This window comes from Pontibacter ramchanderi, assembly GCF_002846395.1.
In the GTDB taxonomy this organism is placed as follows: Bacteria; Bacteroidota; Bacteroidia; order Cytophagales; family Hymenobacteraceae; genus Pontibacter; species Pontibacter ramchanderi.
Genome location: NZ_PJMU01000002.1, coordinates 345,046 through 402,716 on the forward strand (window position 1 = coordinate 345,046; position 57,671 = coordinate 402,716).

The 57,671-nt window shown below is 51.8% G+C and carries 49 protein-coding genes and 1 tRNA gene (2 of these 50 only partly in view); 28 read left to right on the top strand and 22 right to left on the bottom strand.

Annotated elements, in window-relative coordinates:
• Window positions 1–733: the end of an IPT/TIG domain-containing protein gene (locus BD749_RS08315; protein WP_101443939.1), read on the top strand. Its footprint begins 977 nt before the window's first position; only the last 733 of its 1,710 coding nucleotides appear in the window; its start codon lies off the left edge, out of view; its stop codon occupies window positions 731–733.
• 58 nt (window positions 734–791) lie between these two features.
• Window positions 792–1,745, top strand: coding sequence for a TraB/GumN family protein (locus BD749_RS08320; protein WP_101443940.1), 954 nt, complete (start codon window positions 792–794; stop codon window positions 1,743–1,745).
• 132 nt (window positions 1,746–1,877) lie between these two features.
• Here the strand turns inward: BD749_RS08320 and BD749_RS08325 are convergent, their stop codons facing one another.
• The gene (locus BD749_RS08325) at window positions 1,878–2,876 is read right to left on the bottom strand and encodes a glycosyltransferase family 9 protein (RefSeq protein WP_101443941.1); all 999 of its coding nucleotides are present in this window, start codon (window positions 2,874–2,876) and stop codon (window positions 1,878–1,880) included.
• A gap of 3 nt (window positions 2,877–2,879) precedes the next feature.
• Window positions 2,880–4,625, bottom strand: a complete 1,746-nt coding sequence (gene polX / locus BD749_RS08330) for a DNA polymerase/3'-5' exonuclease PolX (protein WP_101443942.1) — start codon at window positions 4,623–4,625, stop codon at window positions 2,880–2,882.
• Window positions 4,626–4,743: 118 nt separating this feature from the next.
• Between polX and BD749_RS08335 the strand changes: the two genes are divergently transcribed.
• The 5 genes from BD749_RS08335 (at window position 4,744) to BD749_RS08355 (ending at window position 9,011) form a co-directional block, all read left to right on the top strand.
• Window positions 4,744–5,142 carry a hypothetical protein gene (locus tag BD749_RS08335; RefSeq protein WP_101443943.1) on the top strand — a complete coding sequence of 133 codons (399 nt, stop codon included), beginning with the start codon at window positions 4,744–4,746 and terminating at the stop codon, window positions 5,140–5,142.
• A 163-nt stretch (window positions 5,143–5,305) separates the two neighbouring features.
• Window positions 5,306–5,710, top strand: coding sequence for an EVE domain-containing protein (locus BD749_RS08340; RefSeq protein ID WP_101443944.1), 405 nt, complete (start codon window positions 5,306–5,308; stop codon window positions 5,708–5,710).
• 106 nt (window positions 5,711–5,816) lie between these two features.
• Window positions 5,817–7,292: a hypothetical protein gene (locus BD749_RS08345; protein ID WP_101443945.1), complete on the top strand. Its 1,476-nt coding sequence runs from the start codon at window positions 5,817–5,819 to the stop codon at window positions 7,290–7,292.
• A 239-nt stretch (window positions 7,293–7,531) separates the two neighbouring features.
• The gene (pyrR, locus tag BD749_RS08350; RefSeq protein ID WP_101443946.1) at window positions 7,532–8,080 is read left to right on the top strand and encodes a bifunctional pyr operon transcriptional regulator/uracil phosphoribosyltransferase PyrR; all 549 of its coding nucleotides are present in this window, start codon (window positions 7,532–7,534) and stop codon (window positions 8,078–8,080) included.
• Window positions 8,081–8,087: 7 nt separating this feature from the next.
• Window positions 8,088–9,011: an aspartate carbamoyltransferase catalytic subunit gene (locus tag BD749_RS08355; RefSeq protein WP_101443947.1), complete on the top strand. Its 924-nt coding sequence runs from the start codon at window positions 8,088–8,090 to the stop codon at window positions 9,009–9,011.
• 477 nt (window positions 9,012–9,488) lie between these two features.
• On the opposite strand, the gene BD749_RS08360 is transcribed toward BD749_RS08355, so the two are convergent.
• From BD749_RS08360 to BD749_RS08370, 3 genes are all read right to left on the bottom strand, one after another.
• A complete protein-coding gene (locus BD749_RS08360; protein ID WP_180336352.1) occupies window positions 9,489–10,943 on the bottom strand; it encodes an OmpA family protein in 1,455 nt (484 codons plus the stop codon).
• Window positions 10,944–11,329: 386 nt separating this feature from the next.
• Window positions 11,330–12,622, bottom strand: coding sequence for an aminopeptidase P N-terminal domain-containing protein (locus tag BD749_RS08365; RefSeq protein WP_101443949.1), 1,293 nt, complete (start codon window positions 12,620–12,622; stop codon window positions 11,330–11,332).
• Between the two features lie 186 nt (window positions 12,623–12,808).
• A complete protein-coding gene (locus BD749_RS08370; protein WP_101443950.1) occupies window positions 12,809–13,807 on the bottom strand; it encodes a glycosyltransferase family 9 protein in 999 nt (332 codons plus the stop codon).
• A 162-nt stretch (window positions 13,808–13,969) separates the two neighbouring features.
• Here BD749_RS08370 and BD749_RS08375 point away from each other — a divergent pair, with 162 nt between their 5' ends.
• The 4 genes from BD749_RS08375 (at window position 13,970) to BD749_RS08390 (ending at window position 19,665) form a co-directional block, all read left to right on the top strand.
• Window positions 13,970–14,722, top strand: a complete 753-nt coding sequence (locus BD749_RS08375; protein ID WP_101443951.1) for a hypothetical protein — start codon at window positions 13,970–13,972, stop codon at window positions 14,720–14,722.
• Between the two features lie 66 nt (window positions 14,723–14,788).
• Window positions 14,789–16,021, top strand: coding sequence for a M16 family metallopeptidase (locus tag BD749_RS08380; RefSeq protein ID WP_101443952.1), 1,233 nt, complete (start codon window positions 14,789–14,791; stop codon window positions 16,019–16,021).
• Between the two features lie 107 nt (window positions 16,022–16,128).
• Window positions 16,129–16,773 carry an O-methyltransferase gene (locus BD749_RS08385; protein ID WP_101443953.1) on the top strand — a complete coding sequence of 215 codons (645 nt, stop codon included), beginning with the start codon at window positions 16,129–16,131 and terminating at the stop codon, window positions 16,771–16,773.
• A 336-nt stretch (window positions 16,774–17,109) separates the two neighbouring features.
• On the top strand, window positions 17,110–19,665 hold the full coding sequence (locus BD749_RS08390) for a LysM peptidoglycan-binding domain-containing protein (RefSeq protein ID WP_101443954.1): 2,556 nt from the start codon (window positions 17,110–17,112) through the stop codon (window positions 19,663–19,665).
• Window positions 19,666–19,913: 248 nt separating this feature from the next.
• On the opposite strand, the gene BD749_RS08395 is transcribed toward BD749_RS08390, so the two are convergent.
• On the bottom strand, window positions 19,914–21,242 hold the full coding sequence (locus BD749_RS08395; RefSeq protein WP_101443955.1) for an MFS transporter: 1,329 nt from the start codon (window positions 21,240–21,242) through the stop codon (window positions 19,914–19,916).
• 289 nt (window positions 21,243–21,531) lie between these two features.
• Between BD749_RS08395 and dnaE the strand changes: the two genes are divergently transcribed.
• Entirely contained in the window at window positions 21,532–25,155 is a 3,624-nt protein-coding gene (dnaE, locus tag BD749_RS08400) for a DNA polymerase III subunit alpha (protein WP_101443956.1), read from the top strand.
• A gap of 96 nt (window positions 25,156–25,251) precedes the next feature.
• Here the strand turns inward: dnaE and BD749_RS08405 are convergent, their stop codons facing one another.
• Window positions 25,252–25,866, bottom strand: a complete 615-nt coding sequence (locus tag BD749_RS08405; RefSeq protein WP_101443957.1) for a DUF3575 domain-containing protein — start codon at window positions 25,864–25,866, stop codon at window positions 25,252–25,254.
• Between the two features lie 345 nt (window positions 25,867–26,211).
• Between BD749_RS08405 and trxA the strand changes: the two genes are divergently transcribed.
• Window positions 26,212–26,538, top strand: coding sequence for a thioredoxin (gene trxA / locus BD749_RS08410; RefSeq protein ID WP_076669473.1), 327 nt, complete (start codon window positions 26,212–26,214; stop codon window positions 26,536–26,538).
• A gap of 57 nt (window positions 26,539–26,595) precedes the next feature.
• On the opposite strand, the gene BD749_RS08415 is transcribed toward trxA, so the two are convergent.
• Together BD749_RS08415 and BD749_RS08420 are read right to left on the bottom strand one after the other, a co-directional pair.
• On the bottom strand, window positions 26,596–27,081 hold the full coding sequence (locus BD749_RS08415; protein WP_245868929.1) for a DUF421 domain-containing protein: 486 nt from the start codon (window positions 27,079–27,081) through the stop codon (window positions 26,596–26,598).
• 53 nt (window positions 27,082–27,134) lie between these two features.
• Window positions 27,135–29,063: a hypothetical protein gene (locus tag BD749_RS08420; RefSeq protein WP_101443958.1), complete on the bottom strand. Its 1,929-nt coding sequence runs from the start codon at window positions 29,061–29,063 to the stop codon at window positions 27,135–27,137.
• A 147-nt stretch (window positions 29,064–29,210) separates the two neighbouring features.
• Between BD749_RS08420 and BD749_RS08425 the strand changes: the two genes are divergently transcribed.
• The 3 genes from BD749_RS08425 (at window position 29,211) to BD749_RS08435 (ending at window position 31,127) form a co-directional block, all read left to right on the top strand.
• A complete protein-coding gene (locus BD749_RS08425; protein ID WP_245868932.1) occupies window positions 29,211–29,603 on the top strand; it encodes a DUF5329 family protein in 393 nt (130 codons plus the stop codon).
• Between the two features lie 104 nt (window positions 29,604–29,707).
• Window positions 29,708–30,073, top strand: coding sequence for a SpoIIAA family protein (locus tag BD749_RS08430; RefSeq protein ID WP_101444705.1), 366 nt, complete (start codon window positions 29,708–29,710; stop codon window positions 30,071–30,073).
• A 337-nt stretch (window positions 30,074–30,410) separates the two neighbouring features.
• On the top strand, window positions 30,411–31,127 hold the full coding sequence (locus BD749_RS08435) for an OmpA/MotB family protein (RefSeq protein ID WP_101443959.1): 717 nt from the start codon (window positions 30,411–30,413) through the stop codon (window positions 31,125–31,127).
• 75 nt (window positions 31,128–31,202) lie between these two features.
• Here BD749_RS08435 and BD749_RS08440 read toward each other — a convergent pair whose 3' ends face one another.
• Together BD749_RS08440 and BD749_RS08445 are read right to left on the bottom strand one after the other, a co-directional pair.
• A complete protein-coding gene (locus BD749_RS08440; RefSeq protein ID WP_101443960.1) occupies window positions 31,203–31,727 on the bottom strand; it encodes a DUF6141 family protein in 525 nt (174 codons plus the stop codon).
• Window positions 31,728–31,810: 83 nt separating this feature from the next.
• Complete coding sequence (locus BD749_RS08445; RefSeq protein WP_262503000.1) at window positions 31,811–32,965, bottom strand: cystathionine gamma-synthase; 1,155 nt, start codon at window positions 32,963–32,965, stop codon at window positions 31,811–31,813.
• 173 nt (window positions 32,966–33,138) lie between these two features.
• On the opposite strand from BD749_RS08445, the gene BD749_RS08450 reads away from it, so the two are divergent.
• Entirely contained in the window at window positions 33,139–33,858 is a 720-nt protein-coding gene (locus BD749_RS08450; RefSeq protein WP_101443962.1) for a TVP38/TMEM64 family protein, read from the top strand.
• A gap of 70 nt (window positions 33,859–33,928) precedes the next feature.
• Window positions 33,929–34,002: transfer RNA gene (locus BD749_RS08455), tRNA-Arg, on the top strand.
• 106 nt (window positions 34,003–34,108) lie between these two features.
• Here the strand turns inward: BD749_RS08455 and BD749_RS19585 are convergent.
• Window positions 34,109–34,324, bottom strand: coding sequence for a hypothetical protein (locus BD749_RS19585; RefSeq protein WP_245868935.1), 216 nt, complete (start codon window positions 34,322–34,324; stop codon window positions 34,109–34,111).
• A 409-nt stretch (window positions 34,325–34,733) separates the two neighbouring features.
• Here BD749_RS19585 and BD749_RS08465 point away from each other — a divergent pair, with 409 nt between their 5' ends.
• On the top strand, window positions 34,734–35,150 hold the full coding sequence (locus BD749_RS08465) for a BrxA/BrxB family bacilliredoxin (RefSeq protein ID WP_101443964.1): 417 nt from the start codon (window positions 34,734–34,736) through the stop codon (window positions 35,148–35,150).
• A 74-nt stretch (window positions 35,151–35,224) separates the two neighbouring features.
• Here the strand turns inward: BD749_RS08465 and purD are convergent, their stop codons facing one another.
• Together purD and recQ are read right to left on the bottom strand one after the other, a co-directional pair.
• Window positions 35,225–36,517, bottom strand: coding sequence for a phosphoribosylamine--glycine ligase (gene purD, locus BD749_RS08470; RefSeq protein ID WP_101443965.1), 1,293 nt, complete (start codon window positions 36,515–36,517; stop codon window positions 35,225–35,227).
• Window positions 36,518–36,748: 231 nt separating this feature from the next.
• On the bottom strand, window positions 36,749–38,929 hold the full coding sequence (gene recQ, locus BD749_RS08475; protein ID WP_101443966.1) for a DNA helicase RecQ: 2,181 nt from the start codon (window positions 38,927–38,929) through the stop codon (window positions 36,749–36,751).
• Between the two features lie 67 nt (window positions 38,930–38,996).
• Here recQ and BD749_RS08480 point away from each other — a divergent pair, with 67 nt between their 5' ends.
• Together BD749_RS08480 and BD749_RS08485 are read left to right on the top strand one after the other, a co-directional pair.
• A complete protein-coding gene (locus BD749_RS08480) occupies window positions 38,997–39,968 on the top strand; it encodes a KpsF/GutQ family sugar-phosphate isomerase (RefSeq protein ID WP_101443967.1) in 972 nt (323 codons plus the stop codon).
• Window positions 39,969–39,970: 2 nt separating this feature from the next.
• Window positions 39,971–41,047 (top strand): mannose-1-phosphate guanylyltransferase, encoded by a 1,077-nt coding sequence (locus BD749_RS08485; protein ID WP_101443968.1) that lies wholly within the window; start codon window positions 39,971–39,973, stop codon window positions 41,045–41,047.
• 96 nt (window positions 41,048–41,143) lie between these two features.
• Here the strand turns inward: BD749_RS08485 and rlmB are convergent, their stop codons facing one another.
• The 4 genes from rlmB to BD749_RS08505 form a co-directional block, all read right to left on the bottom strand.
• Window positions 41,144–41,989: a 23S rRNA (guanosine(2251)-2'-O)-methyltransferase RlmB gene (gene rlmB / locus BD749_RS08490; protein WP_101443969.1), complete on the bottom strand. Its 846-nt coding sequence runs from the start codon at window positions 41,987–41,989 to the stop codon at window positions 41,144–41,146.
• Window positions 41,962–43,218 carry a GWxTD domain-containing protein gene (locus BD749_RS08495; protein WP_245868936.1) on the bottom strand — a complete coding sequence of 419 codons (1,257 nt, stop codon included), beginning with the start codon at window positions 43,216–43,218 and terminating at the stop codon, window positions 41,962–41,964. Before BD749_RS08495 ends, rlmB begins: the two co-directional genes overlap by 28 nt.
• A gap of 88 nt (window positions 43,219–43,306) precedes the next feature.
• Window positions 43,307–46,261, bottom strand: a complete 2,955-nt coding sequence (locus BD749_RS08500; protein WP_101443970.1) for a glycosyltransferase family 117 protein — start codon at window positions 46,259–46,261, stop codon at window positions 43,307–43,309.
• A gap of 129 nt (window positions 46,262–46,390) precedes the next feature.
• Entirely contained in the window at window positions 46,391–46,966 is a 576-nt protein-coding gene (locus BD749_RS08505) for a T9SS type A sorting domain-containing protein (RefSeq protein WP_101443971.1), read from the bottom strand.
• Between the two features lie 790 nt (window positions 46,967–47,756).
• Between BD749_RS08505 and BD749_RS08510 the strand changes: the two genes are divergently transcribed.
• Window positions 47,757–48,350, top strand: coding sequence for a YceI family protein (locus BD749_RS08510; protein ID WP_101443972.1), 594 nt, complete (start codon window positions 47,757–47,759; stop codon window positions 48,348–48,350).
• Here the strand turns inward: BD749_RS08510 and BD749_RS08515 are convergent.
• Window positions 48,343–49,092, bottom strand: coding sequence for a biotin--[acetyl-CoA-carboxylase] ligase (locus BD749_RS08515; RefSeq protein WP_101443973.1), 750 nt, complete (start codon window positions 49,090–49,092; stop codon window positions 48,343–48,345). The genes BD749_RS08510 and BD749_RS08515 overlap by 8 nt on opposite strands.
• A 49-nt stretch (window positions 49,093–49,141) precedes the next feature.
• Here BD749_RS08515 and rsfS point away from each other — a divergent pair, with 49 nt between their 5' ends.
• The 5 genes from rsfS (at window position 49,142) to BD749_RS08540 (ending at window position 53,965) form a co-directional block, all read left to right on the top strand.
• Window positions 49,142–49,516: a ribosome silencing factor gene (gene rsfS, locus BD749_RS08520; protein ID WP_101443974.1), complete on the top strand. Its 375-nt coding sequence runs from the start codon at window positions 49,142–49,144 to the stop codon at window positions 49,514–49,516.
• A 71-nt stretch (window positions 49,517–49,587) separates the two neighbouring features.
• A complete protein-coding gene (ftsH, locus tag BD749_RS08525; RefSeq protein WP_101443975.1) occupies window positions 49,588–51,720 on the top strand; it encodes an ATP-dependent zinc metalloprotease FtsH in 2,133 nt (710 codons plus the stop codon).
• Between the two features lie 11 nt (window positions 51,721–51,731).
• The gene (locus BD749_RS08530; protein ID WP_101443976.1) at window positions 51,732–52,382 is read left to right on the top strand and encodes a LutC/YkgG family protein; all 651 of its coding nucleotides are present in this window, start codon (window positions 51,732–51,734) and stop codon (window positions 52,380–52,382) included.
• The gene (locus BD749_RS08535) at window positions 52,366–53,136 is read left to right on the top strand and encodes a UDP-2,3-diacylglucosamine diphosphatase (RefSeq protein WP_101443977.1); all 771 of its coding nucleotides are present in this window, start codon (window positions 52,366–52,368) and stop codon (window positions 53,134–53,136) included. The genes BD749_RS08530 and BD749_RS08535 overlap by 17 nt, the downstream gene beginning before the upstream one ends.
• Window positions 53,099–53,965 carry a hypothetical protein gene (locus tag BD749_RS08540; RefSeq protein ID WP_245868939.1) on the top strand — a complete coding sequence of 289 codons (867 nt, stop codon included), beginning with the start codon at window positions 53,099–53,101 and terminating at the stop codon, window positions 53,963–53,965. The genes BD749_RS08535 and BD749_RS08540 overlap by 38 nt, the downstream gene beginning before the upstream one ends.
• Here BD749_RS08540 and BD749_RS08545 read toward each other — a convergent pair.
• Window positions 53,962–54,291 (bottom strand): DMT family transporter, encoded by a 330-nt coding sequence (locus BD749_RS08545; protein WP_101443979.1) that lies wholly within the window; start codon window positions 54,289–54,291, stop codon window positions 53,962–53,964. The genes BD749_RS08540 and BD749_RS08545 overlap by 4 nt on opposite strands.
• Before the next feature lie 82 nt (window positions 54,292–54,373).
• Window positions 54,374–55,219, bottom strand: coding sequence for a GNAT family N-acetyltransferase (locus tag BD749_RS08550; protein WP_245868941.1), 846 nt, complete (start codon window positions 55,217–55,219; stop codon window positions 54,374–54,376).
• Window positions 55,220–55,409: 190 nt separating this feature from the next.
• Here BD749_RS08550 and BD749_RS08555 point away from each other — a divergent pair, with 190 nt between their 5' ends.
• Entirely contained in the window at window positions 55,410–56,573 is a 1,164-nt protein-coding gene (locus BD749_RS08555) for a zinc-dependent alcohol dehydrogenase (RefSeq protein ID WP_101443981.1), read from the top strand.
• A 43-nt stretch (window positions 56,574–56,616) separates the two neighbouring features.
• Here BD749_RS08555 and BD749_RS08560 read toward each other — a convergent pair whose 3' ends face one another.
• Window positions 56,617–57,671 carry the 3' portion of a lipopolysaccharide biosynthesis protein gene (locus BD749_RS08560; protein ID WP_101443982.1) on the bottom strand. The gene runs 355 nt beyond the window's last position, so 1,055 of the gene's 1,410 nt are visible here — the last part of the coding sequence; its start codon lies beyond the right edge, outside the window — the gene reads right to left on this strand; its stop codon occupies window positions 56,617–56,619.

The window sequence follows — 57,671 nt, forward strand, 5'->3', positions numbered from 1 at the left end:
CGAGGGCAAAGCCTTCTTTTTCTCCTTTGACCGGGTTATCAGCCATACCATTGCATCCAGTCTATGGAAAAATGAAGGTATGTTTCCGGGCATTCACAAGTACAACAGTATCTTTGAACGGGTAGGAGACAAAGGCTATCTGATAGGCGGCAGAAATGGCAACATGTTTTATGGCGATGTTTGGGAATATGACTACCGTCAGAACACCTGGACCAAGCTAAAAAGTCTTCCTTTCGCTGTACATAGTGCGACAAGCTTTGTGCTGAACGGTAAGATTCATTTCTTTGGCGGACAGAATAGCAGCAGCACCGTAAAGGTATGGCAGTATGACCCGGCCACGGAAACGGTTGTGGCGCTGAATAACTTCCCTGTCAGCACGTCGGGTGGGTACAGCTTTGAGAGCAACGGCACAGTGTATGTGATGCTGGGCATAGTACTGTGGGCCTACAATGCGCAACAAGACAGCTGGTCGCAGAAGGCCTCGCTGCCTGGCCTCAGCAGTTTTACCAACACACAGGCTTATACCTACCAGAACGAAGGCTATGCCATCGCGCTGAGGGATGAATACGCCCTCTACCGGTATGACGCCATCAAAAACGGATGGACGAAAGTAGCCTGGTATCCCGGATGCACCAGTACTGCCACTTTTTACGGCTTTGCTTCTGAAGACAGACTTTACATTGGCACAGTGGGCAGTTGCTCTTACACTTTATACTCTTATGAGGAGCCCTAAGCCTTACTGCCTCAACTGACAACTGACATTATTATTTATTTACAATTTACCAATCAGAATGAACTACAAAAACAAAATTGCCAGCCTTTGCATCCTGCTGGTCGCTCTGCTTTTATCCCCTACCCTGAGCCAGGCACAAAAAGTAAAATCCAAACCAGCCAAAGCGAAGACCACTGCCCAGGCGCCGTCTACGGCTACTACCAAATCTCTCCTCTGGGAAGTTAGCGGCAACGGCCTGAAGCAACCCTCATACCTGTACGGCACCTACCACCTGCTCAACGCCAGCTTCCTGAACACAGTGCCTGAAGTGATGGAGCGCTTTATGGAAAGCCGCGGCCTGGTAGTGGAAACCGTGATCGACTCGGCTAAGATGATGCAGCTGGGTACTCTGATGGTGATGCCGAACAACAAGCTCTCGAACCTGCTGACCAAGGAGGACTATGCCCTGGTAAACCAGGAAGTGAAAGAGCAGTTTGGATTTGAGCTGAGCATGGCCGACCAGATGAAGCCAATGACGCTGCTGCTGATGCTGTCGCTGAAAGAATACCAGCGCGTGGAAGCACTTAAAAACTACACCGGCGAACCGATGGATGGCTACTTTGCCAACTACAACAAGAAGAGCCAAAAGAAAGTGAGCACGCTCGAGACTATGGAGCAGCAGTTCGGCTTCCTTTACAACCACCACCCGCTGGACAAGCAAGCGGAGCAACTCGTGGCTTACATCAAAAATAAGGACGCTGCCATGCAACTATCGAACAAACTGGTGGAGCTGTATCTTCAGAAAGACCTGCCCGGAATATGGGCGCTGACGCAGGAATACAACGAACTGACAGGCGGCGGTGACATGGCCTACATGACTGACGACCGTAACAAGGATTGGATGACAAAACTACCAGCCATCATGAAAGAGCAGTCTACTTTCATTGCGGTTGGGGCAGCACACCTGCCGGGCGAGAACGGGTTACTGCAGTTGCTACAGCGAGCCGGCTATACCGTAAAACCCCTGCAGTAAACTTATTCTTTAGGTATAGCTATACCTGAACCGAACGGCAGATATACCTGCTAAAAAGAGTATCGCCCGCACAAGTCTATACCTGCGCAGGCGATACTCTTTTTATACCTGATTTATTTATCCTTGGCTGCGCTATACCTTATAAGGCTGCTGCTCAATGGCACTGAAATCAATGTCGCGCATGCACTTAAAGTGGCCTTGAGGGCACTTGCTATACCCTATTTTGGAGCAGGGACGGCAAGGCAGCCCGTTTACTTCGAGCACCTTATACCTCGTCCGGAAAGGGTACATGCCGAACTCCGGTATGGTATTGCCCCACACGCTGATGATGTCCTTTTGAAAAGCCGCTGCAATGTGCATCAGTCCTGTATCGTGACTGACCACCTGCTTCGCCTGCCGCACCAGCGAAGCCGAACCGGCCAGGCTATACCTGCCGCAGGCGTTCAGGATAATTGTTGATTGTTGATTGTTGATTGATGCTGGTTCGAAATGAGCGGCGATTTCCTCTCCTACAGCAGCGTCTTCCTTACCACCGAGCAGAATGATGGGTTGCTGCAACTGAGCGCACAGTTCAATGATGCGTTCTGTAGGCAAGCGCTTGGTATAATGCTGCGCTCCGATAGCAAAAGCAGTATATCTGTTCTGGAAACCAACTGGTAACGTATTGATGTCTACTTCGGCATCGGCAGGTATAAAGTAATCCAGCCCTTTACCGTCGTCCTGTATACCGAGTGGTGCGGCTGCGGCCAAGTAACGGTCTACGATGTGCATATCGGGCAGGCGGTTCACTTTCAGGTTCACCATCAGCCACTTTTCGAAATTTAGCTTGTCGAAGCTTTTGGAGGACTTGCCCAAACGGGTTTTGATAATGCGGGTGCGTAGGTTGTTGTGCAGGTCTACCACAAAATCAAAGTTCTCGGCTTTGAGCTGTTGCACGAGTTCGCTCAGACTATCGCCCAGCGTATGCACCTTGTCGATGTAAGGGTTCGGCTCCAGTATACCTCTAAAAGCTTGCTTGGTGCAGTAATGTACCTCCGCATCCGGCACCTGCTGCTTAATGCAGCGCACCACCGGTGTTGTCAGCACAATATCGCCGATAGAGGAAAAACGGAGAATGAGTATTTTAGGCATCCGCTACTTAATCTTCTCCTTCCGCGCCTTAAAATAAGCTTCCACTTCCTCCACCGACTTTGCATTGAAGGCCATTTCTTTGGTCAGTCCGCCCTTGCGGCCGACCAGTACGCCATAGCGCATATCGTCGTAGCCGCTGGTGTGGTGGGCATCCGGGTTTATGCTCAGCATCACGCCTTTCTCCAGCGCATAGTGCACCCAGCGCCAGTCCATGTCGAGGCGCCAGGGGTTAGAATTGATTTCGATGATGACGTTGTTGGCAGCACAGGCATCGATCACCATTTTATGGTTGATCGGGTAACCTTCGCGGCGCAGCAGCAGTCGTCCGGTCGGGTGGCCCAGCATCGTTGTGTAAGGATTCTCGATGGCGGTGATCAGGCGGGCCGTGGCCTTCTGCTCGTCCATGTTGAGGTTGCTGTGGATGCTGGCCACAATGAAGTCAAACGACTTCAGGATATCCTCTTCGTAGTCCAAGGAGCCATCACCCAGAATATCGGACTCTATGCCTTTGAATATCTTGAACGGAGCCAGTTTTTTGTTCAGCTCGTCGATTTCTTTTTGCTGACGCAGCACATCGCCTTCGCGCAGACCACCGGCATAGGCTGCCGTTTTGCTGTGGTCGGAAATGCCGAGGTACTGGTAGCCCATGTCGCGGCAGTAAGTAGCCATCTGCTCCAGGGTAAGGGCGCCGTCAGAGTAGGTACTATGGTTATGCAGAATACCTTTCAGGTCGCCCAGTTCGAGCAGTTTCGGCAGCTTGTTCTCCATGGCCAGCTGCAGCTCATTAGTCCCTTCCCGCAGTTCGGGTGCAATATAGGCCATACCTGCCGAGGCGTAGATATCTTCTTCAGAACTATGACTGCTTTCGCGGGCCACGGTCAGCATGTTTTTGTTGGCAGCAAACACCTGGGACAAGTGCTCTGGCGAAGAAGAGCGTATGAAGCGTTCGTTCTGGAAATTGATCGGGCTGGCAAAGCGGATCTCAGTGGCCAATCCGCTCACGCTGTGCTTGCCGCGCCATACCATCGGGCCGGAAATTAGCTCGTCCTGCTGCAATTCGTTCAGTCTGTTCAGGGCTGCTTCTGCTTCGGTTGGCTTATCTGTACCAATCACCAGCTCCAGCTTCTCCACGATCTCCAGGCATCGTCGCACATCACCGGCCAGGGCTACCTCGGCCCCCGGCAAGGCTTGCTGTACTTGTTCTTGCAAAGTCAAAGCAGCGGGTTCAGCCTCAGCAAAAAGCAATTTGCCGCGGTTCTGCTGCGTGAACAGCAGCGCCTGTTTAATATTCTCCTGGGTCTTGGCACCAAAACCTTTCAGCTTGCTCACTTTATCCTGCTCGCAGGCGTCCAGTAGTTCCTCTACCGTTTCAGCGCCCAGCTCTTTCCAGAGAGTACGCACCTTTTTCGGGCCGATGCCCTTGATGCGCAGCATCTCCACCACACCCGGTGGCGTTACCGAAAGTAGCTGGTCCAGCTCCGTAAAAGACCCCGTTTCATTGATCTCGATCACGCGGGCGGCGATGCTCTTGCCCACGCCGGTGATACCTTCCAGCTCGGCCTGGCTTTTGAATGCCAGCGGTTCTTCCACCAGTTCCAGTGCCGCGGCACCGTTCACGTATGAGCGTACCTTAAACGGATTCTCGTTGTGCAGCTCCATGAGCTCAGCGGCCAGCTTGAACAGCTTTATGATTTTCTTATTTTCCAAGGCAATGTTGTGTATAAGTACAAAGATAGAAAAAGCCGCCATACCTTTGCCATACCTGTTCGGAGGCCTTTTATATTCCAGGGCTTCTATATAAATCAGGAAATACCTATCTTAGCTATCCATTTAGTGCTCTGAGTAAAGAGCCAACAAACTCAAAAATATGAAATACGCTTCGCTGTTATGCGTTTTGTGCCTCGTGCTGCTGGCCAACACCTGCCGCAAAAAGGCTGAGGCCGAACTCCTGGGCCAGACCTGGCTGCACTCATACGAAGAGGACCAGGACGACGTGCTCGTTTACCGCCCCAATACCTACGACTTTCCGCCCTCCAGAGGACGCACCGGCTTTACGCTGGAGCCGGAGGGTGTGGCCAAGCAGTACGCCATAGCTCCCGCCGACGGCCTGGAGGAGCACACTGGCATCTGGGAATACAAAGACAAGAACACGATTCTGGTTCACATCCAGGGAAACGGCCACCCGGAGCAACGCTATACCATGGAGGTGGTGTCGCTAAAAGACAGTGTGCTGAAAGTGAGAATAACGCCTGATGCGCAGGAGTAGTAACTGACAAGTACTTTAAAGGTAGCGCTTTTGCCAGCTTCACAGGTGGCTTTCTGATCGGTCTGCTCGTTGGCGAGCTGGGCATTTACCTGAGGCGCATCGGCCGGCTGTAGCCACAAGCCATTTAAATAGATCTTAAATTTCGATTACCTATACCTTACACATGCAATACTGGTTAGTAAAATCAGAACCGGAGGCCTATTCCTGGGCCAGATTTGTAAAAGAAGGTCGTGTCTGCTGGGACGGCGTTCGCAATTACCAGGCCCGTAACAACCTGCAACTTATGCAACCTGGTAACCTGGTGCTGTTCTACCACAGCGTGTCTGAGAAAGCCATCGTGGGCATCGCCAAAGTGGATAAAGCCGCTTACCCCGACCCCAGCGCCGACGACCCGAAGTGGATGGCCGTGGACCTGGTGCCTGAGCGTGCATTCAAGTCACCTGTAACACTGGACCAGATCAAAAAAGACCCACGCCTCGAGAACATTGCCCTGCTGCGCCAGTCGCGCCTGTCGGTGATGCCGCTCAAAGCCGAGGAGTTTGACGTGCTGCTCGCCCTGGGCAACTAATCCGGGGCGACACACTGCACGCGGGCACAACGTTACTTTACAAAAAAGAGTACAAAGCAATTGACTGCCTTATACCTACTGCCAGCCGGCAGTGCAAGATTGTAACATGCCATACCTGCGCCTTTTGCTGTTCTGCTTTGCGGTGCTGGCACCTGCCCTGCTTTGGGCACAGGAGCCCCGGCAACCTGTGCGCCTCGAGCTGCCTTACGATTACGAAACCAGCCATGTAGAGGTGATGGCCCTGCCCGACAGCAGCCTGCTGGTCTACAGCCGCAAGTCCGACACATGGGCCAAGAGCCCTGATTTTGTTCTCGAGAAGTACGACGCAAAACTGGAGCCGGTCTGGAAGAGCAAACTGGACCTGAAGTCTGAGTACGAGCTGGTACGCCACTACACGGAGGCTCCCTATACCTACCTCATCTTTCAGGCAGCAAAACCTACGCTCTATACCTTCGTGCGACTTCACATGGGCAACGGCAGCATCAGCCAAAGCGAGATTGAGCTCGATAAGGTGGAGTATATCTACGAGTTCAACGTGCTGCGTGGCAACCACTTCCTGATCACGGGCAACAGTTACGACACCAAGCCCAACCTGCTATACCTGAATCCTGCAAAGCCGCAGCCTACGATCCTGCCGGCCCTTTATGGCGAGGAGTCCTCTTTTTCTGACCTGCATACCGACCACGTGCATGGGCGCGTCGATGTGGTGCTGGTCGAGACGAATCGTAGAATCTCCCGCCTGCAGGTGAAAAGCTTTGACCAGAATGGCCAGTTGCAGCACAACTACTTTATTCTGCAGCCACAGGCCCGCAGCCTGCTCAACGCCGAGATCACGCCCGGCGACACGCTCTCCCGCATGCTCATCGGCACTTACGGCGCACGCGATCTGCGCTATGTACAGGGCTTTTTTACGTCGCCGGTGGCTTTTAAAATAGTGGAGGGTGAGTTCTACTCGCTGCTCGATTTGCAGAACTTCTTTAAATACATGAAGCCGCGTCGCGAAGAGCGCACACGCAAGCGGGAGCTTGCCCGCATTGCCGAAGGCCGAGAACCTTTGCAGCGCTACCGCATGCTCCTGCACGACCTCATCGAGACTCGCAACGGCTATGTGCTGGCAGCAGAGATATACTTCCCTCAGTACCGCGGCGGTGGCGCACTCGATAACCGCGTCCGAGGGCTGGACCGGGAGCCCCAGGCCTACAAACGTACACACGCAATCGCCCTGGGCTTCGATACCGATGGCGTACTACTCTGGGACAATGCCTTCCCGCTGCCCGATGTGGTCACCTCCACCCTGGTGCATGCCGTGGAGGTCGCCGCCCTGCCAGACGGGCGTGTGGTGATGGCTTACCCCGACAGGGAAAAAATCTTCTACCGCCAAATGGTGCACAATCAGTTTAACGCGGAGGAAACCTCCATTGAGCTTCTGCCCTACGAAAAAGAAGAAAAGATTCTCAGCACAGAGTTACCCGGGTTGATCCGCTGGTACGGTGCCCACTTTGCCGCCTTCGGCTATCAACGCATACGGGTACCTCATGGTCCCAACCGCACGGTGTTCTACATCAACAAGATTACTTTTTAATTGCTGATTGTTGATTGTTAGGGCTCACTAGCTGAGTTGCGGCAATACCTATTCTTCAGCGTTATGCGTCCTTCGCTATACCTTCTTGAAGTTGTCTTCTATCTGCTTCAGAAAAATACATTCACCAATTCAACCATTTAGCTACTCAACAATAACAACCAACAATTTAGCAATTCAACCACCCAACAATTTAACAATTCAACCGAACATCCTATATTTGCAACCAAGACCCCCAGGCCATGCAGAAAAGACTCATCGTTAACCACCAGTTGCTCGAGATCATGGTGATGCGCCTTTGCCACCAGCTCATCGAGAACCATGGCGACTTTTCTGATTCTGTCATCATTGGTTTGCAGCCCCGTGGCCGCCAGGTGGCACAGCGCATCCAAAGCACACTGAAAGCTATTTTGGGCACCACCGTTCCAACCGGCTACCTCGACACCACCTTCCACCGCGACGATTTCAGGAGAAGGGAAACGCCGCTGGCCGCCAACGCCACACACATCGATTTTTTGATCGAAGGCAAAAAAGTGATCTTAGCAGATGACGTGCTCTATACCGGTCGCTCGGTGAGGGCCGCCATGGATGCCATGATCTCTTTTGGGCGACCGGCTAATGTAGAACTGCTGGTGCTCATAGACCGCCTCTACAGCCGCCATCTGCCTATAGAGCCTACCTATGTGGGACGGCGTGTCAACTCGCTGCAATCGCAGCGCGTGCTGGTGGAGTGGCAAGGATCCGATACTCAAGAAGACAACATCTGGTTAGTGACCAAAATCGAAGAATAAAGCACCCATGCAAGAGCTCAGCGTCCGGCATCTACTCGGCATCAAAGACATTACAGCAGAAGACATTCAACTCATTTTCGAGACCGCTGATAACTTTAAAGATGTTCTGAACCGGCCCATCAAGAAAGTGCCCTCGCTGCGTGACATCACCATTGCCAACGTTTTCTTCGAGAATTCCACCCGTACCCGACTTTCCTTTGAACTGGCCGAGAAAAGGCTTTCTGCCGATGTGATCAATTTCTCTTCCAGCGGCAGCTCCGTGAAGAAAGGCGAAACGCTGCTCGACACGGTGAACAACATCCTGGCCATGAAAGTGGACATGATCGTGATGCGCCACTCCAGCCCGGGAGCCCCCCACTTCCTGAGCCGTCACATCGATGCCAACATCGTAAACGCCGGCGACGGTACGCACGAGCACCCTACCCAAGCCCTTCTAGATTCTTTTTCCATCCGCGAGAAACTTGGTGATGTAGCGGGCAAGAAAGTCGTGATCATTGGGGATATTCTGCACTCCCGTGTGGCGCTATCCAACATTTTCGCACTGCAAAAGCTCGGCGCTGAGGTCATGGTATGCGGCCCTGTTACGCTGCTGCCGAAGTACATCAAAGAGTTGGGTGTGAAAGTGGAGTTGGATGTGCGCAAAGCCCTGGAATGGTGCGATGTAGCCAACGTGCTGCGCATACAGCTCGAGCGCCAGCAAATGAAGTATTTCCCATCCCTTCGCGAGTATACCCTCTACTATGGCATCGACAAGAAGATGCTCGACAGCCTTGACAAGCAGATCGTGCTCATGCACCCCGGCCCGATCAACCGTGGTGTGGAACTAAGCTCCGACGCCGCCGACTCCCATCACTCTATTATCCTCAATCAGGTAGAGAATGGTGTTGCGATTCGTATGGCGGTGCTATACCTGCTCGCTTCGAAGCAGTAAATATTTATCGTTTTGGTAAAGGTTGCAGGTATAGCGGATACGCTAATGCATCGTCAGCTGCTTGCTTATGATAGTCTATGTCTATAGCGCGAGCGCGCGCTCGTGACTAGGTATAGACAAGCCTCTGGCCCGGGCATAGGTATAGATTTAGCGGGCTTTGTAGCAGCCTCTGATGCAGGTATAGCAACAATGCTGCTGCGTAGCTGGCTTTTTGCCCTGGCCGGGCGGGCCTTACTTTTTTACTTGATGAAAAGAAAGAGGGCCCATACCCCCGGGAGGTTAAGCTTATGCTACTCGCTACCAGAATCCTTACAGGATGACAAAAGAGATAGAGTGAATCAGCCTTGTATTTATGACAATCGTGTATGAAAATACTGTCAATATTTAGTTCTTGAAATCATGATTCCGACAAACAAAAAGGCCCCGCAGATTGCTCTGCGGGGCCTTTTAGCATTTAACCTTATCGGTTAGGGAATGTTACTCCAGATTCAGTTGCATATCCGGCGTGTTCATCTCGAATCCGACACGTCGGTTCTGAGCACGGGCTGCAGCAGTTCTGGCTTTAGAAAGTCTTGTATTCACCTGTACAAGTGGCTGCGTCTCGCCGTAACCTCTTGTCACCAAACGGTCAGGGTTTTGAACACCACGCTGGATCAGGTAATCCTTCACAGCTTGTGCTCTTTGCTCAGACAGTGCCTGGTTGTACTCTTCTGAACCAATGTGGTCAGCGTGACCTTTGATCAACAGTACGTGGTCAGGGTATTTCTCAAGAGCTACCACGATGCTGTCAAGCAGCTGACGGTAACCGTCCTGTACGCGAGCCTGGTCAAACTCAAAGCGAACTTTCTCTTCGATCAGTTTCTTCGTACGGGCATCCAGCTCAGGGCAACCTTTTGTTTCGGCAGTACCAGCAGAGTTAGGGCAAAGGTCTTCGTTATCCGGAACACCGTCGCCGTCAGAGTCAACTGGGCAACCATCGGCACCTACTTGTACACCGCGTGGTGTGTCAGGGCACTTGTCGTCTTTGTCAGCTACGCCGTCACCGTCGCTATCTGGGCAACCTTGAGTGGCAGCAGTACCTGGCTCGTCAGGGCACTGGTCGTCTTTGTCAGCTACACCATCACCGTCGCGGTCAGGGCAACCACCCAGGTTCGCTACGCCAGCCTCAGTTGGGCACTCGTCCTGATAATCCGGAACGCCGTCACCGTCTGTGTCGATTGGGCAACCGTCTTTGTCAACCTGCACGCCAGTTGGAGTGTCTGGGCACTTGTCTCTTCTATCCGGAACACCGTCAGCGTCAGTGTCTTTGCCTTTACCCAGGTTAAAGCCAAGGCCGATGTTGTGCTGCAGGAAGCGGTCGTTGATGTTCGACTCGATGTTGTCGTACTTGTCGTTGCTTGTGAAGTGAGCTCTAGACTCAATGAACAGGCTCACGTTGTCAGAGAATCTGAAACGGATACCGGCACCGCCAAACACAGCACCTGCCACAAAGTTTTCGTCATAAGCACCTGTTGGAGAAACACCCTCTGGTCTTACGAAGTGAGCACCGCCACCTACTGACAGGTATGGGCCGATAAAGGCATCCTCTTTCAAGATGTTGCCATACATTTTCAGTCTCAGTCCAACCAGGGCCATGCCGATTTTGGAATCCATAGAGGAACCAAATCTGCTGAACTCAGAGTTGCCGTAGCTCAGGTGCAGGCCAGCGTCGAAAGACGGGCTCAGGTATTGGTTCAGCGATACGCCGCCTCCCCAGCCCATTTTGTCTTTCCACCAGTTATTACCCAAATCACCTTTATATTGGAGCGCACTTCCATAGATCTGGAGGTTTGTCCGTTGGTCAGCGTTTTGCGCAAGCACAGCTGTGTTGGCAGACAGCAGGAATACAAGAGCAAAAGCAGTTGTAAATAATTTAGTCAGAGTTTTTCGCATAATTTTAAAAAGTATATTTTGATATGACAATACGTACATATTTTCACGTAAGTTTTTTTATATTTCTATAAAAAAACAGACAGAACGTATATTTCGATACGTTAGGCGGGTAGTCGTTGCATTGTTGTAGGTTTTATCCATAAGCAAAAGCATTTTGTTAATGTATAATAAAATGGCCTTGACAGCTTAAATCCTAAATCTACTCAGATGCGCCATTTGCACTGCTTTACCTGCTTCTCGCAAATTGGCATCACTATGGTTCAACCCGTTTTACGAATCGTGGGTTGTGTGCTCAACATTATTTAATGCAAAGCATCTGTTTTTTAACGTAAATACAATAAAAAAGGCTGCAAGTAGTTATATGTAAACCCTTGCTATGCACGCGCTTAGCGTTTTTGCATCAGCCTCTCAATATCATCTGCCTCCAGCGGAATATTCTTCATCAGATCTATCGGTCCGCTGCGCGTCACCAGAATATCGTTCTCCAACCGCACGCCTATACCTTCTTCTCTTATATAGATACCCGGCTCGCAGGTAAACACCATTCCTTCCTCAAAAGAGCGGTATTTGCTGCCTACATCGTGCACATCGAGGCCCAAATGGTGCGAGGTGCCGTGCATAAAGTATTTCTTGTATAGCGGGTTGTCCGGGTCCTGGTTGCGTACATCACCTGCGTCGAGCAAGCCAAGTCCGATCAGTTCGTTCTCCATCACGGTGCCCACAAACTTATGGTACTGGTCGAGTGAGTTCCCAGGCACCAGCATCTGCGTAGCGGCTTTCATCACGCGCAGCACCGCCTCGTATACCTCGCGCTGGCGCTTGGTAAACTTGCCATTCACGGGCACGGTGCGGGTCATGTCGGCAGCGTAGTTCGCGTATTCTGCCCCAACATCCAGCAGCAGCAGGTCGCCGTCCTTGCACTCGCGGCTATTGTCGGTGTAGTGCAGAATGCAGGCATTTGCTCCAGAGGCAATGATCGGGCTGTAGGCCGGTCCGCGCGAGCGGTTGCGTATAAATTCGTGGCAAAGCTCCGCCTCCACTTCGTACTCCATCACGCCAGGCTGAATGAATTGCAACAGTCTGCGGAAACCCAACTCGGTGATATCGCACGCTCTGCGAAGAAGCTCTATTTCTTTTTCGGATTTGATGGCACGCAGGTGGTGCATGATGGGCGCACTGCGCTCGTAGCGGTGCAGCGGGTATACCTCCTGGCACCATTTAATGAAGCGGGCATCGCGGGTTTCTACCTCCACCACGGCGCGCAGGTGCTCGTTGGTGTTCAGGTATACGTGCTCGGCCTCAGCCATCAGGCTGTTGAAGACCTGCTTAAAATCTTTCAGCCACAGAACCGTGGCTATACCTGAGGTTTCGCGCGCCTGCTCTTTGGTAAGTTTATACCCTTCCCATACCAGAATATGCTCGTTCGACTCGCGCACAAACAGCACTTCCTTCATGCGCTCGTCGCGTGCGTCCGGGAAAAGCAATAGAATGCTTTCCTCCTGGTCTACTCCTGAAAGATAGAAGAGGTCGCTGTTTTGACGGAACGCCATGGTGCCATCCGCATTGGTTGGCATCACATCATTAGAATGAAAAACAGCAAGAGAACAAGGCTTGAGCTGCCGCACAAAATTGCGCCTGTTATGGCAGAACAGCTCCTTGTCGATGGGCTGGTATTTCATAGTTTTGTAGGTATAGTAGCTAGGTGCAGCGGTCCATCCGATTTTTAGTCTGGCTGAACTTGCACCGCAAAGGTAGTACTTTTATCTTTAGTGCAAACACTTCTATAGAAAAAACCTAATATAACAGGCGCCCCAAACTTATCTTATTCCTTTCCTTACCGGCCCATAACCATCTCCTTAAACCACTTATAATGTGCGGGTAGCGAGCACATCCAGCAGCTGTATCGTTTGTATCTCTTTTGCACATTTAAAATGACCTTCCGGGCATGATTTATACCCGTGCAAGCCACAGGGGCGGCAGTAAAGTGGCTCTGTTCTTTCCACAACGGCAGCGAAGGCAGCCAGCGGTCCGAAGCCAAAACGCGGTACCGTGGAGCAGAAAATGGCGCAAGTGGGCGCGTCGAGCGCGGAGGCCAGGTGCATGGGCCCGGAATCGTTCACGTAGTTTAGCACGGCATCGCGCATCAGGGCCGCCGACTGCAGCAGGTTCAGTTGCCCGCAAAGGTTTTCTACCTGCAGGTTTTTGGTTTTGCCAATGATTTCCTCGCAGTGGGCTTTATCGGCCGGCGCCCCAAGCAGGTATACGGTGTACCTGGCATCCAGCTGATCGAGCAGCTCCACCCATTGCTCTAACGGGTACTGCTTGGTATACCACACCGAGGTAGGCGCCATGCAAATAAAAGGCTGCTGCTTCAGCGGCTGTACTTTGGCAAAATCCTCTGAAGATGGGTATAGCCTGGGTTTGGCGGGCTGCGCATCGGTTAGGCTGGCGATAAGCAAATGGTTTCGCTCCACCTCATGGGTGCCGGAATTCACGTCGTGGGTATAGCGCCGGGTGAAGAAGCGGGAAAACGGGTTTTTGTCGAAGCCAACTGTCTCCCTGGCACCGGAGAGCGCAGTGAGTATACCGGTGCCGCCAAAGCGCTGCAGGTTCACGACCAGGTCGTAGCGCTCCTGCCGTATCTGACGGAGCAGTTGCATCAGACTTTTATACTTACCATCCTGCTTGTTCCAGATCAAAACCTGGCGCAGCAGCGGGTGCCCCTTCAGCAGCGATTCGTTGCCCTTGCGGAGCAAAAAGTCGAGCTGTGCCTCTGGGTAGTGCGCGTGCATTTTCTCCACCAGCCCCGTTGCCAGCACCACATCGCCCAGAAAGGCAGTCTGTATGATCAGGATCTTTTTCATCAGGTATAAGCTGCCGCAAAGCTACGCCAATGCAGCAAGACTTGAAAGTAAACAAGGGGCAGGTATAGGCCGGCTCCCTCTTTCACGGAAAAGAACAAAAAAATTTTTCTTCTTAGCGGCAGGAGCGTTAGTTTAGCACTTCTTTTAGCCACGCATACCTGTATGAAAGCACTATTACACTCTTCTAAAATCCTGACAGCTGCTCTCCTATTCCTTACTACAGGCTGCGTGTCTACTTACATGCCCAACGTACCGAACGTGCCCATGTTCACCGAAAAAGGCGAACTGAGCGCAGGCGGGCATATCACGCCAAAAGGCAACATCACGTTTAACACCGCCTATGCCGTTACCGACAAGATTGGGGTAATGCTGAACGGCTCCATGCTGAACCAGGAACGCAAGAAGCGCGACTTTCGCCATAATTTGATTGAAGCGGGCGCGGGCTATTTCACCACATTCGGCCCAAACCAGAACCGGATATTGGAGATCTATGGCGGCTTTGGGGGTGGCAGCAGTGACCGCACCGAGAAGGAGGAAAAAGAAGGCGTGATGACGTCTACCCGCCGTGAGGCCGGCTTTAGTAAATATTTTACGCAGGTTAACTTCAGCTCCAAAAAGAAGAAATCGCTGCGGCTGCTGGGCAACGAGTTTCCGCTCAATTACGGCACCGCCCTGCGCCTGAGCTACGTGAACATGAACAAGCACCTGCTGAATGGGGTGGAACAACCCAACGAAGACAACATCTTCCTGGAGCCGATCTTCTATACCCGCATGACGCTCAGCCCTTCGGTGCAGCTGCAGTACACCAGTGGCAGCAACTTTGGGCTTCGCAACCGCAAGGCCCTTACAGCGGGCTATTCCGTTTTTTCGCTGGGCTTCGTCATCAATGTGGGCGGCCGCAACCTCGACCGCTAACATTCGGCAGGCAATCGGCCCATTCTGGCACTTTTTGCGTATCTTTGCAGGCTAATTGCGAACTGAATGCTTGATTATCATATTCATACATTGCCGAACGGTATTAGAATCGTTCACAAACAAGTACTACACACCAAAATAGCGCACAGCGGCTTTATCCTGGACCTGGGCAGCCGCGATGAGCAGCCCGACCAACTGGGCCTGGCCCACTTCTGGGAGCACATGGCCTTTAAAGGCACTGCCAAGCGCAAGTCTTTCCATATCCTCAACCGGCTGGAGTCGGTGGGCGGCGAGCTCAACGCTTATACCACCAAAGAAAAGCTTTGCTTTTACAGCTCCGTGCTCGACAAGCACTTTGAGAAATCCTTTGAGTTACTCACTGATATCACGTTCCATTCCATCTTTCCTGAAAGAGAAATCGAGAAAGAGCGCGGCGTGATACTCGAGGAGATGGCCATGTACCTGGATACACCAGAGGAGGCAATAGTGGATGAGTTTGACAACGTGGTATTCGACTCTCACCCGCTGGGCAACAACATTCTGGGCACAAAGGAGAGCGTATCTGGTTTCAAAAAGGACGATTTTCAGCGTTTTATCAAAGACAACCTGAGTACCGAAGCTTTGGTTTTTTGCTCGGTGAGCAACCTGCCTTTTGAGAAAGTGCTGAAACTGGCTGAAAAGTACCTGGCTGACATCCCGACTATCAGCAAACCCCGTCAGCGTGTTGCCTTTGAGACCTACATCCCGAAAACGGTGACTTTTGAGAAGCCGATCTCACAGGCGCACTGCGTCATTGGCTGTCCGGCCTATGCCCTCAACGACGACCGTCGCATTCCTTTCTTCATGCTAGTGAATTTGCTGGGTGGTCCGGGCATGAACTCGCGCCTGAACCTGGCCGTTCGCGAAAAGCACGGCCTGGTGTATACCATCGACGCCAACTACGCCACCTACATCGACACGGGTTTGCTTTCCATTTATTTTGGCACAGAGAAGAAGCAACTAAAGCGCACTACTTCGCTGGTGCTGAAAGAGCTGAAGAAGCTGCGCGAAAAACAATTGGGCTCGTTGCAGTTGCATACCGCCAAGGAGCAGCTGATGGGTCAGCTGGCCATGGCCGAAGAAAGTAACATGGGCCTGATGATGATGATGGGTAAGAGTATCCTCGACCAGGGCCACATCGACACCCTGAACGAGATCTTTGACCAAATCAAAAACACAACTGCCCAGGACCTGATCGATATTGCCAACGATGTGCTAGCCGAAGAAAAGCTAAGTTTTCTGAATTACGTACCTAATTAATTGCTGATTGTTTATCGTTGATTGTTTTGGGGTTCATCAAACAGTCAAACCGCAACATAAGTAGTCAATAATAAACAATTAATAATCATCAATTAACAATTCTTGACATGGAATTCCTGGACGAAGAACTACAGCAATACGCAGAGGACCATACCTCGCCGGAATCGGAGCTGCTGCATAAAGTAAACCGACAGACGCACCTGAACGTGATGAAGCCACGCATGCTGTCAGGTCACCTGCAGGGCCGTCTGCTTTCCATGTTTTCGCACATGATCCGGCCGAAGCAGATTCTGGAAGTGGGCACCTATACCGGCTACTCGGCCCTTTGCCTGGCGGAGGGTCTGCAAGAGGACGGCACGCTGCACACCATCGACATCAACGAGGAACTCGAAGACACGGTGCGGGGCTATATAAAAGAGGCAGGTCTGAGCGAGAGCGTAAAATACTACATTGGCAATGCGCTGGAGATCATCCCTACCATCGACGCTACCTTTGATCTGGTGTTCATCGATGCCGACAAGTATAACTATGCTACTTATTATGACATGGTGATTGACCGGGTGCGCTCGGGCGGCTATATTATTGCCGACAATGTGCTGTGGAGCGGCAAAGTGCTGGCCAAGTACCGCAAAAAACTCGATGAAGACACGGCCGCACTACTGGATTTCAATAAAAAAGTACAGGACGACCCGAGGGTTGAGAACATCTTGCTGCCTGTAAGGGATGGGCTGATGGTTGCCCGAAAAAAATAAAAGAAAAGGTGGTAGCGATACCACCTTTTTTATTTACGCTCAGGTATAGCATCTTCATTCAGGTATAGCGCTACAGCCAAAAGCGCTTCTTATCTGACATTAAGGTAAAGTCAGCAATCATTCGCCGGATCCGCGGCGGGCTTACTTATCCACAGTAAAAAATTTCTATAAAATAACTTCGTTCTAGGTTTTAGAATGCGGGGTAATTTGCGTTATTTTTGCAAGTGTATCCCTATATAGGGAACGTTCTATACCTGAATGAGTTATCCACAGCTGTTTCAACATATACTGTAGCTCTTTTGTGGATAGCTGCGCTTACTTTACCTGTTTACCTTTATGAAGAAACCGTTACCATTCCTGCTGCTACTGCTTCTGCCACTGCTTGCTATGGCACAAACTGTCACTGTGCCCCACAACCTGTATTTCGGTGACATCCACCTGCGCATTTCGCCCAGAGCGCAGGAAGAGATCCAGAAAAAAGTGGATGCCCTGCACCGTAGCCCAAAGTATTTTCAGATGAAGGTAGAACTGGCTGATGCCTATTTCCCGCTGATTGAGCGTACGTTTCAGGAAGAAGGCGTGCCGGATGATTTCAAGTACCTGGCCCTGCAGGAAAGCGGCCTGCGTGGCGATGCCGTGTCTACCTCCAATGCGGTGGGCTACTGGCAATTCAAAAAGGAAGCGGCGCTGGACTTTAACCTGCGCATGGACAACATCGTAGACGAGCGCCGTCACATTGTGGAAGCAAGCCGTGGTGCTGCCCGTTATTTCAAGCGCAGCAATAACTATTACAACAACTGGTTCAATGCGCTGCTATCGTATTACCATGGCTACTCCGGTGCCAAGGCCTATACCAAAGAATCCGACAAGGGCAGCAAGAAAATGGACATCACCGAGAAGTCCGACCCTTACCTGCTGACGTTCCTGGCGCACAAAGTGGCCTACGACAACTTTATCGGAAAGAGCGCACCGCCTGCCGTATCACTGCGTGAGTTGCGTGCCACACCAGGCCAAAGCCTGGCCGATATAGCCCTGGCTTACGAAACCGACCCTTCCGAACTCGAAAAATACAACAAGTGGCTGCTGGGCAGCACCATACCTGCCGATAAGGACTATTATGTAATGCTACCTGTTCGGCACAAAACTGAGCCAGGCGTTGTAGCATCGACAGAGCCGGTTCGCACCACACCTGCCCGCCAAACAGCGGCTTTACCAGCGGCTGGCAGCATCATCAAGCGAAATAACCTGAACGCCATTGTAGCCGGCAAAGGCGACACCAAAGATAAACTCGCCCTGAAGGCCGGCATTACCACGCGCAAACTCCTGCGCTTTAACGACATGCGCGACTTCGACAGGTTCGAGGAAGGCGAGGCCTATTACATCGAGGCAAAACGCCTGAACGCTGACAAAGAATACCACGTGGTACAGCACGGCGAGACCATGCAGGAGATCGCACAGTTGTATGGCATCCGGCTGGACTATCTCCAGTTTAAAAACCGCATGAAACGTGCTGAAGTACCAGTGCCGGGTCGTGTGCTCTGGCTGCAGAAGCGCCGCCCTGCCAAAGTTGCCATCGAGGTGCGCGAGTTGAAACCTGCGCCAGGTACCGAGAAGCCAGCTGCTACAGCGCAGAAAAAAGCTGCTGAAACCACCTCAATAGCAAAATCGACCACAACAGAGCCGACTGCCCAGCAAGACGATTTCCTCGCTCGCTTTAAAAAGAGCTGGAACAAAGTGAAAGGCCAGCCAGCAGAAACCGGGGAAAGAGAAACGAAAACGGTGGCTACAACAAGTCAGGAGGAAGAAACGGCCAGCGCTGCCATACCTGCCAAGGAAGCTGAACAAGGTATAGCCCTGGAAGAAGAGCCGATAAAGGTGGCTGCCACCCCGAAAACCGAGACGCCACCTGCCCCTGTTATGAAGCAGGCGGAGCAAGAGGTAAAAGTCAAAGAACAGAAAGCAGCAAAGCCAGTGGTTACTGAAAAGCAAAAAAGCACGGCTTTATACCCTGGCAAGCAAGTGCAGGATACCACGCAACAAAAAGCGATAGTTGAAGAGGCCGAGGTTGAAGCGACCGAAGAGGAAAATGCCGAATGGGCCGTAGGGCTGAGCGAAGACGTGTTTGTGGGCTTCTCTGGAGGCGAGGAGGAAGAAACAGCTGAGGTGTTTGAAGAGGCGAAAACAGTGGAAACTGTTGCCACAGAGCGCGCTGTCATTAAACCTGCTGTCACTAAGACTGCACCTGCGAAAGCAGCACCTACTAAACCGGCAGCGGCTAAAACACCGCAGGCCAGTACAGTCGCTCAGGAAAACTCGGCTCCAACTGCCAAACCTGCGCGCCACATTGTGAAGCAGGGCGAGTCACTTTGGGGTATCTCCAGGCTGTATGCCGTAACCGTAAACGACATCACGACCTGGAACAACCTCGGGGATGCACCGATCAAGATTGGCCAGGAGCTCATTATTGCAGAGCCACAAACGCTGCCTTCGGAAGCCGACCGCACCTCCGAAACTGCAACACCTGCTTCAGCCGAAAAAACCGAAGTGCACACCGTAGCAGCCGGAGAGTCGCTATACCTACTGTCGCGCAAGTACAACGTGACAGTAAATGAGCTGAAAGCCTGGAATAACCTGCGCAGCACCGCTCTTTCCATTGGTCAGGAGCTGCGTGTAAGTGCGCCGGCCGGTCAGGAAGTGAACAACGAGGACCTGGAGGAAGCTCCTGCTGAAGATTTCAAAGGCACCAGCACCCAGCACACAGTGGTATCGGGTGAGAGTCTCTATCAGATTTCCCGCAAGTATGGCGTTACCATCAAAGACATCATGGAGTGGAACAACAAATCGGACTTCAATGTGAAGCCTGGCGACAAGCTGATGATCCGGAAGAAGTAATATTTACAGGTATGCCCTGACAAAGGATTGTTTGACAAAAGACCATACCTACATTAATAAGAAGTGCCGGCAATTCAAGCCGGCGCTTCTTATTTTATAATATTACAGATTATTATCGCACCAAAACCAATGTTGACACAGAGCGGTTTCCCTACTCCCATCATTCCAGATTAACTCAAATGGCTCTTTATAAAAAAATGACTTAAGAATCTTTTGTCAAACAGTCCTTTGTCAAGCTGCTGTGCTACTTACCTTTTCCCCGGAGGAGCAGTCAGTTTCGTGGCGGTGCGAAGCCCGGTGGCGATTTCGGGAAGAATACCCAGGCGCTCGTAGATGGGCTGCACCATCAGGCGAAGGCGCTTCAGGTTCCAGGCAAACGGAATGACGCTGACGGCACAGAGGAATCCGCAACCCAGTAAGGTATAGGCTACCCCGATCTGCTCGGCCACTGAGCTTGCCAGAATGCTGCCCAGCGGGGCCATACCCATAAAGGCAGTCGCATACAAACTCATCACGCGCCCCCGCTTGTCATCGTCCACCAGCGTTTGCAGCAGCGTGTTGCACGATGCCATCGTCACGATCATGCCAAAGCCGGTGAACAGCATCAGCACCAGTGAGAGCCATAGAATCGTAGAGAAGGAGAAGGCAATCAGGGCCGTGCCAAACAGCGCCATCGTAAACACGATCACCTTGCCAAGACCGAGCACCGACTTTCGCTGGGCCAAAAACAGAGCACCCGACAAAGCCCCCAGTCCGGAGGCACCCATCAGGTAGCCGAGCGTGTTCGCACCGCCATGCAGTATGTCGCGGGCAAACACCGGCAGCATCACGCTAAAGGGCATACCAAATAAGCTGATCAGGCCAACAATTAAAATAAGCGTACGGATGGGTGGAAAGCCGAAAGCATAGGTAAAACCCTGCCTGAGAGAGCTCCACATATTTTCCTGTCGTTTTTCCCGCACAAAGGGATTGAGCCGCAGCGTCAGGAGTGAGGCCAGCACTGCCAGGTAGCTCACCGCATTGATCAGGATGCAGACACCCTCCCCTACCCAGGCAATCAGCACACCCGCCACCGAAGGACCGACCAGACGAGCCATGTTGAACATCGAGGAGTTGAGCGCAATGGCATTACTAACATCCTCACGCTTGTCTACCAATTGCACTACAAAGGCCTGTCGGGTAGCCACATCGAAGGCGTTGATGGTGCCGAGCACCACCATCAGCGTCATCACGTGCCATACCTGCACCGTGCCCGTTAGCACCAGCGTAGCCAGGGTACCTGCCTGCAGCATCGACAGGAATTGTGTAACCAGGAGCACATGGTGGCGATTGAACTTATCGGCCAGCACGCCGGCAAAAGGGCCCAGCAAAAAGGAAGGAATCTGGTTGGCAAACGTAACGGCTCCCAACAGGAACACCGAATCCGTAAGGCGGTAGACCAGCCAGCTGATGGCGATCTGCTGCATCCAGGTACCGATCAGCGAAACACCCTGCCCCATGAAAAATATCCGGTAATTGCGCGAGCGCAACGCCCGGAACATTCCCCCTATCTTTCCTGAATCTTCTGTTTCTGCCATGCTGTTCCTTCTTGCTATACCTGTCTGGGCACAGGCTTTATCTTACGGTGGGGCTTGCTTTTCAGGTTGTAATTATACGCTTTATTTAAGAACGGTCGCAATCAATTTACTGCTTACAAAAGGGATGAATACCTTCTGTTTTTTGTTTTAGCCCGGGGCGGTATTTCTTTTGGGCAGCCGCCCGATTTTCCGTAATTTTAACATCCCGAAAATGCCGCCTGGTATAGGAGATAGCATACCTGCGTGTCATTATTAATTAATCATTCGTCATTACTAATTCAATATAGTTTTGCCAGTTTTCTCTCATTTACACACCCATACCCAGTACTCGCTGCTCGACGGTCAGGCCAGTATCAGTGCGCTCATGAAAAAGGCGCAGGCCGATGGCATGCCCGCCGTTGCCATGACCGACCACGGCAACATGTTCGCCGCCTTCAACTTTGTGAACGAGGCAAACAAGTATAACGTGAAGCCGATCGTGGGCTGTGAGTTTTACCTGGTGGCCGACCGTCATCAGAAAACCTTCAGCAAAGAGCAGAAAGACAACCGCTACCACCAGCTGCTGCTCGCCAAAGACCAGGAAGGCTACCAGAACCTGGCCAAGCTCTGCTCCATGTCCTACATCGAGGGGATGTACAGCAAGTGGCCGCGCATCGACAAAGAGCTGCTGCTCCAGTATAGCAAAGGCCTGATCGCGACTAGCTGCTGCATTGGCGCAGAGGTACCGCAGGCGATCCTGTGGAAAAGCGAAGAAGAAGCCGAAGAGATATTCAAGTGGTGGCTCGATGTGTTCGGTGAAGACTACTACATCGAGATTCAGCGCCACGGCCTCATGAACATTGACGGCACCGGCAAAAGCCAGGAAGATATCAACCAGGTGCTGCTGAAGTGGGCGAAAAAGTATAATGTGAAGGTGATCTGCACCAACGACTCCCACTACGTGGACCAGGAAGACTGGAACGCGCACGACATCCTGCTGTGCGTGAACACCGGCGAAGACCAGAGTACCCCGGTGGGCGATTTTGCCACGAAGTACTACCGCTTCCTGAGCGATGACCAGAAGGTGATCTACGACACGGTGGAGAACGTGCGCAGCAAGTATAGCAACCACATGAACGTGCGCCAGATGCTGCAGCGCATCGACGAAGCTGGTCCGAAGACACGTTTTGGTTTCCCAAACGACCAGTTCTACTTTAAGACGCAGGCCGAAATGAACGAACTGTTCAAGGACGTGCCGGAAGCCGTGGACAATACCAACGAGATTGTTGACAAGATCACGCCACCGAAGCTGAAGCGCGACATCCTGCTACCGAACTTCCCTATACCTCCGGAACATGCCGATGCCGACGATTTACTGCGTCACCTGACCTACGAAGGTGCCAAAAAGCGCTACTCCGAAATTACACCGGAAGTGACTGAGCGCCTCGACTTTGAGCTGCACGTAATCAAGACCATGGGCTTTGCCGGTTACTTTTTGATCGTGCAGGACTTCATTAACCGTGGCCGTGACATGGGTGTGTTCGTGGGGCCGGGCCGTGGTTCAGCTGCCGGATCGGCGGTCGCTTACTGTATCGGTATCACCAATATCGACCCGATCAGGTATAACCTCCTATTCGAACGATTCCTGAACCCGGAACGTGTATCGATGCCCGATATTGACATCGACTTTGATGACGTAAACCGCCAGCGCGTGATCGACTATGTGGTGGACAAGTATGGCAAAACGCAGGTAGCCCAGATTATTACCTTTGGTACCATGGCGGCCAAATCGTCCATCAAAGACGTGGCCCGCGCCACTTCGCTACCGCTTTCCGAAGCCAACGAACTGGCCAAGATGGTACCGGAAACACCAGGTACCACGCTGGCCAAGGCCTTTATGGAAAACCTGGAACTGGCCGCTATACGCGAAGGAGAGGACGCCCGTGCTGCAGTGCTCAAGCTGGCCGAAAAGCTGGAAGGCTCGGTGCGCAACACAGGTATACACGCTGCGGGCGTAATTATTGCTCCGGACGACATCACGAACTACATCCCTGTTTCGACTTCGAAAGACGCGGACCTGCTTGTAACGCAGTTCGATGGCAAGGTGATCGAGAGTGCCGGTATGCTGAAGATGGACTTTCTGGGTCTGAAGACCCTGACCATCATCAAAGACGCGATGGAGCTTATCAAGAAAAACCATGGCGTAGAGATCGACATCGACAACATTCCGATAGACGACGAGAAAACCTACGAACTCTACCAGCGCGGCGACACGATCGGCACGTTCCAGTTCGAGTCGGAAGGTATGCGCATGTACCTCAAGGACCTACAGCCGACCAACATCGAAGACCTGATCGCCATGAACGCCCTTTACCGTCCGGGCCCGATGCAGTTCATTCCGAACTTCATCAACCGCAAGCACGGCAAAGAGGAAGTAGAATACCCGCACGAGCTGCTGGAGCCGATCCTAAATTACTCGTACGGGATCATGGTATACCAGGAGCAGATCATGCAGACGGCCCAGATCCTGGCCGGTTACTCACTCGGTGGCGCCGACTTGCTGCGCCGCGCCATGGGTAAGAAGGACATGAAGAAGATGGCCGAGGAACGAGAGAAGTTCATTGCCGGCGCTGCAGAAATGCACAAGATCCCGGCTAAGAAAGCTTCGGAGGTGTTCGACGTGATGGAGAAGTTCGCCCAGTACGGCTTCAACCGCTCCCACTCCGCCGCTTACTCCGTGGTAGCCTACCAGACTGGTTACCTCAAGGCCCACTACCCTGCCGAGTACATGGCGGCAGTGCTCACCAACAACATGAACGACATCAAAAAGGTGACGTTCTTTATTGAAGAAGCCCGCAAACAAGGTGTGGCTGTGTTGGGTCCGGACGTGAACGAATCGTTGCTCAAGTTCAATGTGAACGAGCAAGGGCAGATCCGTTTCGGTCTGGCCGCTATCAAAGGTACTGGTGAGGCTGCCGTAGACGCAATCATTTCGGAAAGAGAGAAGAACGGCCCTTACCAGGACATTTTCGATTTCGCGAAGCGCATTAACCTGCGCGCCGTGAACAAGAAGACCTTCGAAAGCATGGCTTTGGCCGGAGCCTTCGACTCGTGGGGACTGTACCACCGCGCCCAGCTGATGGAAGTGCCGGAAGGCGAGAACATCAGTTTGCTGGAGAAGGCGGTTCGTTACGGTAACAACTACCAGGCCGAGCAACAGGCGGCACAACAGTCGCTGTTCGGGGGCAGTGCCGCAGTGGCCTCTCCGCTACCGAAGATACCCGAGGTACAGGTATGGACGCAGGCCGAAATGCTGCGCCGTGAGAAAGAAGTGGTAGGTTTCTACATCTCAGGCCACCCGCTCGACCAGTTCAAGATGGAGATCGACTCCTACTGTACCTCCGCCCTGGCCGATATTTCCAACCACAAGAACAAAGACATTAACGTGGCAGGTATGGTATCGGAAGTGGTGATTCGCACGGCCAAGAACGGTAACCCCTTTGCGCTGTTCTCGATCGAAGACTATGACACCACCCTGCAAATGGCGCTGTTCGGGGAGGACTACATGAAGTTCCAGCCCTATCTGCGCCAAGGGCTATACCTGTTCATCCGGGGCAAGGTGCAGCTGCGCTATAAAACCGAAGACCAGTGGGAGCTCAAGCCTACCAATATCCAGCTGCTCGGCGACGTGATGGACAAAATGGCGCAGGGTGTACAGCTGAACGTGAACTTACAATTGCTTACCCCTAATGTAGCTGAAGCCCTGGAAGAGGCCATCATGACCAGCCCGGGCCAGAAGCGGCTGGAGATTACCCTGCATGTGCCAGACGAAAAGCTGGTGCTTCCGACTTACTCCCGCAAGTACCGTGTTGACCCGAAAGTGTTTTTAGGCCAGATCAAGGATTTGGGCTTGGGTGAGTGTAAGCTTCTTTGATTAGCAAATGTGGAGATGGGGAGATTTGAAGATGTATGTTTCTGTCTCTTCAGGTATAGAAAAGGTATACTGCGGAAGTAGTATACCTTTTTTGCTTTAAAAAGCGTAGCCGAGCGACATCCCTAGCCGAAGGTCATAGGGTGAGGGTTTGTGATACTCTATTTCTTCCTTCGTATAATTCGATTTACTGATCAGCCTCTGGTGAAAATGATAACCTATTCCCCAGAACAGATCAATAGTAAATCCTTTAGGCTTCATTTGCTGGTATCCCATTATTGCTCCAGCGCCATAGCCTGCCCATTCCTCATATTCCCGATCGGGTTCGCTGAAAAGCCAGAAACCATTTCCACCTTCTCTTTCATTGTTTATGCGTAAGCGGTACTTCAGGTAGGGCCCTGCATAAAATCCATTGAGAGATTTTCCCTTCGAATAGAATTTAAAATCGGATGTGAGCGCATACGTAGAAGAAAAATCATCTTTCATCAAAGTCAGTCGCCTCGGATAAGTGGTAGCTGTTAATGCCCCTGCAAAATGCGGGGTGATATGCCGCTCATAAGACACATTGAAAGACCCAATAAACAGAGGTATTATATTAAGCTTAAATGCATTGGCCCTTAGAAGTTTACTATCTTCTCCCCCGGTATCCTGAGCGCAGACTGCCGGTGTTATAAAAAAGATCAGAAACAGAGCTAAAGTGCACCTAGTCTTCATCGAATCTTCGGGTTGAAAGCTTTATAAAATCAAAATACCTATAATTCAATAATTGTCATTATAACCTATATTAACTAAAGATAATATATGAAGTTGTTGCAAAGCCCCTTTTATGCTTGATTTTTCTCTCTTTCTTGCGTTTGCAACTTTTACCAGCAACATTTGTTTATACAAATAAATATACCATCGTCTTTCAAATCCGTATGTATAAGTTCTAAATTTGCAGCGGGTTTGCCCGGAGACAGGACAGCTTGTCAGACAAACCTAGTTTGGGCTTATATTTGACAAGCTAGTAAATGTTACTATATTTAAAACACAGAATTTAACCAACAAAACGTTAAAGTTATGGCTAACAAAGCATTAGAAATCACTGACGCTAATTTTGATGAGATCATCAATTCAGATAAACCTGTACTGGTAGACTTTTGGGCAGAGTGGTGCGGCCCTTGCCGCATGGTAGGCCCGATCGTGGAAGAGCTGGCTGGCGAGTACGAAGGCAAAGCCGTGATCGGCAAAGTTGACGTAGATGCCAACCCACAGACTTCTGCCAAGTTCGGTATCCGTAGCATCCCAACACTGCTGGTTTTCAAAAACGGACAAGTAGTAGATAAGCAGGTAGGCGCTGTGCCTAAAAACGTACTGGCTGGTAAGCTGGACGCGCAGATGGCCTAAGCCCCTTTGTCAATTATAAACGCAAAAGCCCCTCCTGTTCAGGAGGGGCTTTTGCGTTTATGCGTCTTTCTTCACGATGCTGATCTCCCCGCTCCGCTCCAGATAAGCTGCCTTCACGTCTTTTACGGTGGTGACGCCGCCATTCCGCAGGGCTTCGTTCAGATCGTTCTCAGTTAGATTATGCTTCTTAAGTTCATCCTCCTGAAGTTTCCCGTCCCTGATCAAACAAACAGGGCTCCCCTTGATGAAAGGCCCTATAAAGCCCTCGGTATTATAAGCTAGAAAAGCCAGAAATCGGTGTAACAGCACCAAGACAAGAGCGGCGGCCAGCGTAGGCCAGAAAGGAGAGTTGCCGGTAATGGCACGGCTCAGGATAGAGCCATAGATAATTCCCAGCACGATATCAAAGGCAGTTTGCTTGCCAAAGATGCGTTTGTTCCCGATCCGCATGATAACCAGGGCGACAATGAACACCAGCACCGCCCGGATAGACATCTGCCACCACGTAAGCGAATCAGAATCTATCCCTAAGAGTGTATTCACAAAGTCAGCCATACAGTCCCAACGGGGAAAATCGTGGGAATGTTATCGGCCTGTTACTGGCACTCGCAGAGCTTCTTGTCTAGTTCGCAAAGTATGGCATAGTGCTGTTCTACTTCCTTCATTAAGCCTGTCAGCTGCTTGTTATAAGCCTGCACCTGTTGCAGGCGCGGGTTCTCGGGTGCATTTTTAGCGAGCGTGTCCAGTTCTTTTATTGTAGCTGCAAACGCGCTGCTTCTCTCACCCAGCTTGGCGTAGTACTGGTCCATGCCATTGTCCGCACTAGCCACGGCAACGGCCTGCAGGTTGTTGTCGAAGCACAGCTGCCAGCGCAGGTGGCGCAGCACTTGCTGCTCGGCGGCGCTTTGCAGTTTGCCCATCTCCTTTGTCTCTTCTTTCAGCCTGGAGTTTTCAAGGCGCTTGTTATACTCGTTCACGGCATCCCGCACCTTGTCGCGGCAGCTCAGGCAGTTGCTTGCGTTGGCCTTGTCCTGCAGGGCATTTCGCATCGACAGGGTCTCATCAGAGGCTTGTGCATCAGTGAGTGTCTTTACTTCCTTCTCAAACACTTCGCGGTACTGCAGGTCTTCCAATCGTTTGGTCAGGCGCACGATGGCCTCCCCTTCTACCGAAGCAGATAGGTAATCGGCACGGGGCAACTCTACCGACGACAGCTTGGCCAGGGCAGCTTCGCGCTTGGCAGGTGTGTCCCAGGCCTTTGGATTGTTCTCAAGTTCCTGCAGCGTGTTCACCAGCACCTTGGCGTTTTTCAGGTTATGGTCGGCATCCAGGTATAGGTCGGCATTGGCCAGTATCGAGGTATACTCCGGGCGGAAGATGTTCTTATAGGTAGAGTTCTTGTCAAACTCCTTCTCCCGTGCCTCGAAGGCCGTTTTGAGTCGCTTGTACTCCTGCATGATGCCGAACAGATTCTTAGCGTTAACCTCCGGGGAATTGTTGCGGTAATTGAGTCGATAGGCGTTCAGGTTCTGCTTCATCTCGGCAAAGATGCGCAGAAACTCCACGTACAGCTTCTCCTGGCGGTAAGTCTCGTCGTTCATCAGCTTCGTGTCGTAGGCCGTCTGGATCTTCTGCTTGCGCTTCTCGATCAGGTCCATGGTCACTTCATCGCCGGTCAGCACATCCACTTTGTAGAGCGACTTGTAGTTGGCCACCACAATGTAGGGGTACTCTTTATACCCAATGGCTTCTTCTATTTGTTTGCGGTCCAGCTTGTTCGAGTTCTTGCTCAGGTAGTCGGCTAGTTTGGCTGGCTTTAGCGTAACAGTTTTCACGCTGCCTGGCACAAACACGTATACCTTCACCGAGTGCAGACGCGTATCGAAATCCTGCCCCTCGTACAGGCGGATGGTCGAGCTGAACTTATACTCTTTCTTTTTGGCGCGTGAGTTCAGCAGATTACCAAACTCCCCCACCAGCGACATCACCGCTACCGACGGGTTCGTCAGGTTTGAAAGGCTCACCAACTGGCTGGCTACCAGGTTAAACACCTGATCACCGTCCTGATTCGTGACTGCCTTGGCATTAATAGACGCGTCGATGCTGTTCTGTGCAGAAGTCAGCGGCATTTTGTCGATGATGCGCACCACTTCCAGGTGGTCGCTTACCTGGGTATGGTACTCCTTTTTATCAGTGTTGATGTGGAAATTGAAGAGTGGGTAAACGATCTGGTCGTTACCGAAGAGCTTCAGGTTTTTGAGCTGTGCCGTGATGAACAGATACTCCAGTTCGTAGGCGTAATTCTTCTTGCTTTTCTTCTTCACCCCCGACTCCAGCTCGTTGAGCACACGGTTAAACTGGCCACCATTATAGAGGTAGATGTCGGTAGTGAGGTACTGCCACTCGTCCGAAAAATTAAATTTATCGTTGTAACTATAGCCTAGCCTCGTTTCGATGTTCTGCTGGGCAAAAGCCTGCTGGCACAGTAACAGTGACAGCGCAAAGAGTGAGAAAATTTTCTTCATAAAGTACGTATAGCCGTTACAGCGGCAGATTTAGGGGTAGCTTATGCTTCTGAACCTAACGTTAAGACTTGAAATTAAGTGCCTTATCAGATTGCAAAATTACTGATCCGGCCAGATTTTTTTTAAAATAAAACCAGTACAAAAACTATGCTTAGAACATTATTCGTGGCGGTTGCCCTCTTGTTGTGCCCGATTATGCTACTACCTGTCGCGGCACAGGATACTTCCGAACGAACGACCACTTCCCCCACCATGTCAGAAGAGCAAAAGGTGCAGCAGCTTATTGAATATGTCCGCACCCTGGAGGGAGCCACTTTTATACGCGACAACAGCGAATTCCCACCGGAGAAGGCCGCCGGCCACCTGGCTTCCAAATGGAAAAAGCACGCTTCCAAGATTAAAACAGCTGAGGAGTTTGTTACTAAACTGGCCTCTGAGTCTTCGTCGGGCACCCCCTATAGCATCAGGTTTGCCGATGGCACCACCAGCACCACCCGCGATGTGCTGCTTCGGCAACTGAGTGCGCTGGCCACTCAATAAAGGCAAATAATGTACAAAAACAGGTATAAGTATAGCCTAAACCGAATACTATACTGGAACGCTGGCACCGTCGTTACGTAATTATGACGACAAACCTGATCCCCATGCTACAATTACTGGAAGAGTCACGAGACGAGTTGGTTGCTTTTCGCCTGGCGGGCAGCATAGACCGCCACGACTACGAGGTAATGCTCCCCATATTGGAAGAGAAAATAAAACAGCACGGCAAGATACGGGTATACGCGGAGATCCAGGAAGCCGAAGAAATATCGCTGAAGGCGCTTTGGGAAGACCTGAAGTTCGATTTCCGCCACGCAGGTGACTTTAAACGCGTGGCACTGGTCGGCAACCGCAGGTGGCTGGACTGGCTCACCGTGATGGCAAGCCCTTTCACGACGGCCAAAATCAAACACTTTGAGGTGATCGACCGCGACAAGGCATTGGATTGGGTGCGCGAGGATGGTGAATGAACAACTCGGCTAAAGCGTACGGCAGTTGTTACGCTGCCTTCTCTACGATGTAACTTAAGCATTAGCCTGCTCCTCTCTACACATTATCTTCCCGTCAAACGGCTTCATATTCTTAACACTTTCGCCTTCCCCCATAGGTTATTTCGCTTCTATCAAAATATTTCCTCCCATCTGCAAAAGAATACATAGCTTTAGCATAATATTTGCTCGGTAGCATGTGTTACAAAGCAGAAAAATGACGAAAGTTATACCTAGGCGCTCCATTTTTCGTTTTGTAGCCTAGTTGTCTTTTAAGAATCAATCATAAAACAACCTAATCAATAAACACCCCAAACACATGAACTCTAATTTCACGAAAGCATCGCTGTCACTGCTGCTGTGTGGCGCCCTGATGTCGTCTTGCGTCTCTTCTAAAAAGTACGATGAGTTGAAAGCCAGCAAAGAGGCTTTGGAACGTGAGCAGGCCGCCAGCCGCGAAAAGGAAAAAGAGCTAAGCAATACGCTGCGTGCGCGTGAGCAAAAACTGACCGAGTTGGAGCGCGCCATGAACGACCAGAAGAAAATCCTCGATAACCTTCGCAACGAGGTGACTGGTGCACTGTCTGGCTTTAACCAAGGCGACCTGAGCGTGAACATCAAAGACGGCAAGGTATACGTGTCGATGTCTGACAAGCTCCTTTTTGCAACAGGCAGCACCAAAGTTAACAACACCGGCAAGCAGGCCCTCGACCAGTTAGTAGACGTACTGAAGAAAAACCAAAGCGTGGGCGTGATGGTAGAAGGCCACACTGATGACGTGGAAGTACGACCAGGCACAAAGGACATTGCCGATAACTGGGACCTGAGTGTGCTGCGTGCCACCGAAATCACTCGCCTGATGGCACAGCGCGGTCTATCTCCTGACCGCATTACGCCGGCTGGCCGCGCCTATTTCCAGCCAGTAGACACAGGCCGCACGCCTGCCGCCAAAGCCAAGAACCGCCGTACCGAGATCATTCTGACTCCGGACTTCACAGAGATTTACAAAATTCTGGGTGTGCAGTCGATGAAGTAGGCGCTATACCTTATAGAATACCAAAATGCCGCTGCTCAAATCGGGCAGCGGCATTTTTTTGGTATACCTGCTAAGCTATTCTGCTATACCTTTGCCCAGTGTTTTAGCCTGAGCTATAGCCTGCAGCAATTCTTTGGGGCGTTGCGAGCCGATCAGGAGCGATTCGCGGGTATAGAAACGTAGCAGCACCCCTTCCCTGCCCGACATGCTGTAGGCCTTGCCATTTGCTCCCCAGCGTATGCCCCAACCACCGTACTCCCGGATCGGATCATAGGTCACTTTCTCGAGATCACGCACTGTGTGCAAGGGTATACGCACCGGTTTCAGGTGAAAAGGGCGTAAACGAATCTGCAGCATACCTGGCGTTACCGTAGTGGTCAGCGTCATCCGATAAAAAAAGAAAGGCAGCCCAAAACCGACCAGCGCCAGCAGGATGCTCAGTTGTATGTCCGGGACAGGCCGGTTGCCTAACACGCCGCCCAGCACCACCTGGTAGATGAAACCGGCCCAGAATACGCTGGCTATACCTAACAAAAGCGCCCACAGCCAGAATTGCTTAAAACGCTGCTTCTCCTGAAACAAGATGTGCTGCTCCTCCATCTATACCTATACCTGCTATACCTTACGGAAATAGCCGCCCCACTTGTGAGCGGAACGGCTATACCTTTCGGTTTTTGTGATGACTACCCGATGGCCTGCTCCAGGTCGGCCAGCAGGTCTTCAATGTCCTCTATACCTACGCTCAGGCGAATGAGCGAATCACTCAGGCCCGCCTTCAGGCGCTCGGCGCTCGGTATGCTGGCGTGCGTCATAGAAGCCGGGTGCCCGCAAAGCGACTCCACACCGCCCAACGACTCGGCCAAAGAAAAGTACCTGAAGCGCTCCAGCGCAGCAATGGCGTCTTCCATTCTATCGCCTTTCAGCACAAACGAAACCATACCACCGTACGAGCGCATCTGCTCCTTGGCTACCCGGTGGCTCGGATGACTTTCCAGACCAGGCCAAAACACTTTCTCTACCTTCTCGTGGTTTTTGAGGTACTGGGCCACGGCGCGGCCGTTTTCGCAATGGCGCTCCATGCGGATGTGTAGCGTTTTGAGGCCACGCAGCACCAGGAAACAGTCTTGTGGGCCTGGCGTGCCGCCGCAGGCATTCTGGATAAAGGCCAGTTTCTCGTGCAACGTGTCATCCTTCACAATCGCGGCGCCCATCACCACATCGGAGTGGCCGGCCATGTACTTGGTAAGCGAGTGCATCACAATGTCAGCCCCCAGATCGAGTGGCGTCTGCAGGAAGGGCGTGGCAAAGGTGTTGTCGGCCACCAGCAGCAGGTTGTGCTTTTTGGCGATGGCGGCGCAGCCTTTTATGTCGATGATGTTGAGCAGCGGGTTGGTGGGCGTTTCTACCCAAACCATGCGTGTGTTCTCATTCACCAGCGCCTCTACCTTGCTCAGGTCGCTCATGTCGGTGAAGTGGAACTTGAGGCCGTAATTCTGAAAGATCTTGGTGAAGATGCGGTAGCTGCCGCCGTACAGGTCGTTGGTGGAAATCACCTCGTCGCCTGGCTTCAGCATTTTGATGATGGCGTCGATGGCGGCCATACCTGAAGCGAAACAAAGACCATGCTTGCCATTCTCCAGCTCGGCCAGCGCATTTTGCAGGGCCGTGCGCGTTGGGTTGTGCGTACGTGAATACTCATACCCCTTGTGGTCGCCCGGTGAGCGCTGTACGTATGTAGAGGTCTGGTAAATGGGCGTCATGATGGCGCCTGTGGTTGGGTCCGGCTCCACGCCGGCATGTATAGCTTTTGTTCCGAATTTCATAGTATCTATTTTAATGGATAAATGGTTTGACACAAGTTAATAAATTTACCCTTCAGGACTTGGGCGACTTAAAAAGGCTTTGCGCTGATAGCACATATCGCAAAGTTTTATTGGCCATACCGTAATCTACGTATACCTTCAGCAATTCCTTGCCCGCAGGGCGCTATCTTTGACCAAAAACGTCTATTATGCTTAAACTGTCCATGCTGCGGACTTTTATACGTGAAAACGCGCCTTCCTTTATTTCCATGCTGCTGCTGGTGATCGTGCCGCTGGTGGTGAGTTCCTCGGCAGCCGTATACCTCTACCAGAACGAAACCCTGCTACAGGACCTGAGCTGGCCACAGATGCTCCTTTACTTTGTCGTGATCTCCTTTACCATGTCACTGGCCCTTACCCCGACTACCTTTGTAGCGCTGGTGAGCGGCTTCTACCTGGGTTGGCCTGGCTTTGCGGGTGTGGTCGTGTCGTACGGCATCGCGTCGCTCATCGGCTATACCCTGGCCCGCCTCATCGACCATGGCAAAATGATGTCCTTCCTGAACCGCTTCGAGAAAACGATGTACCTGATGCAGGAACTGCGCGACCAAAGCTGGAGCCTGATCTTTCTGACGCGCATTTCTCCTGTCTTGCCGTTCGCACTCATGAACTTTGTGCTCTCGTTGCTGCAGGTCGATAAGCTGAAATTCTTTCTGGCCAGCATGGTGGGCATGCTGCCCCGCACGCTTTTCTTCTTTTGGGTAGGCACACAGGCCAGCGATGTCATAAAATTACTGCAGGACCCTGGTAGCAACAAAGGAAGCCAGCTTCTAATGATCGCCTTGATTATCATATCTATAGGTGGGCTATACTTTATTTTTGACCACGCCCTGAAGCGGGCACTGCGCAAAGCGTCGGCAAAAAATTGAGAAAAATTCACTTTAGGGCTTGCATTGCAAGAAAAAAGGGCGTTACTTTGCATCACCATAACGGAAAAATGGTCACGTAGCTCAACTGGATAGAGCATCTGACTACGAATCAGAAGGTTAGGGGTTCGACTCCCTTCGCGACCACCGAAAAGGCCCTTAGAGCAATCTAAGGGCCTTTTTTATTTCAGGCTATACCTAATAGGTACGCTTCTACTTACTTCTGACAAAAGAATACCCAAATAGCGATTCTTTAGGCCGCTATGCTTTCGGATAAGGGGAAGCTTTGCTTAAATTGCTCCAATGCTTTGAGATCGGCCTCGTTTACTTGATAGCGCAAATGGTCCATCAGGAGTTCATCCCAATGCACAAATATCTGCCATACCTGGTTGCCACTGAAATTCTGGATCTCAGCCTCTGTCATGTCGCGCACAAAAAAGGCGTCCAGTGTTACATCCTCTTCTCGCATGGGTACATGAATATAAGTGCGGTCGCAGTTTAGAATTTGGATCAGCTCAGCGGGACGCTCATCATTGGCAGGCATATAAAAATAAGCTACCTGATGGAGCCTTTTCAAACCGAGAGGATGTGAGTAAGGGTAGGGATGCATAGTCAGATCTTAAACCAAAGTTCACGCCAAATCCCGGATTTTCTTACTTGCTAAATCAAGCCTTACACACAGTTCACCGGAATATGAGATTATACCTGTGATCTACAGCTTCTGTTTTGCTAAAACGCATATTCTCAAAACTATACAAAAAGATATATTTTAAATTCCCTCTTTTTTGTTAAACTCTTAACCTGTAGCCTTTCTGCAGAATTATGATTAATTTTGCGGTATAAATTATCTTTAAATTTTAAAGCTGATAATCATGGGAATGTATCCTGAATATATGGTCGCCCCGATCCGCGAAGACCTGACCTCTGCAGGTTTTGAGCAACTGATGACCGCAGAAGAAGTAGAGCAGGTGTTATCGTCTAAGGAAGGTACTGTGCTGGTAGCTGTGAACTCTGTTTGTGGCTGTGCCGCCTCTAAAGCTCGCCCTGCCCTTAAAATGGCTGTTGCCTCTTCTGAGAAACGCCCTGGCAAAATGATTACTGTTTTTGCAGGTATGGAGCAGGATGCCGTGGCCAAAGCGCGTGAGTACATGTTGCCTTACCCTCCATCGTCTCCTTCCATCGCCCTTTTCAAAGATGGCGAACTGGTGCACATGATCGAGCGCTACCACATCGAGGGCAACGAACTCAACCGCATCGTAGATAACCTGCAAGGTGCTTTTGAGGCATATTGCTAAGTTAAAGCCCACTCAACAAAAAGGCCGGTGTCCCTCAGAACACCGGCCTTTACTTTTTATACAGGTATAGCCTGTTATGCAATCGGCTGCTTTTGCAGGTCAAAGCCGATGTCGCGGCGATAGTAGCGGTCAGTCCATGTTATTGCTTCAGCCGCCTTGTTGGCTTTGGCCAGCGCCACTTGCATGGTATCGCCCAGTCCGGTCACGGCAATCACGCGGCCCCCGTTGTTCACAATTTTGTCGTCCACACGCTTCGTGCCGGCATGGAACACCAGAGTGTCCGCCTCCACTTGCTCCAGGCCTGCAATTTCCTTGCCTTTGTCAAACCCTTCCGGATAGCCACCCGAAACCAAAAATACCGTGGCGGCTGTGCGCGGATCGATCTCCAGCTTAAACTCACCGAGTTTGTGGTCGTGCAGGGCCAGGAACAGTTCAAACAGGTCGGACTTGATGCGCGGCAGGATTGCCTCCGTCTCCGGGTCGCCCAGGCGCACGTTATATTCAATCACGTAAGGATCGCCGTTCACGTTCATCAGGCCAATGAACAGGAAACCAGTATACTCCAGGTTATCGGCCTGCATACCGCGTATGGTAGGCTCAATCACCCGGTCGCGCACCTTTTGCATGAAAGCCTCGTTAACAAACGGCACCGGCGAAATAGCCCCCATACCTCCTGTGTTCAGGCCGGCATCGCCTTCTCCTATGCGCTTGTAGTCCTTCGCCTCCGGCAGCAGCACATACTCTTTGCCATCCGTGAGAATAAACACCGACACCTCTATACCTTGCAAATACTCCTCGATCACCACCTTGCTGCCGGCTTTGCCGAACTTGTGGTTGCGCAGCATGGCCTCCAGGCTGTCGATGGCTTCCTCAAACGTCTGGGCTATGATTACACCTTTGCCGGCGGCCAGTCCATCGGCTTTAAGCACAACCGGGTAGCTATGCGTGCGCAGGTACTCTACGGCATCGCGGTAATTGGCTTCGGTAAAGGTCTCGTAACGTGCCGTCGGTATATTGTGCTTCTGCAGAAAGGCCTTGCAGAAATCCTTGCTTCCTTCCAGCATGGCGCCCAACTTTTTAGGGCCTACCACCAGTACATCGCGCAGAAAATCCTTCTCCTGGAAGTAGTCGTGTATACCTTCCACCAGCGCATTCTCCGGCCCAACTACCACCATCATAATGTTGAAGTCTGTCACGAACTTGGCAACCTCGTCGAAGTTGTGGATATCGATCGCGCAGCTGGTGTGGAACTCGTCTGTGCCCGCGTTTCCAGGGGCTACAAATATCTGCTCGGCGTATGGGCTCTGGCTCAGTTTCCAGGCAAGGGCATGTTCTCTTGCGCCAGATCCTATTATCAGTACGTTCATAGTCTTTTACTAATTGCTGGTTGTTAATCGGTGCTCTCGGCCTTTCCAAAAGCGCCGTTGCGAAGTTATAAATTTATAATGCGCTGTACAGCACAAATCACGGTTTTTACTTTTCCTGTTAGCTGCCGCTTTAAAACAGAAGAGACCATTGCTCTTTTACAACGGTCTCTCAATGCTTATTATTCTTGTTACTGATTATTATCAAACAATCAGCAATTAACGATCAACAATTTAGTTCGCGTACTCCGACAGGAACTTAATGCGCATCAGGCGTACGTCTTCTTCAGTATAGTCGTCTGTGCCAAGCTCCTTCAGGGCTACCGCTATGTTGTCGGTGCTGGCGCTCATGAAGTAGTCGTAAATCTCGTCCTGACGCTCATCGTCCAGTATATTGTCGATGTAATAGTTCAGGTTCAACTTGGTGCCCGAGTAGCAGATGTGCTCAATCTCCTCGATCAATTCCTGCATGGTCAGGTCTTTAGAAGACGCGATCTCCTCTAGGTCCACCTTCTTGTCGATCTGCTGGATGATGTAGATCTTGATCTTCGACTTGTTCACGGTAGTTTTCACCACCACGTCAGCCGCTGTTACAATGTCATTCTCTTCCACATACTTGCCGATCAGGTCCAGGAAGGGTTTACCGAACTTCTGCACCTTGCCCATACCTACGCCGGCTATGTGTGCCAGCTCCTCGCGGGTGGTCGGGTATACGGTGGCCATTTCCTTCAGCGAAGGGTCCTGGAACAGCACGTAGGGCGGCAGGTTCTTTTCCTTCGCCAGCTTTTTACGCAGGTTTTTGAGCAGGTCAAACAGCACTTCGTCGTGGCCGGCAGAGGCTTGTGTCTCCTCTTTCTCCTCGTCGGCTTTTACCTCCTGCTCGTAATCGTGGTCTTTGGTCAGCTGGATTGGGTGTGGGTTAGCGATGAAGTCAAGTCCTTTCTGGGTGAGCTTCACGATGCCAAACTGTTCGATATCCTTCTCCAAGTATTCCGACAACAACACCTGGCGCAGCACGGAGCTCCAGAACTGGGCATCGTGCTCCTTTCCGGCCCCAAACACTTCCAGTTTATCGTGGTCGTAGCTGGTCACGTACTGGTTGCGCAGGCCTGTCAGCACGGCGGTGTTGTGCTCTATGCTGAAGCGCTCCCCTGTCTGCTGAATGGCCTTTAGAGCCAGCAATGCCTCGTTCTGCGCCTCAAAACGCTCTTTCGGGTGCAGGCAGTTGTCGCAGAAGCCACAGTCTTTTTCGTAGGCTTCCCCGAAGTAATGGAGCAGCTGCTTGCGGCGGCACACAGCCGAATCGGCATAAGCGGCCATTTCCTGCAACAGCAACTTAGAGTTGTCGCGCTCGGTTACCGGCTTGTCTTTGTTAAATTTCTCGAGCTTGATGATGTCATCATAGCTATAGAACATAATGCAGTTACCCTCCATGCCATCGCGTCCGGCACGTCCGGTTTCCTGGTAGTATCCTTCAATCGATTTCGGTGTGTCGTAGTGGATGACGAAACGAACATCGGGTTTATCGATGCCCATACCGAAAGCGATGGTCGCCACGATCACGTCCACCTCCTCGTTCAGGAAAGCATCCTGGTTGGCCATGCGCACATTGGCGTCCAGACCGGCGTGATAAGGCAGTGCCTTGATATCGTTCACGCGGAGCAGCTCCGCGATCTCTTCTACTTTTTTGCGGCTCAGGCAATAGATCACACCACTCTTGCCCTTGTGCTTCTTTACATACTGAATAACCTGCTTCTTGGTGTTGTGCTTCGGGCGCACTTCGTAGTACAGGTTGGTACGGTTAAAGGAGGACTTGAACACCGAAGCCTCGTCCATCTGCAGGTTGCGCTGGATATCGAGCTGTACCTTCGGCGTGGCAGTGGCAGTCAGGGCAATGATCGGCAGGTTACCGATCTGGTCGATGATGCCACGGATGCGGCGGTACTCCGGACGGAAGTCATGCCCCCACTCTGAAATACAGTGTGCCTCGTCGATGGCTACAAAGGAGATGTTAGACGCACGCAGGAACTCGATCGTTTCCTCTTTGGTCAGTGACTCGGGCGCTACGTAGAGCAGCTTCACTTCACCGGCAAGTGTTTCCTTCTTTACTTTGTTGATCTCCGACTTAGAAAGTGTGGAGTTGAGGAAGTGGGCGTTCACCCCAAAAGCATTCAGTTGATCCACCTGGTTTTTCATCAGGGCGATCAGCGGCGAAATAACGATGGCAGTTCCCGGCAGCGAGAGAGCAGGCAGTTGGTAGCACAACGACTTGCCAGCACCGGTCGGCATAATCACAAAGGTGTTCTTTCCGTTGATAATGTTGTTTATTATCAACTCCTGATTCCCCCTAAATTGATTATACCCAAAAACTTCCTTTAATTTGTTTTTGAGATTGATCTCCTGTTTGGTAGACATGTAATAAATCAGAAATTTAACTGTACAGCAACGTATCCCCTTAGGATACCTTTAACACAAATTTAAATTGAATCTTCTTAATAATATAGCCCTCACAGCAAAAAAAGTATTGACCGACGAAGCCGAGGCAATCGCCAGACTGGCAGATTTTATCGACGAAAGCTTCGAAAATTGTGTCAAAGCGATCTTGAACATCAAGGGCCGCGTGGTCGTGACAGGTATAGGCAAAAGCGCCAACATCGCCACCAAAATTGTCGCCACCCTTAACTCAACGGGTACGCCGGCGCTCTTTATGCATGCCGCCGACGCCATTCACGGCGACCTGGGTATGATCCAGCCCGACGACTTTGTGATCTGCATCTCCAAGAGCGGAAACACCCCTGAGATAAAGGTACTTGTTCCGCTGCTCAAACGCAAAGGCGCCCAGCTGGCGGCCCTGGTTTCGAGCACCGACTCATACCTGGCCCAGAGCGCTGACTTTGTGCTGAATGCCTCTGTAGAGCGCGAAGCCTGTCCGCATAACCTGGCGCCCACTACCAGCACCACGGCTGCGCTGGCCCTCGGAGATGCCCTGGCCGTCAGCTTGCTGGAGGCACGCGGTTTCAGCAGCGCCGATTTTGCCACCCTGCACCCGGGCGGTTCGCTAGGCAAGCGCCTATACCTGAAAGTGGACGACATCTTCCGCCAGAACATGGCTCCACAGGTTTCAGAAAACGCCGCACTGAAGGATATTATTATCGAAATCTCCTCTAAAAGGCTGGGCGCCACGGCTGTGGTGAAGGAAGGTACAGAAGAATTGGTGGGAATTATAACTGATGGCGATTTACGCCGTATGCTGAACAAATATGACTCAATAGACAGCATACGCGCTTCAGATATCATGACGGCATCTCCCCTCTCCATAGAGCCTGAAACCTATGCGGCTGAAGCACTGGCTATCATGCAGCAAAAAAACATCACGCAACTCATTGTCACGAAAGCAGGTAAATTCGAGGGCTTTGTGCACCTCCACGATTTGCTGAAAGAAGGACTTATATAGACATGAACGAAAACACTTATGTGGTCATTATGGCGGGCGGCATCGGTAGCCGCTTCTGGCCATTCAGCCGTACCGATTTCCCAAAGCAGTTCCATGATGTACTCGGCGTAGGCGAAAGCATGCTCCAGATGACCATGAGCCGCTTCAAGGACATCTGCCCACCTGAAAACGTTTTTGTGGTGACCAACCGCGACTACGAAAACCTGGTGAAAGAGCAGCTGCCGCAGCTCAGCGACAACCAGATCTTGCTCGAGCCGATCGGCCGCAACACTGCCCCGTGCATTGCCTACGCTTCCTGGAAGATTGCCCAGATTAACCCGAACGCCAACCTGATTGTAACGCCTTCGGACCATGTGGTGCTGAAGCAGGATGCCTTTACGCAGGTTATCAAAAAAGCGGTGGAAGCAGCCGACAGCGACGACGTGCTCATCACGCTTGGCATCACGCCCAGCCGCCCTGACACAGGCTACGGCTACATCCAGTACATCGACGACGACTCGCAGACCATCAAGAAGGTGAAGACCTTCACCGAGAAGCCGAATTTGGAGCTCGCCCAAATGTTCCTCAACAGCGGCGATTTTGTCTGGAACTCCGGTATCTTCATCTGGAACGTGCAGAGTATCATGCGCGCCTTCCGCCAGTATCTTCCTGAAATAAGCGAGATTTTTGAAGAGGGCGCCTCCAGCCTGCACTCTCCTGAAGAAACCAACTTTATCGTAAAGGCCTATTCGCACTGCCGCAACATTTCCATCGACTACGGCATCATGGAGAAGGTGGACAACGTGTACGTGGTGCTGGCCGATATCGGTTGGTCCGACCTGGGTACCTGGAACTCGCTCTACACTATCAATCAGAAAGACGAAGCTGGCAACGTAGTAGGCGGCGACGTGATGCTTTACGATACTAAAAACTGCATCATCAAAACCCCTAAAGACCGCTTAGTGGTTGTAGAAGGGCTAGAAGGTTATATTGTGGCCGAGCACGACAATGTGCTGATGATCTGCCGCCTGAGCGAAGAGCAGAAGGTAAAAGAGTTTATGTCGGATGCCAAGTCTAAAAAAGGCGCTGAATACATCTAGAATACCTGCGCTATACCTGCACAGGTATGGTTCTGAAACGAAAAAGGGGAACGCTGCTGTCAGCGTTCCCCTTTTTCGTTTGGTATAGCCTATTTCTTATCTAGGTTCAAAGGTATTCAGGTTGGAATAACCGCTTTCGCGCAGGCGGTGGCTCATAGCCTCGTAAAGGATGATACCGGTGGCAACCGACACATTGAGCGAACCGATTTGGCCAAGCAATGGAATGCGCAACTTCGCATCAGCACGCTTCAGGTACTCCGGCGATATGCCGTCTTCCTCACTGCCCATGATGATGGCAGTCGGGCCGACAAAATCCACCGTGTTGTCCGTCAGGTTGTGCTCTGTCTTCTCGGTACACGCTACGATCTGCACCCCGTAGTCCTTCAGGTAGTCGATCGTGTTCTTCAGGTTGGGCTCGCGGCACACAGGCACCAGGTGAAGCGCTCCCGCCGAGGTCTTGATCGCATCGGCGTTGATTTGGGCACCGCCTCTGCTAGGTATAACAATGGCATCTACGCCCATGCACTCTGCATTACGGGCAATCGAGCCGAAGTTGCGCACGTCGGTAATACGATCCAGTATCAGTAGCAGCGGGCTCTTGCCTTTCTCAAACAGGGAGGTCACAATCTCATCCAGCGGCATGTAAGTGATGGCTGAGATCAGGGCAACAGCTCCCTGGTGGTTCTTGCGGGTCAGGTTGTTGAGCTTCTCGATCGGCACGCTGGCCACCGGCACATCGTGCTTCTTAGCCAGGTCAAGCAGTTCATCCACGTTGGCATTGCGGGCGCCCTTCTGCACAAAGATCTTCTCCAGCACCTTACCGGCCAGCATGGCCTCTATGATCGGTCTGAGGCCGAAGATCATTTCCATTTTATCCTCCTTCGGAGTTCTGGGGCCGCTATAGCGGTTACCGCCTACAAATTTGTTATTCCTGCTCTCCATCTTGCTACAGTGCTGTACCAGTTCTCCTCGTATTCTCGGTTCCGTACCAGCTCAAAGTGATTTTCGGTAAAGTTATTCTCTTTTTTCGAAAATACGAACTTGACGTACGGCGTCGCCTCCGATTCACGGTAGATCCAGGTTTCGGTATTCGGGCTGATGCTCACGTTGTGGGGCTTCCCGTAAATGATGTAAATCATACCCCGGTCGGTAGCCCAGCCCGGTTTGAATGAGGTATAGAGCTTATTGGCAGTCTCGACGCGGGTATAGTAGGTCCGGATTAACTCACGGGCCAGTTTCTTGTCTTTCGCTATTTTGAGCCAGAAGTTGTCTACTGCCGCTTTTTGATCCTGCGTGTTGTAAAGCGCCTCCCGCTCGGCCGAAGTGGTCAGGTAAATAAGTGGGGTGATCATGTCCTGCACGCGGGTGATGAGCGGGAATGTGCCGCCCTGCACCACCAAACCCTGCGTGGCGCCAGATCCGGTGCGCAGCAGGTATAGTCCCTCCTGCTCTAGCCGTAAAGTATCCAGCACGGCCAACTGTAAAGTATCTTTTGTTGCTTGGGGTACTACCGGCAAAGTCTCCTGCCTCGTGGACATGGGAGGCAAAGCGGGCTGCAAGGTATAATCGGCCTTTTGCACGCTGAATGCGCTGCCGGTATCGCTGGGTTGCCACAGGTATAGGCTGTCTGCAGTGGTGGCAAAGCCGCGCAATACTGGGGCGTTGGTGCGCACCTGCAGCAGCATAAAATCTTTCCGTAGCATGCCTGGGTGCAGGGCCAGCCGATGAGAAACGCCCAGACGTTCCTGCCCACCCAGCTTCATCCAAAGGCGCACCTGCATGGTATTGCCACTGGCTGCATATTTGGCAGGTATAACCACCGGCACTTCGAGCGTTCCGTTTGATGCGACTCTGTACTGGGGCAGCACTTGCACCGTGTCGCGCAGCAGCAGCATATCGCGTTCGGTGCTGCCTGATCGGATTGTGAAGTCTACCCGGTCGGCTGCCTGGGTCAGGTCGAGCAACTGGCGTAGCTCGTCGAAGCGAAGGATGAGGTGCAGGCTGTCCGGTGTGCTGTAGTAGCCATGCTGCAGCACGACTTCAGGCTGTTCCGGTTTGGCTGCAACGGGGGCGGTATCGCGGTACATCGGCGCATAGGCGATGTCTGAACTACCGCACGACGAGAGCAGTAGCAGCACGAACAGGCAGGTAAGAAGACTTATCTGTTTCATTAGCTTGAAGATATAGCAGACCACCGAAAATAGCAAAAGCCGAACACAAACGGGTCCGGCTTTTGTACTGTTTAACTCTCTATTTTGTTTAACGGCGCATGCGCTGTAAATATTGCACAAACACATCCTGCAGCTCTTTTGCCTTCTGCTCCTCGCCAATGGCCTGCGCCTCGCCGATAAGTTGCTGCATGATAAACAGGTTGGTCTGTATCTCCATGTCGAACAGGGCGCCTTTTTCGAGGTAGTAGTCCACGGATTCGCGTGAGCTCTTCGCCATATCTTCCCACAGAGCCTTGGCGCGCTCCTCTTCACCGAGGTCGGCAAAGAGCGAGATAAACTGCGGCGTATAGTAGTCGTAAGGCACAGTGCTTGTCGGCAGTTGCTCAAAGCAGTGATCCACGATCTCTTTCGCGCGGGCGTTGTCGCCGCTCATCAGGTACTCAGCAGCCAGCTTTCCGAACTTGTCGCGGGCATTGGCGGCGAAGCGGTAGTAGTTTTCGTCGTAGAAAATGCTCGGGTCGTTGAAATTACGGAAGCTGAAGTTCATCATGTTCTTGTACATCACCTCTTTGTTCAGGAAGCCCGGCATCTCCTCGCTGCTCACTTTAACCGGCACCACGCGGTAAGCAAGTCCCTCGAGCTGGAAGTATTCCGACAGTCCCATAAAGTCGGCGCTGTTCACAGTGGTTGAGAAGTAGATCGGACGATCCCACTCGTTAGTGGCCAGCAAATCCAGTATGATCATGTGCTTCTTCTCGAGCAGCGACTTGTTGATGGTCCACTGCATGCGGTCTGTGATCTGATCTTCATAATCTTTGGCGACAAAGCCTGCCTGGGCTACTTTGTTCTGGTCCACATCGAGGAAGAAGTTTTTGGTCGGGAAGCTGAGCAGGGTGCTGCCGCTGCCCGCCTGCACCTGCAGCGCCGGATGGTTCTGACGGATCAGGTTTACGAACTGCTTCAGGTCTATACCTGCCGCCACCTGCTGGCGCTCTACGTAAGGCAGGTAATCGTTGGTACCCTGGCGGTAGTTCTCGTTCTCCAGTGTAAGTGGCCACGGCTCCGATTTGTAGGCCTGACGCTTCATCTGGTCTATGTACCAGTCGGTGTTCAGGTAGCTGAGTACAGCCACGCGCACATCGGTACGGTAACCCTCCACTTCCTGCGCATACCACAGCGGGAAGGTGTCGTTGTCGCCGTTGGTGAACAGGATGCCGTTAGGCGCTACCGAGTCGAGCAGATTTTTGGCGGAATCCACGGAGTGGTAGCGGTTAGAGCGGTCATGGTCGTCCCAGCCCTCTGCGGCCAATATACCTGGCACGGCCAGACCAATAACGGTGGCAATGGCTCCGCTGGTCGTTACGTTGCGCAAGCCCCGGTTCAGCAGCTCGGCTATACCTAGCACACCCAGACCAATCCAGATGGAGAAGGCGTAGAACGAACCGGCAAAGGTGTAGTCCCGCTCACGTGGCTCGATTGGCGGCTGGTTCAGGTATAGCGCAATGGCTATACCTGTGAAGAAGAAGAGCAGGCCCACAATAAAGGCGTCGCGCTCGTTTTTGCGTATCTGATAGATCAGACCAATGATACCAACAATAAGCGGCAGCAGGTAGAAGGTATTGCGGGCCTTACTGCTCACCACCCGGTCCGGTACGCCGTCGGTGGGCTTGCCAAACCACAGCACGCCTGACTGCTGCACGTCACTCTCGCGGCCCACAAAGTTCCACAGGAAATAGCGCCAGTACATGTGGCCCAACTGGTAGCGGAACAGGAAGCTCAGGTTCTGCCCAAAGGTTGGCGCCTGTCCTTCGCGGAGGTCCACCCATTTCTTATACTCCTGCAGGTGCTGCGGATTGTCGCTGTAAATGCGTGGCAGAATGGTTTTGTCCTTGCTGTCATAAATCGTTTCGAGCTTACGGCCTGCCATCACGTATTTGTCTTTGCCTTTCACGTAGCGTGGCGCGCCTTCTTCCTGCGCAACAGGCTGTGCGTTGTACTGCGGCCCGTAAAGCAGCGGACGGTCGCCGTACTGCTCACGCTTCAGGTATGAGACAAAGCTCAGAATATCGTCCGGCGCGTTCTCATCGATCGTTGGGTTGTAAGATGACCGGATCGGAATGATCATGTAAGACGAGTAGCCGATCAGGATGAAGGTGAAGCACAGAATAGCTGTGTTCAGTACCCGGATGTTATGCTGAATGGAGTAGCGGATACCGTAGATAATAGCCGCTACCAGCAGGATCACAAAGAAGATGATACCGGAGCCGAAAGGCATACCCAGTGTATTCACAAAGAACACCTCTACGTTGCCCGCCAACGAGGGCAGACCAGGTATAATACCCCACAGAATGGCCATTACGATCACGGCACTAATCAGAAACGCTATGAGGCCACCTTTCCAGGTTGGTCTGTACAGTCGGAAATAGTAGATAAAAGCCAGTGCAGGTATAGCCACCAGGTTCAGCAAGTGCGCGCCAATCGACAGACCGATCAGGTAAGCGATCAGGATCAACCACTTGTCTGACAGGGACTCGCCCACCTTGGACTCCCAGCGCAACATGGCCCAGAAAACGATAGCCGTAAAGAAAGACGACATGGCGTATACCTCAGCCTCTACTGCCGAGAACCAGGCTGAATCGGTGAAGGTATAGGCAAGCGCGCCAACGGCACCAGCACCCATGATCAGGATTGTCTGCGCTTTGGTAGGCGCCACACCCTCCTCCTTCACGAGCAGTCGGCGCGACAGAATGGTGATTGACCAGAAGAGGAACAATACGGTAAAGGAGCTGCAAAGCGCAGAAAGTAGGTTTACCCACCAGGCAACCTGCGTTGGATCGCCGGCGAACATAGAAAATATACGACCTACCAACAGGTAGAAAGGCGCCCCCGGAGGGTGCGGCACCAGGAGCTTATAAGAACAGGCGATGAATTCGCCCGCGTCCCAGAAACTGGCAGTAGGTTCCAGCGTCAGTACATACACGGCGGTCGCGATCAAAAACACGAGCCAGCCTACGAGGTTGTTTATCTTGCGATAATCCGTCATAGCAATTTACAAATATTCAGCGTCGAAAATACTAAATAAATTGGTGCCTGCGCACCTTTGGTGAGTCTGCCATAAAAAAAAGCCAGTCTTTCAACTGGCTTTCGCTCTTGTAAGGGGTATAGCCCCCTATTATTTCTGAAGGATCAAGCGCTTCGTTTCCACGGTCTTATCGTTCACGAGCAGACTATAAAAATACACGCCGGCCGGGTAGCCTGTCATATCCAGAATGAACACGTTGGAGTGCGTAACCGGTAACTCGTGGGTCTCCATCACTTTACCGATCGTGTTCGAAATTTTCAGCTTGTAGTTTTCGGCCATGCCTACCTGCGAGAGCGACACGCGGGTGATGCCACGCGAAGGGTTCGGATAAGCATTGATGGAAGGCGTCTGGCGTTCTACCGGCATAAAGGCCATGTACGAATTGATCACAAACTGCGAAGAGCCGGCATAAGCTGTCTCTGTCAGGTACAGGCTTTTGCTTTTGTTGACGGAGTAATTCTTGGCCCATGCGGCAGTTCTGCCGTTCTCGGCACGCACATTCGCTTCGGCTTTCTTTTCAGGCACGGCTTTCCAGGCTGAGTTCCCGCCTGTGTTCACAGGCAGCACGCCGGCTTCTTTCAGGCGGCCATCGGCCATTACACTATATGCCGCCAAATGCGAAACCGCAAAGGCAGCCACTAATATCATTTTTGTAAAAGTTCTCATATATCACACCTCGCTTTTCTAAAGGTCCCGGCCACTTGCTGGCAGGATGTCAAAGATATACCAAAATATAGTAAATAGAAAAAATCTAATTAAAAATACAGGATACTATAGAAATAGCTATACCTGTTTTTCTTACTGTTTTGGTCTTGCTAAGACATCATCAAGAACCATGCCTTTCAACGCCCTTCGCACCACCATGACCCTATACCTGCGCCTAGGGTTGCACCGCTCCCAGTTAAAAAATCGCCTGCACACCTCATGTTACGACGCCCTAAATTGGACTCAGGTTAAAGCATGCCTATACTACATATCGATCTAAATATTAATATCATTCTATACTATACTTCCCGCGAACTCTTCTCTGCTGCGTGGCGATTTGACATACAACCGCTTTATATAAACCCAAAACAAGCACAAACCCCATTTGTGGACAATTAAAAGAATCTGATTGAACAATAGCGCCTTCTATACAAAATGTGCAACTCGGCCTCTAACACACCGTTACACCTAAAAGAAGCAAAGCATTGGACTATTCCTTTCGCAAAGCCAAGAAGAAACTAGGGTGGCGTGTTCCGAAAAAAATAATTTCAGATACCACAATTCAGGAGAAAGCACAGGCATTGTGCCTATACCTGAAAGGGTAAATACAAAATAGAAAAAAGGCAAAGAAGTGAGATGGCGAAATTTTGTCAAGTAACTGGTTATTTTTAGTGAACACGCTTAACCATCTCCGCTCAAATTAGTTAAATAAACAGAAGGAAAGCTTAACCGATGAGAAGGCGAGGCAAGTATGAAAAAGCTAGTCCTAATTGTATGCAGCCTTTACTGGCTAACTCCACTGGCGCAAGCCCAGACAGGCACTTATAAAGGCATCGGCACCATCGTATTTGAAGCCGGTGCACCGCTTAGCCTGATCAAAGGCACCTCCGAGGCTGCCAACGGACTGATAGACCTGGAGACGGGCAAATTCCGATTCGATGTCCCCATTAATTCCTTCCAATTCCTTAACTCGCTCATGCACGAGCGCTTCAACGACAAGTACATGCAGAGCAGTCGTTTCCAAAAGGCAACTTTTGTAGGCAGAATCACCGAAAAAGGACCAGTTTCAGCTAAAGGAGAGGCCAAAGTAACTGCTGCGGGCATTCTGACCATTCACGGCGTTGCACAAAAAAGAACCATTTCAGGCACTCTCGTGCAGAAAGGAAATACGTGGCAACTTGTAACAGACTTTCCGGTTAAGCTAGCTGACCATCACATACAGGCACCCAGGTTAAGCTCGGGCTATGGCGCCAGCACCATGAACGTTTCGCTTAAAATGCCGCTTGAGCCCGCCGAACCGGAGCCGCAGCAGATCATAGCCATCAAAAAGTTTAGCTTCAGATAAGGTAGGCGATTTCCTTGAAACCGAAATAACGCAATTCACCGGCCACCTCCAGGGCCAGCCGACCGTCCTCGTCCACTCCCATAATACGCCCCTGAACCTGCTCCGGACCAATCTGGTAGCCATGCTCTTCCTGGTAGCGGAACAGCGCCTGCAGGTACTCGTACTTCAGTTTATCGATTTTGCCGCTCCGCAACTCCAGGTAGCGTTTTTCGAGGAGTTCGAGCAAGCGGTTCACCAATCTTTTCACGTCGAGTTGCGTACCTACCTCAGCTGCCAGCGAAGTGGCCGTGCTGATTCCGAAGTGAAGCTGGTTGACGTTTAAACCAATCCCCACGATACTGTGTTGTATGAATTGACTGGTAACTGTGTTTTCTATCAGAATCCCGCCAAGCTTCCTGTCCTCGAAATAAAGGTCGTTGGGCCACTTAACGCGCGCCTGCCCCAGTCCCTGCTCGCGCAACAGGTCGAGCACCGCCAGCGAAACCGCCATGTTGAGGTAAAACTGGTGCCTGACAGCCAGAAAAACAGGTGACAGAATTACAGAAAGCGTGATGTTTTTGCCGGGAGCGGCCTCCCAGGAATTACCCCGCTGACCGCGTCCGTGCGTTTGCTCGTCGGTAAGGACCACACACCCCTCTGTGGCTTCATTTTTGAGGAGTAGCTGCTGGGCCTCTGAGTTGGTAGACTCACAAACCGGCAGAAAAAACAGCTGCTGGCCCATAAAGAGCGTATTAGGCACCATAGATTAAACAGAATTTAGTACTTTTGTAAATCAAATTTAAGTAGTACAAATGAAAGAAACCAAGGCTGAGGCCAATTCAGACATATTGGCAGAGCTTGTAGTAAAAGGCATGCAGGAAAAGAAAGCGCATGATATTGTCGTTCTTAACCTGAAATCACTTAAAAATGCCGTATCTGATTACTTTGTGATCGCATCTGCATCATCCGATTCACAGCTGGACGCGATTGCGTCGTCTATCGAAGAAGAGATATTCAAAGCCACCCGCCAGAACCCCTGGCAAAGCGAAGGCCGCACCAACAAAGAGTGGGTGCTGCTTGACTACGTGGATGTGGTAGCGCATGTATTTTTGAAAGACAAACGCGAGTTTTACGCGCTGGAAGAGTTGTGGGGCGACGCGGGCATCCGTCGCATTGAAGATGCCTAAACTTAACAGAAACGCCCTAAAACAAAACGAGGCGGCTCTCTGTATTTCATTTATCCTGAAACAACATATTCATGGCTGAAAAAAATAATAAAGGGAATAGCAAAAAGAAAAAGCCGATGATACCTCCTACGCCCCCACGGCCAACAATGCAGCTGTGGATGCTGGCGGTACTCATCCTTCTTATTTTCGGACTCACTTGGCTGAACAAGAGCAGCGCCTCTGTAGAAACCACTCAACAGCGCTTTGAAGAGATGCTGGTGAGCAACGATGTCAAAAAGCTGACCATCGTGAACGGCAAAGTAGTGGAGGTATACCTGAAAGACGATGCCCTGCAGAACGAGAAGTATAGCCGCGAGCTATCCGGCCGCAGCACACTCGGCTCATCTGACCCGGGTCCGCACTACCATTTCACCATCATCACGGCAGAGTCTTTTAAAGAAGATTACGAAAAGCTGCAGGAGAATATCCCGCGCGAGAACCGGGTGCCTTACACCATTGAGACACGCACCGGTTTCGCTGATTTCTTCTTCCAGTGGGGCTTCCTGATCCTGCTGCTGTTTGGTTTCTGGTTCCTGATGCGCCGCGTAACAGCGGGTGGCGCGGGTGGCCAGATCTTCAACATCGGTAAGTCTAAGGCTGCCCTGTTCGATGCCGAGAACAAGGTAAAAATCACGTTCAAGGACGTTGCCGGCTTGGAAGAGGCGAAAGAAGAAATTCAGGAGATTGTAGAGTTCCTCAAGAACCCAAGCAAATTCACGATCCTGGGCGGTAAGATCCCGAAAGGCGCCCTGCTGGTAGGCCCTCCGGGTACCGGTAAGACCTTGCTTGCGAAAGCAGTTGCCGGTGAAGCCGACGTGCCGTTCTTCTCGCTATCAGGTTCTGACTTCGTGGAGATGTTCGTTGGTGTGGGCGCAGCCCGTGTGCGTGACCTGTTTAAGCAGGCCAAAGCCAAGGCGCCTTGTATCATCTTCATCGACGAGATTGACGCCATTGGCCGTCACCGTAGCCGTGGCGCAACGCCAGGCGGTAACGACGAACGTGAGAACACCCTGAACTCCCTGCTGGTAGAAATGGACGGTTTTGCCACGGACTCCGGTGTGATCATTCTGGCAGCGACCAACCGCCCTGATACGCTGGACTCTGCCCTGCTTCGTCCGGGCCGTTTCGACCGCCAGATCAGCATCGACAAACCAGACATCAATGGCCGTACCGAGATCTTCTCGGTGCACCTGAAGCCGCTGACGCTGGCGCCGGATGTGGATGCCCGTAAGCTGGCTGCACAAACCCCAGGTTTTGCCGGTGCCGAGATTGCCAACGTGTGTAACGAAGCTGCCCTGATCGCCGCCCGCCGTAACAAGAAGGCAGTGGATCAGCAGGATTTCAACGACGCCGTTGACCGTGTGATCGGTGGTTTGGAGAAAAAGAACAAGATCATCTCTCCTGAGGAGAAGAAAATTGTAGCCTACCACGAAGCCGGTCATGCCATTGCGGGCTGGTTCCTGGAGCACGCCGACCCCTTGGTGAAAGTGAGTATTGTTCCACGTGGGGTGGCTGCACTGGGCTATGCGCAGTATCTGCCGAAAGAGCAGTTCCTGTACACCACCGAGCAGCTGATCGACGAAATGTGCATGGCCCTGGGCGGACGTGCCGCCGAAGAGCTGGTGTTTGGCAAGATCTCTACAGGCGCTTTGAGTGACTTGGAGCGCATCACCAAAATGGCCTACAGCATCGTGACGATGTATGGCATGAACCCGAAAATTGGCAACGTATCGTTCTATGATTCGAAGCAGACGGATATGGCCTTTAACAAACCGTATTCTGAAGCAACGGCCGAAACAATAGACGAGGAAGTTCGCACCCTCATCAGTGCTGCTTACGAACGCACCAAAGCTTTGCTGACTGATAAGGCCAGAGAGTTGGAAATTGTGGCACAGGAGCTTCTGCAGAAAGAGATTCTGTTCCAGAGCGACCTGGAGCGCTTGGTAGGCAAACGTCCTTTTGATGCCCTGACGACTTACCAGGCACACACAGCCGGTACAGACCGCAGCAAAACCAAAAGCGAGGTGGAGCAGGAGCAGCATCCGATCGAAATCGGTCAAACAAGGCATCCCGAACAGAATGGACAGGGCAGTGTGCCCAGCACGCCAATTCAAAATGATGCGCCGGCCGATCCGAACGATACCATTAATACCAGAACAGCTTGATAACACCAGGCATGTACGAAGCAAAATCGAAAGAAATTGTATTGAGAAGAGTTAGAGAGGCGCTGGCTAAGTCAGCGCCTTTTCTGCCTCCCACCCCCGACTTCAGCTCCCCGATTCATTTACCACTGGCTGAAGATCAATCCATTGCCTTTGCGCAGGCTTTTATCGCCAACAGCGGCCTGTTTGTATACTGCGAAGACGAGGAGGATTTTTTTGACCAGCTATTCAATCTGAAACGGGAGCAGCAGATCGAATACCTCCATGTTTGGGAGCCGAACCTGCAAAACATCCTTTACCAGGCAGGTATAGACTTTACTTCCACGGAAGAAGAATTCATTCCCAAGGCCCAGGCCAGCCTCACCACTTGCGAAGCATTGATCACGCGCACGGGCAGCATTCTGGTGAGTTCGGGCAATGCCGGCGGCAGACGCCTGAGCATTTACCCGGAGACGCACATGGTGGTGGCCAAAGCAAGCCAGTTGGTGCCCGACATCAAAGACGGTCTGCAGCGGGTGCGCGACAAGTATAAGGAGAACTTCCCCTCCATGGTATCGCTGGTGAGTGGCCCGAGCCGCACGGCCGATATTGAAAAAACATTGGTAATGGGCGCTCACGGCCCAAAACAGCTCGTACTTTTCCTGATAGATGACCTTCCGCATTGACCAGCTGGCTCCCGGCCAGAAAGTGTATTTCGCCTCTGACTTTCACCTGGGTGTGCCCGACGCCGAGAGCAGCCGTGCCCGTGAGAAAAAGATCGTGCGCTGGCTCGACAGCGTAAAGCACGACGCGGCGGCTATTCTGCTGCTGGGCGACATATTCGATTTCTGGTTCGAGTACCGGCATGCCATACCCAAGGGATTCATCCGACTGCAGGGCAAGCTGGCCGAACTGACCGACGCAGGTATACCGGTGCTTTTTTTCACGGGGAACCACGACATGTGGATGTTCGACTACTTTCCGGAAGAACTCCAGATTCCCATCATCCGGGAGCCTATCTCCACCAATTTCGGTGGGCACAAATTCTACATCGGGCACGGCGACGGCCTTGGCCCGGGCGACCATACCTACAAAGTGCTCAAAAAGGTGTTTAACAACAAGGCCTGTCAATGGCTGTTTGGCTGGCTGCACCCTAACGCAGGTATAGGCATCGCCAATATGTGGTCGCGCAAGAGCCGCATCAGCAATACAAAAGACGACGAGAAGTTTTTCGGGGAAGAGGAATGGCTGGTGCAATACTGCAAAGAAGTGGAAAACGAGCAGCATCACGATTTCTATGTGTTCGGACATCGCCACCTGCCACTCGACATGCCCATCAATGGCGACAGCAGGTATGTAAACCTCGGAGAATGGGTCAATTTTTGCTCTTACGGCGTATACGATGGCAAAGACCTTAAACTCGAATATTTTGAGCAGTAAGCTATACCTGAGCACGGCCCTATACCTGTTGCTGACTCTGCTGGCTTTACCTGCCGCCGCGCAGCAACCTGACTCGTCGGTTACGCTTACCTACAACCATAGCTTGCCTATCTCCTCTCCTGCTGCGGTTTCTGTTGCCCGGAACGGCAACGTATACCTGATGGACCCAAGCCAGAACCTGTTTGTACTCGATACAACCGGAAAGCCTGTCAACACATTTTCTCCACCCAGCCGCGGACGCATCTCGGCAGTGGAAGCCTGGAACCCGATGAAGGTGTTTCTTTTCTACGAAGACCGCCAGGAACTTACCTTACTCGACCGCTTTATGCGCCCCATCGCCAATACGCGACTGACGGACCTGGGCTACATGGGCAACGTGCAAGCCGCTACCCTCACCTCCGACGATAGCTTCTGGCTCTTCAACGAATCCGACTTTACGCTCAGCAAACTGGACCTCCGCTACCAGAAACCCATCATCGAAACACCGCTCAACCTCATCCTGGACAAGGCCCGTTTTGATGTGCGCTTTATCCGGGAGTACCAGAACATGGTATACCTGCTGGATTACAACAGCGGGGTGTACGTATTCGACAACCTGGGCAATTACAAAAAGAAGCTGCCCTTTACAGGCGTATCTTATATTGCTTTTGGAGGGAACGAGCTATACTTTGTGAAGAACAATGTCCTGCACTTTTTTGACCTGTACAAGCTGCAGGAACGCTCCCTCCCGCTACCATCTGATAAAACATACCTCTCCGCGCTGATCAGCAACAACCTACTATACCTACTCTCCAAGGAGCAGGCCGATGTGTACCGCTTGAGCCGCTAGTTGCTTTCGGCAAAAAATTTCAAACCGACCACGCCTGCCACGATCATCAGCAGGCACAAGATCCGCATCAGGTCTTTGGGCTCGTTCAGGAAAAACATACCCAGTATAGCGGTCCCGGCTGCTCCTATACCTGTCCAGATGGCGTAGGCAGTGCCCAGCGGCAGCGTTTTCATGGCCTGCGACAACAGCACAAAGCTCAGGATCATCACAATAACCGTCACGACACTCACCAGGGGTTTTGTGAAGCCTTCGCTGTACTTGAGCCCAAAGGCCCAGCCTATTTCGCATATACCTGCCAATATCAGGTAAAACCAAGCAGTGTTCATATCATCCAGTTTGAGAGAGCTACTTAGCTCCGGTAAATAAAAATCGGCTGCAAATTAGGCAGATTAAAGAGGAACGCCATACCTAGAGCAAAGGCAGAAGCATTTCGTGCTGCGCCAGAAAGCGCTTGAGGTGGATCCGCTCCAGGAAAGTGGCCACCGTGGTGTTCGACTGATCGACGTTAAGCAGTAGAAGGGCTCGCGCCTTGCTTTGCCTCACGGCTTCGCCCAGCAAAGCCGTGGCTATACCTTGGTTACGGTAGTCTGGGTGCACGCCCAGTTGGGCCACAGCGCCCGTGCGCGGAAAGAGCGCCACATAGCCGACCAAAAGCTCTTCTGCGTAAGCTTCCAGTACCAGTTTCTGATCAGGGTTTCTTTTGAAAGCGGCATCTGTGTTCTGCCAGCTCGGCCTTATGTCGCAGAAAGCACGGCAGGCTTTCCAATTGGGTTTGGCAGCCTCACGGATACCCAAAGATAGCTCTGCTTCTTTACCTGAAAGCAGCAATTCCCCCACCGGGCTCCGGTAACAGTCGAGGGTGCGGGTTGTTGAAAAGCCGAGCGAGCGGTATACCTTGACTGCGGCCACGTTCCCGTCGATCACCTCCAGCAGGCATTGCTCCACCCCACTCTCGCGCAGCTTGGGTATCAGAAAAGTATAGAGCCGTTTGGTTAGCTGTTGCCCCCTATGCTCCGGCAACACACCCGTACCCGCATTGTAGGCGGTAGGTATACCTTGCCACTCTCCCAGCCCTGTCAGTATAAAACCCACCAACTGCCCGCCATAATATGCTCCAGCACAAAAACTGGGCACTACACCTTCTCGCTTAAACTTCATGGCAAACTCCTCTCTGCTCACTTTAATCGGGATGATGTAATCGGCAAAAGCCGCCACAAAGGTGTCGTAAATAGCAGGAACATCGTGCTCGCGCAAAAATGAAAAAGTATAAGATGCCTGAGTTTGCATGCCGTATGAATTTGAAACACAAAAATGAAGCACCGGCAACGCCAGGATCAATTACACGATTCCCGAAATAACCCGCTTTCCTTGCTTGCCGTTAAACTGAAGTACTGAAAAATACAAAAGCTTACAGAAGCTAATACGAAAACCTAAAAAATAAACTATGAAAGCAGCAGTATTCCACAAAATGAAAGACATACAGGTGGAGACGATCGATGACCCCAGAATAGAAGATGCGCGCGACTGTATTCTCCGGGTGACCTCTACGGCCATTTGCGGCTCCGACCTGCACATTTACAACGGCATGGTGCCCCAGGCCCGCGACATGGTGATGGGACACGAGTTTATGGGCATTGTGGAGGAAGTAGGCGCCGGTGTGAAAAACCTGAAGAAGGGCGACCGCGTGGTGGTGCCATTCCCTATTTCCTGCGGTACCTGCCACTTTTGCAACATGCAGCTCCCCACGCACTGCGAGAACTCCAACCCCGATCACTATGGCCCTGAAGGAGAGATCGTGATGGCAAAAGGCGCAGGCGCGGCCCTGTTTGGCTACACAGACATATACGGCGGCTATAACGGCGGGCAGGCGGAGTACGTACGCGTGCCTTACGCCGATTATGGCCCACGCAAAGTGCCCGATAACCTTACCGACGAGCAGGTACTTTTCCTGACCGATATCTTCCCGACCGGCTGGGCCTCCATTGACTGGGCGCAGCTTAAAGGCGGCGAGACAGTGGCCGTGTGGGGTTGCGGTCCCGTGGGTATCATGGCCATGAAATCGGCCTGGCTGCAGGGCGCCAAACGCGTGATAGGTATAGACATACAGCCTTACCGCCTCGAAAAAGCCCGCACCACTGCAAACGCCGAAGTGATTAACGCGTCTGAAGTAGATGCCGTGCAGGTGATTCGGGATATGACCGGCGGCTACGGCGCTGATGTGTGCGTGGATGCTGTAGGTATGGAAGCCGACCGCACGATGCTCGAAAAGGCCTTGAATGTGGTGCAGATGGAGAAAGGCACGATGAAAGTGCTCGAGAAATGCATGGACGCCGTACGACGTTCGGGTACTGTGACTGTAGTAGGGGTTTACGGCTCGCCTTACGACAACTTCCCGCTCTACAAATGGTTCGACAAGGGGTTGACTCTGCGAGGCGGCCAGGCCTGGGTGCACCGCTACATCGACCACCTCATTTCGCTGGTGCAGGAAGGCAAAGTGAAGCTCGACGACATCATTACCCATACCGTGCCGTTGGCAGAGGCTTCCCGCATGTACGACATCTTCAACAAAAAAGAAGACAACTGCCTGAAGGTAGTACTGAAACCATAAAATGGAGACCACTTCAGCAGAAGGCCAGCCAAAGCATCGCGTCTTAGGCTGGCTTTCTGTTTTTCCAGAAGGCCGCTATACCTGCGCTCAGGCTCACCAGCGAAATCAGGGTTTTCTGCCAAACCGATACTTCACGCAGCTGGTATGCCACCACCAGCAGCGTAACAGTGGCCAGCAACCACCAGATAGCATAGTAGCGCACCAGGGTCAGTTCTTGATAGCTCCGCAGCAGAAAGCCTGCATAGCCCATGTAGATCAGCGCGGCAAAAGTGGTATAGGCAGCCATTTGAAAGCCATAGAGCGGTATCAGAATCAGGTTGAGGAGGATGTTGCCTATACCTGCTACGGTGGAAATGCGCCAGAGCTGATTTGTTTTTTCATGAAACGTGAGCAGGTTCGTTACCGCCATGAACATCGGCCTGAAGTTATACCCCATCAGAATAATGATGGCCAGTGGGTAAGCCTGCTGCAGCTCTTTGTTCCGGATAAGCAGATCAAAAATTTCCTTCATCCAGAGGCTGGCCACAAAAGTGCCGGCGAAAAAGAGAATCTGCAGCACGAAGGTCATTCTACGGGCCTGCAGGGCGGCTTCCATGCTTTTTGTCTGGGCATAGAGTTTCATGTAGAGTGGTGAGGCCGCCTGCACCACGGCAAGACTGGCCGACGAAAAATACATACCGAAGTTCGACGCCACGTTATAGAGACCGATCCGCCCGACAGGTATACCAAGCACATCCAGCACCAGGCGATCCGAGGTATCGAGCATAAAAAAAGAGAAACCATGGGGCACTGCCGGGAGCGAAACACGGAGACTCTGCCGGATGCGGTACCATTTAAAGTTGAAGATGGGCCAGAGTTTCCATGTCGCCACAACATAAACGCTCACCACAGTGCCTACCGCCGCCGAAATTGTGCTGGCATAGAACCAGCCCATATACCCTAACTTGAGCTCAGCAATGAAATAAATGGTCAGCAGGACGTTTGTTCCGCCCATCAGGAACGATCGGACCGCAATGGGCACAGGTCGCTGTGTGTGCAGGCAGTAAAAGCCCCCAAACAGATCAGTGACGACAAAAAAGAGCGTAGGGGTGCAAACCA

Coding starts and splice junctions, on each gene's coding strand:
- BD749_RS08320 (WP_101443940.1), top strand. CDS start 792: ATGAACTACAAAAACAAAATTGCCAGCCTTTGCATCCTGCTGGTCGCT.
- BD749_RS08325 (WP_101443941.1), bottom strand. CDS start 2,876: ATGCCTAAAATACTCATTCTCCGTTTTTCCTCTATCGGCGATATTGTG.
- polX (WP_101443942.1), bottom strand. CDS start 4,625: ATGGCGGCTTTTTCTATCTTTGTACTTATACACAACATTGCCTTGGAA.
- BD749_RS08335 (WP_101443943.1), top strand. CDS start 4,744: ATGAAATACGCTTCGCTGTTATGCGTTTTGTGCCTCGTGCTGCTGGCC.
- BD749_RS08340 (WP_101443944.1), top strand. CDS start 5,306: ATGCAATACTGGTTAGTAAAATCAGAACCGGAGGCCTATTCCTGGGCC.
- BD749_RS08345 (WP_101443945.1), top strand. CDS start 5,817: ATGCCATACCTGCGCCTTTTGCTGTTCTGCTTTGCGGTGCTGGCACCT.
- pyrR (WP_101443946.1), top strand. CDS start 7,532: ATGCAGAAAAGACTCATCGTTAACCACCAGTTGCTCGAGATCATGGTG.
- BD749_RS08355 (WP_101443947.1), top strand. CDS start 8,088: ATGCAAGAGCTCAGCGTCCGGCATCTACTCGGCATCAAAGACATTACA.
- BD749_RS08360 (WP_180336352.1), bottom strand. CDS start 10,943: ATGCGAAAAACTCTGACTAAATTATTTACAACTGCTTTTGCTCTTGTA.
- BD749_RS08365 (WP_101443949.1), bottom strand. CDS start 12,622: ATGAAATACCAGCCCATCGACAAGGAGCTGTTCTGCCATAACAGGCGC.
- BD749_RS08370 (WP_101443950.1), bottom strand. CDS start 13,807: ATGAAAAAGATCCTGATCATACAGACTGCCTTTCTGGGCGATGTGGTG.
- BD749_RS08375 (WP_101443951.1), top strand. CDS start 13,970: ATGAAAGCACTATTACACTCTTCTAAAATCCTGACAGCTGCTCTCCTA.
- BD749_RS08380 (WP_101443952.1), top strand. CDS start 14,789: ATGCTTGATTATCATATTCATACATTGCCGAACGGTATTAGAATCGTT.
- BD749_RS08385 (WP_101443953.1), top strand. CDS start 16,129: ATGGAATTCCTGGACGAAGAACTACAGCAATACGCAGAGGACCATACC.
- BD749_RS08390 (WP_101443954.1), top strand. CDS start 17,110: ATGAAGAAACCGTTACCATTCCTGCTGCTACTGCTTCTGCCACTGCTT.
- BD749_RS08395 (WP_101443955.1), bottom strand. CDS start 21,242: ATGGCAGAAACAGAAGATTCAGGAAAGATAGGGGGAATGTTCCGGGCG.
- BD749_RS08405 (WP_101443957.1), bottom strand. CDS start 25,866: ATGAAGACTAGGTGCACTTTAGCTCTGTTTCTGATCTTTTTTATAACA.
- trxA (WP_076669473.1), top strand. CDS start 26,212: ATGGCTAACAAAGCATTAGAAATCACTGACGCTAATTTTGATGAGATC.
- BD749_RS08420 (WP_101443958.1), bottom strand. CDS start 29,063: ATGAAGAAAATTTTCTCACTCTTTGCGCTGTCACTGTTACTGTGCCAG.
- BD749_RS08425 (WP_245868932.1), top strand. CDS start 29,211: ATGCTTAGAACATTATTCGTGGCGGTTGCCCTCTTGTTGTGCCCGATT.
- BD749_RS08430 (WP_101444705.1), top strand. CDS start 29,708: ATGCTACAATTACTGGAAGAGTCACGAGACGAGTTGGTTGCTTTTCGC.
- BD749_RS08435 (WP_101443959.1), top strand. CDS start 30,411: ATGAACTCTAATTTCACGAAAGCATCGCTGTCACTGCTGCTGTGTGGC.
- BD749_RS08440 (WP_101443960.1), bottom strand. CDS start 31,727: ATGGAGGAGCAGCACATCTTGTTTCAGGAGAAGCAGCGTTTTAAGCAA.
- BD749_RS08450 (WP_101443962.1), top strand. CDS start 33,139: ATGCTTAAACTGTCCATGCTGCGGACTTTTATACGTGAAAACGCGCCT.
- BD749_RS19585 (WP_245868935.1), bottom strand. CDS start 34,324: ATGCGAGAAGAGGATGTAACACTGGACGCCTTTTTTGTGCGCGACATG.
- BD749_RS08465 (WP_101443964.1), top strand. CDS start 34,734: ATGTATCCTGAATATATGGTCGCCCCGATCCGCGAAGACCTGACCTCT.
- purD (WP_101443965.1), bottom strand. CDS start 36,517: ATGAACGTACTGATAATAGGATCTGGCGCAAGAGAACATGCCCTTGCC.
- recQ (WP_101443966.1), bottom strand. CDS start 38,929: ATGTCTACCAAACAGGAGATCAATCTCAAAAACAAATTAAAGGAAGTT.
- BD749_RS08485 (WP_101443968.1), top strand. CDS start 39,971: ATGAACGAAAACACTTATGTGGTCATTATGGCGGGCGGCATCGGTAGC.
- rlmB (WP_101443969.1), bottom strand. CDS start 41,989: ATGGAGAGCAGGAATAACAAATTTGTAGGCGGTAACCGCTATAGCGGC.
- BD749_RS08495 (WP_245868936.1), bottom strand. CDS start 43,218: ATGAAACAGATAAGTCTTCTTACCTGCCTGTTCGTGCTGCTACTGCTC.
- BD749_RS08500 (WP_101443970.1), bottom strand. CDS start 46,261: ATGACGGATTATCGCAAGATAAACAACCTCGTAGGCTGGCTCGTGTTT.
- BD749_RS08505 (WP_101443971.1), bottom strand. CDS start 46,966: ATGAGAACTTTTACAAAAATGATATTAGTGGCTGCCTTTGCGGTTTCG.
- BD749_RS08510 (WP_101443972.1), top strand. CDS start 47,757: ATGAAAAAGCTAGTCCTAATTGTATGCAGCCTTTACTGGCTAACTCCA.
- BD749_RS08515 (WP_101443973.1), bottom strand. CDS start 49,092: ATGGTGCCTAATACGCTCTTTATGGGCCAGCAGCTGTTTTTTCTGCCG.
- rsfS (WP_101443974.1), top strand. CDS start 49,142: ATGAAAGAAACCAAGGCTGAGGCCAATTCAGACATATTGGCAGAGCTT.
- ftsH (WP_101443975.1), top strand. CDS start 49,588: ATGGCTGAAAAAAATAATAAAGGGAATAGCAAAAAGAAAAAGCCGATG.
- BD749_RS08530 (WP_101443976.1), top strand. CDS start 51,732: ATGTACGAAGCAAAATCGAAAGAAATTGTATTGAGAAGAGTTAGAGAG.
- BD749_RS08535 (WP_101443977.1), top strand. CDS start 52,366: ATGACCTTCCGCATTGACCAGCTGGCTCCCGGCCAGAAAGTGTATTTC.
- BD749_RS08540 (WP_245868939.1), top strand. CDS start 53,099: ATGGCAAAGACCTTAAACTCGAATATTTTGAGCAGTAAGCTATACCTG.
- BD749_RS08545 (WP_101443979.1), bottom strand. CDS start 54,291: ATGAACACTGCTTGGTTTTACCTGATATTGGCAGGTATATGCGAAATA.
- BD749_RS08555 (WP_101443981.1), top strand. CDS start 55,410: ATGAAAGCAGCAGTATTCCACAAAATGAAAGACATACAGGTGGAGACG.